Consider the following 43,036-nt stretch of genomic DNA (forward strand, 5'->3'; position numbering starts at 1 on the left):
AAAAATTAAATTCTTAGGGTTATATATGAGAAAGGTCATTTAAGATGAATATCAAAAATGAATAAACGTTCATTTTATTGATTTTTCGTTTTTTGGCAAGTGAAAATATAAAAAAAGTGCGGTTATTTTTAACCGCACTTTTAAATTCTGAATTACATTCCAATCACTACGCAACTCGCCACTGATTTTGCTTTATCTTGTGCTGCTGTTGCGGCATCTCGACTACCAAATGGTCCCACTCGTACGCGGTTCCATTCTTCACTTGTCGCAATTTGTGCATTCACACCAGCCATCGCAAGGCGACCTTGTAAACTTTCTGCTTGTGCACGATTTTTAAATGCACCACATTGTAAACCAAATTTTTTACCGCCAGCCTGTACTTGTTGTTCTGCTGGTTTTGGTTCTGCTTTTTTTGGCTGCTCGGTTTTAGCCGACTCTGTTTTTACAGGTTCTGCTTTCACCACTTCTGCTTTTTTCGGTGGTTCAGGCTTTTTAACAGGCTCAGGCTTTTTCGCTTCTGGTTTTGCTGTTTGCTGAGCTGGCTGAGTTTGAGCTGTCTGTGCTGGTTGAGTTTGCTGTGCTTGAGCCGCGGCTTTTTCTGCATTTGCTGCTTCTTGCTCTTTACGTTGAGCTTCTAATTTTTTCGCTTCTTCTGCTGCCTTTTGATCTTTTTCCATTTGAATAAGCACTTGACGCTGTTCTTCCGTCAAACGCATATTTTTTTCAACAGAAGAAGGATTATTATCCACCGGCACCGTACGAGTTTCTAATTCTTTAATATAGTGCCACACCTCTTCTGGGCGATTTGGTAACACACTTTTCGGTTGTGGTTTTTCCGGCTGAACATTTGTCGTCACTACTGGTGCTGGTGTTTTACTTTTTAAGAAGTAAAGCCCTACCCCAAAACCTAATACCGCCACCAACGCAAGAACAATTAAGGTATTGCGATTAAAACTTTTCTTTGCTTTCTTTTTATTATTTTTTGAGCCGCTTCGACCGGCAAAATCTCGATGAGCCACGATAAAATCCTAAAATATTCGATAAATTAAACTTAGAGTATAAAAAACGCCTAATTCTACTGAAAAACTGTGCATTTTTCTAGGGAATTTTTGCTAACTCAAATCCAATGGATCCACGTCTAAAATCAACCGCACTTGAGAAGACTTTATCAGCTCTGGCGAATATCGACTTAATGCCGCCTGTAATTGTTTCCGAGAAGCGTGCTGTAATAGCAACTGCCAACGATATTGCCCCGCTTTTTTGCTGAACGGTGCGGGAATCGGCCCCAACACTTGCAAGCCTTCTATTTTTTGTTCATAGAAGAAAGAGGCTAATTGCGACAATGCATTTTCCGCCTCTTCAGAATGACGACATTGTGCTTTAAACAACGCTTGGAAACTAAACGGAGGCAAGCCCATATTATGGCGTAGCTTCAAGATTTCTTCTGCAAAGGCTTGATAGCCCTTTTCAAGCAAGGTAGTTAATAACGGATGATCCGGATAATGTGTCTGCAAAACCACTTCACCCTGTTTTTCAGCTCTGCCTGAGCGCCCTGCAACTTGTACATAAAGCTGCGCCAAACGTTCTTCGGCTCTAAAATCAAGGGAAAACAAGGCATTATCCACATTCACTAACGCAACCAAGGTGACATTCGGGAAATGGTGTCCTTTGGCTAACATTTGGGTACCAATTAAAATCTGGCTTTTACCTTGCTGAATATCCTCTAAATAACCTTCAAGCTTGCCTTTTCGTGCTGTGCTATCACGATCGATACGAGCAATATTATATTGTGGGAAACGTGCTTTTAAGGTTTCCTCCAGTTGTTCAGTGCCTAACCCCGTTGTGACTAAATGCGTTGAACCACAATGACCACATTGCATCGGCACTGTTTTTTGTGCGCCACAATGATGGCAGCGTAAAACACGCTGATGTTGGTGATAAGTATAAGGTTTTTCGCAATGATGACATTCATCAATCCAGCCACATTCATGACATAACAACACAGGCGCAAATCCACGTCGATTAAGGAATAACAATACTTGATTGCCTTTTTCTAAGTGTTCTTGCATACGTTTCAATAGCGGCTCGGATAAGCCGTTTTGAATTCGTTGATGTTTTAAATCAATCACAAACTGGCGAAGTGCGGTCGCATTTCCAGCCCTTTTTGATAGCACCAAATGATGATATTTACCATTTTGTACGTTATTTACACTTTCTAAACTTGGTGTGGCAGAACCTAATAAGATAGGAATATTGAGTTTTTGCGCTAAAACAATACCTAAATCTCTCGCATGATAACGCCAACCATCTTGCTGTTTAAACGAGCCGTCATGTTCTTCATCTAAAATGATTAAGCCGAGATCTGAAAACTGGGTGAAAAGTGCCGATCTCGTACCAATCACGATTGCACTCTGTCCTGTTCTTGCTCGCTCCCAAACATTTAAGCGCTGTGTATCATTCAAGTTGGAATGCAATACATCAATTTCTACATTAAAGCGAGCTTGGAACCGTCTCACGGTCTGAGGGGTAAGTCCAATTTCAGGAACAAGCACTAAAACCTGTTTGCCTTTCTTTAAGACTTCTTCAATATACTGCAGATAGATTTCAGTTTTGCCTGAACCGGTCACGCCCTCTAACAACCACACATTAAAGCCTTCTTGGAAAAGCAACTGGCTAAATGCAAGGGCTTGTTGCTTGTTTAAGATCAATCGGTTATCAAGATTAACTAAAGGATTATCCCCTAGCGCTTGCTGCCAACTTTTTTGTTCAGAAGGTACAATAATCTCTTCCACATAATCTTTGCCTTTAAGGGCTGACCAAATTGCGGAGCTGATCTCATTGTTACCTTTTTCTAGATCTTGCGTGAGCAATAAATTTAAGGCTTCAATTTGTTTTTTGGCTCGTTTTAACTCACCTGATTCTAACGCTTGTTTTCCAAGGTCCGTAATACGCCAAAAAGTGCGGTCATTTTTAACCGCACTTTCTCCATTGCGGAGTTTGACTGGCAACGCTTGAAACAACACATCGCCTAATGCAGCACGATAATAATTAGCGGACCAAGCCAGCCAATCCCAAATTGTGGAATTAAAAAGTGATTCAGCATCAAGCACATCAATAATCGGTTTTAACTTTTCTTTTGCTACATCTGAAGAAGCGGGCAAATCCACCACGATCCCGACTCGTTTTTGCGAACCAAAAGGCACCAATACTCGTCCACCAACGATTGGCGTCAAGTCTGGCGAATAGAGATAATCAAAAAATCGGGGAAGCGATACGGCTAATGCAACTCGGACAATATTCATAACAAAAAACAATTAAAAATTTTCGCTATTATACGGGAATTAGGTGGAAAAATCCCACAACCTTGCCTTTTAGTGTATAATCGCCGCCAATTTTAATTGAGCGAATAAAAACCATGACAGAAGCGCAAAAAACCTTTGCTGATCAAAAACGTAAAACCGTTGAAACGGCTGAATTTACAGAAGATGGTCGTTATAAACGTAAAGTTCGTAGCTTTGTGTTGCGAACAGGTCGCTTAAGTGATTTTCAAAAAAATATGATGAACGATCACTGGGCTGATCTTGGATTAGATTATCAAAACGCCCCTTTTGATTTTACCGCGATTTATGGCAATACGAATCCCATTATATTAGAAATTGGCTTCGGGATGGGGAAATCTTTAGTGGATATGGCTAAAGCGAATCCTGATAAAAATTATCTCGGTATTGAAGTGCACACACCTGGTGTGGGTGCCTGTATTGCTTATGCGGTAGAAAAAGGCGTGAAAAACCTTCGCGTGATTTGTCATGATGCCACTGAAATTTTACGTGATTGTGTGAAAGACGGTGAATTGGGCGGTTTACAGCTTTTCTTCCCAGACCCTTGGCACAAAGCGAAACATCATAAACGCCGCATTGTTCAACCGCACTTTGTGGAGCAAGTCGTCCAAAAATTACAACCCAATGGCTTTATTCATATGGCAACGGACTGGGAAAACTATGCGGAACAAATGCTCGAAGTGCTTTCAGCCAATGAAAATTTAGTCAATACTGCCGAACAAGATTATATTCCACGTCCTGATTTCCGCCCTCTTACAAAATTTGAGGCGCGCGGTCATCGCTTAGGTCACGGCGTGTGGGATTTATACTTTAAGAAAAAATAATCATCGAGATGATGACTATACCCATTACCTTAACATAGGAGAACATTGAAAATGAAAACTCGTAATCAACGTCAACGTAAAAAACTTCACTTAGCTGAATTCCAAGAATTAGGCTTTTTAGTGAATTGGCAATTTGCTGAAGGAACCAGCATCGAAACTATCGATGAAACCGTTGATCGTTTTATTGCTGAAGTGATTCAACCAAACGGCTTAGCTTATGAAGGTAGCGGCTATTTACATTGGGAAGGCTTAGTTTGCTTAGAGAAAATCGGCAAATGTGATGAAAGCCATCGCCAATTAGTACAAAAATGGTTAGAAGAGAATAAATTGCAACAAATCGAAATCAGTGAATTATTCGATATTTGGTGGGATTACCCAACAAAAAACGCATAATATTTTAAGCATACTTCAGGGCGGATTATCCGCCCTATTTAATAATCATTTTCACTTATATTTTAACAATTTATTTACATCCCTAATTTCCTTTCAAAATATCCTTGATCTACCTCAAGAAAAGTGTATATTTCTTAAAAACTACTCCTTTTAGGTAGTTACTATTTTGTTATCGGAGCTAGATAATGCTCCCCTTGAAAATACCGAACTTTAAAGAAAAATATGGCGATTGAAAATCCTTCTCGCAGACAATTATTACGTGGGCAATTTTTACAATCGTTACATTCTGAAAACGCTAAAATTCAAGGTATAAATGCTATACGTCTACCTTGGTCGGTAAACGAAGCAGACTTTACAGATAAATGCACTCGATGCGGTGATTGCATACTGATATGTGAAACCCAAATTATCGTAAAAGGCGATGGCGGTTTCCCTGAAATACAATTTGACAAGGGCGAATGCACTTTCTGCCAAAAATGTGTTTTAGTCTGTGAACAACCGATTTTTCACTCATTAGAAGAAAAGCCTTGGACACATAAAGTTGAGATTACAACGCAGTGCCTAACAGAAAATCGAGTGGAATGTCGAAGTTGCCAAGATAGCTGTCCGATGAATGCCATCCGTTTTCGATTACAGCTTGGTGGTGTGGCAAAACCCATATTAGATTTAGAAAGCTGTAATGGTTGTGGCGCTTGCCTAAGTGTTTGCCCAACAAAAGCAATAAAAATTTTTAATATTGAAACAAATATCGATGAGTCAATTTAGCGAAAATGAGAACTGGTATGTATGCAGCATTGTTGTGCAAGCCAGACCAGAAAAACTTAACCAAGTCAAAGAAGCCATTTTAGCGATTCCAACCGCTGAGATTCATGGCGAAAAATCTGATGAAGGCAAATTGGTGGTCACCCTTGAAAGTAACCGTCAATTAGCATTAGCGGATCTTATGGATGAAATTAAAGATATCCCAGGAGTAATTGTCGTTTCTTTAATTTCGAATTACTTAGATGAAAAATAAATAATTTAGGTATACATGCCATTTTGTATATTCTAAAAAATTCAACAACGAGTGGGGAAAACTATGGAACTTAATCGTAGAGATTTTATGAAAGCCAATGCTGCGCTTGCAGCAGCAGCGGCTGCCGGTATGACCATCCCTGTTAAACAGGTTGATGCGGCAGAAGATATGGGCATCAAATGGGATAAAGCGCCATGTCGTTTCTGTGGTACAGGATGTAGCGTATTGGTAGGAACCAAAGATGGTCGAGTTGTCGCAACTCAAGGTGACCCAGATGCAGAGGTAAACCGTGGTTTAAACTGTATCAAAGGTTACTTCCTTTCTAAAATCATGTACGGTGCAGACCGTGTACAAACTCCGTTATTACGTATGAAAGATGGTAAATTCCATAAAGAAGGTGACTTTACACCCGTTTCTTGGGATCAAGCTTTCACTATCATGGCGGAAAAAATCAAAGACATCTTGAAGAAAAAAGAACCAAATGCTGTTGGGATGTTCTCTTCCGGTCAAACAACCATCTACGAAGGTTACGCAAAAGTAAAACTTTGGAAAGCTGGTTTCCGTTCTAATACTATCGACCCGAATGCTCGTCACTGTATGGCGTCTGCAGCGGTTGCATTTATGCGTACATTCGGTATGGATGAACCAATGGGTTGCTATAACGATATCGAGAAAACCGATGCATTTGTGCTTTGGGGTTCAAACATGGCGGAAATGCACCCAATTTTATGGTCTCGTATTTCTGACCGTCGTCTTTCTTCTGATAATGTGAAAGTTGTAGTTATGTCAACATTCGAACACCGTTCGTTTGAATTAGCTGATGTGCCTATCGTATTTAATCCACATGCAGACCTTGCAATCCTTAACTATATCGCTAACTACATTATCCAAAACGATAAAGTAAACTGGGACTTCGTTAATAAACACACTAAATTCAAACGTGGTGAAACAGATATTGGTTATGGTTTACGCCCAGAACACCCACTTGAAGTTGCAGCGAAAAACCGTAAAACCGCAGGTAAAATGCATGATTCTGACTTCGAAGAATTCAAGAAAATCGTTGCACCTTATACATTAGATGAAGCACACCGTATTTCTGGTGTACCAAAAGATCAGCTTGAAACTCTTGCGAAGATGTACGCAGATCCAGAACAGAATTTAGTATCTTACTGGACAATGGGCTTCAACCAACATACCCGTGGTGTATGGGTTAACCAAATGATGTATAACGTCCACTTACTTACAGGTAAAATTTCTAAACCAGGTTGTGGTCCATTCTCATTAACTGGTCAGCCTTCAGCTTGTGGTACCGCACGTGAAGTAGGTACTTTCGTTCACCGCTTACCTGCGGACATGGTGGTAACCAACCCAAAACATGTTGAAATCGCTGAGAAAAAATGGAAATTACCGAAAGGCACCATTCCTACTGTTCCGGGTTTCCCTGCTGTACAACAAAGTCGTGCCTTAAAAGATGGTAAGCTAAATTTCTTATGGCAAATGTGTACCAACAATATGCAAGGTGGTCCAAATATTAACGACGAAGTTTTCCCAGGCTGGCGTAATCCTGAAAACTTTATCGTTGTTTCAGACCCTTACCCATCCGTTTCTGCGGTTGCAGCAGACTTAATTCTTCCAACTTGTATGTGGGTAGAAAAAGAAGGGGGCTACGGTAACGCTGAACGTCGTACTCAATTATGGCGTCAACAAGTGAAAGGCCCAGGTGAGTCTCGTTCTGACTTATGGCAAATTGTTGAATTTGCTAAATACTTCAAAACGGATGAAGTATGGGGTGAAGAGTTATTAGCTCAAATGCCTGAATATCGTGGCAAAACTTTATATGAAGTACTTTACGAAAATGGTGAAGTAAACAAATATAAAGTACCAACCGATGTTCCGGGATACATCAATGATGAAGCCGATCACTTTGGTTACTACCTACAAAAAGGTTTATTCGAAGAATACGCAGACTTCGGTCGTGGTCATGGTCATGACTTAGCACCATTCGATACTTATCACCAAGTACGTGGTTTACGTTGGCCGGTTGTTGACGGTAAAGAAACCTTATGGCGTTACCGTGAAGGCTTTGACCCGTATGTCAAACCAGGTGAAGATATCGCATTCTATGGCTATCCAGATAAAAAAGCGATTATTCTAGGTGTTCCTTATGAAGCACCTGCAGAATCACCGGATGAAGAATATCCATTATGGTTATGTACTGGTCGTGTACTTGAGCACTGGCATACCGGTACCATGACTCGTCGTGTACCTGAATTACACCGTGCATTCCCGAACAACTTAGTTTGGATGCACCCTGCGGATGCGAAAAAATATGGCTTACGTCATGGGGATAAAGTGAAGTTAATCACTCGTCGTGGTGAAATGATCACTTACTTAGATACCCGTGGTCGTAACAAATGTCCTCAGGGCTTAATTTACACCACATTCTTTGATGCGGGTCAGCTTGCGAACAAATTAACATTGGATGCAACCGATCCAATTTCAGGCGAAACCGACTTCAAAAAATGTGCGGTTAAAGTGGAAAAAGCGTAGGATTTTCCTTTCGTTTCTAGTCACTCCTCTCTTTCAAGAGAAGGGAATTTAAAATAAGAGCGGTCAAATTTTGCAACATTTTCACAAAATCGGGCCGCTTATAAAAGGAAACGCAGATGAGACTTGATCCTAACCGTCGTCAGTTTTTAAAAAATGTGACAAGAACGGCTGCAGGAGTGTGTGGGGTTGGTATTATTCTTGGCTTACAGCAACAACAAGCTAAAGCTAAAGAAGGGATCGCCTTGCGTCCACCTGGTGCTTTACCGGAAAAGGATTTCTTGGCAGCTTGTACCCGTTGCGGACAATGCGTCCAAGCGTGTCCATATGATATGTTGCACTTAGCTTCGCTGATTTCACCAATGGAAGCTGGCACACCTTATTTTATCGCTCGGGATAAACCTTGCGAAATGTGTCCGGATATTCCATGTATGAATGCTTGTCCAAGTGGTGCATTAAGTGAGGAACTTAAAGACATCAATGATGCGAGAATGGGGTTAGCCGTATTGCTAGACCATGAAACTTGTCTTAACTGGCAGGGGTTGCGTTGTGATGTGTGTTACCGCGTTTGTCCATTAGTGGATAAAGCCATTACACTTGAACGTATCCACAATGATCGTACAGGGATTCATGCAAAGCTTATTCCAACTGTTCACTCTGATGCTTGCACCGGATGTGGTAAATGCGAACAAGCTTGTGTATTAGAAGAAGCGGCAATTAAAGTCTTACCGATGGATATCGCCAAAGGACTACTCGGTCGCCACTATCGCTTAGGCTGGAAAGAAAAACAAAATGCCGGAAAATCCTTAATTGAGGAGCAACATCCGGATGGCTTACGTCCAGCAATGGATGCTCGTATGCCGGAAGGCTCACATGAGCCGGTTTATCAGCCAATGCAAGTTCAACCGAACCAAAAAGTGGCAACACCAAACCGTGCAACAATGGATTATGTACCAAATCCAACAACAGTTCCGGAAGCAGAGCAATTCCCAAATCTGGACTTAAACATTAAGGGGGTTAAATAATGGCTGAAAAATATACCCCGAATAAGCCTAAAGATGCAGGCTTAGAAGCTCGCCAAAAACTCGGTTGGTGGCATGCTTATCGCTTTTTAATTCTACGTCGAATCAGTCAATTAAGTATTATTTTAATGTTCTTAAGCGGCCCGATTTGGCAAGTTTGGATTCTAAAAGGCAATTACAGCTCAAGCATGCTTTTGGATACTGTGCCATTGACAGATCCATTGATTACCGCTGAAAGTTTAGTGACAGGTTACCTACCAGAAATCACAACGATTATTGGTGCCTTAGTGATTGTCATATTCTACGCCATTGTTGCGAGCAAAGCCTTTTGTAGTTGGGTTTGCCCAATGAATATGGTAACAGATGCTGCAGCTTGGTTACGTAGAAAATTAGGTATTCGACAATCATTAAAAATTTCACGTCAACTTCGCTATGTGATTTTAGCCGTGATTTTAGTTGGTAGTGCAATAACGGGTACGCTCTTATGGGAGTGGATAAATCCTGTCGCAGCACTTGGACGTATCTTTGTCTTTGGAACAGGCGCAACCCTTTGGTTGGTTACAGTCATCTTTTTATTTGACTTACTTGTTGCTGAGCATGGCTGGTGTGGTCACCTTTGTCCAATTGGTGCGATATATGGTGTCATTGGTGCTAAAAGCCTGATAAAAATTAATGTAGTCGATCGCGATCGCTGTGACCGTTGTATGGACTGTTATAATGTTTGCCCAGAACCGCAAGTATTAAGACTTCCTTTACACGGTGGACCTGAAGATAGCCAAATTATATTGGCAAAAGATTGTATTACTTGTGGACGCTGTATTGACGTTTGCGCAGAAAATGTATTTACATTTGGCTCTCGCTTTGAGAAACAAATAAAAATTAAAAATATTTAATTATTTAATGGAGTGGATTTCATGAAAAAATCATTTATTTTCATGCTGGCTTTATGTAGTGGATTGGCATTTGCCGATGCACCGCAAGTTGCAAACAGCATTGATAAAACAGCAGAAAGTGTTGCACCAGCATTTACGAATCCTTATAAAGATGTTGGTAATATTCCTGTAACCTTCCCTCACCAACCACCACTTGTTCCACACAGCATTCGTGGTTTACAAGTGACTAAAAATGTGAACCAATGTTTAGGCTGTCACTCTCCAGATGTTGCCCCAACAACGGGCGCACCTCGCGTACCTGAAAGCCATTTCTTAACACGTGACGGACAAAAAACAGAAGGCACTTCGCCACGTCGTTATTTCTGTTTACAATGCCACGTTCAACAAACTGACGTGAATCCAATTATTCAAAATAAATTTGAAACTATTCGTCAAATGCAAGGTAAATAAGGAGCTAAACCATGATTAAATCAAGCATTCAGAAAGTTTGCCGTTGGTTACGCTCTCCGAGCAAAATGGCAATTGGTGGGGTTATTTTATTAACTATCATTGGTACTATCGTTGGAACTAACCTGTTTAACGCAGGAATGGCAACAACCAATACAGAGCAATTCTGTTCAGACTGTCATACTAATGACGTTGTACCTGAGTATCAAGCTTCAATCCACTTTAGTAACCGTTCAGGTGTGAAAGCGATTTGTTCTGACTGTCACGTTCCACATGAATTTGTTCCAAAAATGGTTCGTAAAATGCAGGCATCGACTGAAGTTTATGCTCACTTTACAGGTAAAGTAGATACTAAAGAAAAATTCGAACAACACCGTTTAGAAATGGCTGAACGTGAATGGGCTCGTATGAAATCGAACAATTCACAAGAGTGCCGTAACTGCCATAACTTCAATGATATGGACTTTACTCAACAAAAAACTGTGGCACAACAAATGCACGCACTTGCACAGGAACAAAACAAAACCTGTATTGATTGTCACAAAGGTATTGCGCATAACCTTCCACACATGGAAAAAGTACAACAAAGCTTTATTCCTGCGGATATGTTAAAAGCAAATGAAAAACCTGCTGATAACAAAGATGCAAAATAATCTAATAAATTGATGATAATAAATCGGCACTCATTTTGAGTGCCGATTTTGTTTTTATTTCTTAAGGAAATCTTTATCAGATAATACCCTTAGTGGTTGCATATCACTGTTTCCCATAATGACCAAACTCGGGTCTGAGCGTAAACAGCTACCACCATAATGCCCCCCTACAGTGAAAGTACAAACCTGAACATATTGATCTTCCACTTTTGGTAAACACCAAAGCTGTTGATAAATACTTTCCTGCTTATCAAAACGACCCTCTGTGCTATCGAGTACAGATTTACACTCACCAATTAATTTCACATTATCACCTCGGCGACCTGCAATTGGTTTTTGCGCGTAACCATTCTTAATCAGTTCAGATGTCAATTCAAATCCTGCTTCGAGTAGATAACGATGATTTGGGAATAATGACCATAATACAGGTAAGATCGCTTTATTACTTGGAATAGCTGTCCAAAGTGGCTCATAAACCAAGACCTCCGGACGAAGTAACACATCAATTAACCGCACTTTATCTTCTGGATATCCTGTACGAATTGGTGGTGCTACTTCCATGCCTGTTGCATCTTCACGGAGTTGTTCTAACATGGTTTCCCAAGCCCATGTTTTCCACACCGTTTTTATCTGATTGTCTTCATCATCGATCAAACGGCCGCGGCTATCCCAATGCAATCCCTCTGTGCCATGAATAATTTTGGCTTGAAATCCGGCTTGAATCAGTGCGTTACGCATAAACAATGAGTGGTAATCTTCTTCATCATCATGATCTTGCATAATATGAACAAGCGGCGTGGCTTCACTGTGTTTCCAGCAATCCGCTAGCGCATTACGTAAGCCATCAGCAGGATTATCACCAATATTCAATCCGCCTTGAATCGCCCATCGATTCATAAATTCACCGGCTTCCGCATGACAAGAGGCTGAATCTGCGTTGTATTCATATACTTTCAATCCGCGGCTATCCATGCAGAAATCTAAACGCCCCGTAATAGTTTGATAACGGCGATTTTGCCAAGACAATCGTAAGCGAGGCCAAAGCAATTTAGGAATATTGAAATATTGTAATAACTTATCGTCTTTTAAGACTTTATCTGTGGCATGCAAATACATTAAATGCAATTCATTAGTTGCACGAATTAACTCATGTTGTGCTGTTTCAGATATCGTAAAATAGCGATATTGATCAGAATGACTAACTTTGTGTCCTCCCATGGCTTTCACATAAGCGGCTTCAAATTCATTTTGCTCATTCAGCCATTTGTGCTCAAATTGACCTTTGTTTTCAATATGCTCAGCACGAATCTCAAGTTTCTCTTTTTCTGGTGTTGGCTGAGGCAGGCTGTATTCTGTGTCTTCCGTTTGGATCATCCAACCTAAAATTTCGGTATCATCAAAGGTATCATGTAGAAAATACCCCGTTTCTGAAACTGTCATTGGAAGTTCTCGTGTCCATTGCTGCCCGCTTGGTAAGCGAGAGTGAATCACGTTTTGCTCAGCGATGCGAATTTTATCCTCTAAGACTTCGGTAATGATCGCCACATGCCCTGTATATTTGAATTCGCCACCTTCTTGCCAAATTAATAATGCGCCAGCTTCGGGTTTACGTTTACAACCATTTGCAAAGGCTTGTAAGGGTAATAAGGCATCATTTACCACTTGACGTAAAAATCGTAGAGAAAAGATCTCGTAAGCCATTCCTACATCAGTAAACACCATGCCATGATTGAGATATAAATAACGGCGCGCAAATTCCACGCACTGCCATTTATAGCCCATGTATTCTCGTCCTAAATAACTGCGAAAGGCGGCATCATCCGGATACTCTTTCTCATCTGCGGTATGATAATCTGATGAATAAATCGCAATCCCACCTGGTGCATAACCTAATAAACTTCCGAAAGGATCATGTGTACTAATATTGGCTGAACGTTCAGGCATAAAAACTCCCTGTTAAATAACTACTCGAAATAGTATAGATCTTTTGTCTGATTCCCCCCAAAGGCTTTTAAAAGAAATATTAAAATTTGAATCTTACATAATTTTGAAAAAGAAAAAGGGCTGACAGATGTCAGCCCCAAAACAAACCTAAAAATGACCGCACTTAAGGTTATTTCACATACCAATGTGATAATAAAATCCCTGCATTTACTGCAATATTTAATCCTGCTTTTAATGGATTACTTAAAGAAAGGCGCACATTTACATCTTGTTTATCACGAATATCATCTGTACTACCTTCGCTCAATACCAACGCGACTTTCTCCGCGAATTTGAGTTGTTCCAATGCCACGCCTTGTTTATTGGTTGATACATGAATAATCTGATAGCCCGCTTTACGTAAAGCCTCTAAAGCGATTTCAGTACTTTCTGTTTCTAAAATACGAATATGCTCCATTCCGCCTTCAGCCACACGCATCGCAGCTGGTGCATAAAGCTGTTCAACTTGATTTGTTACCACATTTTTAATGCCGTAGAAGGCGCAAGTACGCACAACGCCACCTAGGTTCTGCGCATTATTGACTTGATCAAGCACCACTAAGTAGTCTTCTTGACGCGGTACATCTAAATAACCTTGCAAAGAAAAAGTACGTTGTTTTTTCACTAACATACAAATGCCACCATGATGCTCGGTACCACTTACTAAACTTAGCTCTTCGCTATCCACCACGTGATACACTTTTTTATTCGCGGCTAAATAACTGAAAATCTCGCCAATTCGATGTGCCATTTGCACCGTTGCCCATACTCGAACAATGCTCTCTGGACGTTCTGCAAACAATTCTAAGCAGGCATTTTCACCATACACTTTCATTTCTTCAGCACGGTTCTTTTTAATTTTCTCCGGTGCTCGTGGTGATAATGCGCCCGTTTTCTTTTCTTTCGGTTTATAACTCACGCCAGTACTTTTCACCGTTACTTTTACCGAGCCACTTTCACCATTGGCTTTATTTAATGAAAGTTCAGCAATTTTCGGTTCTCTCACTTCTTCCTGTTGGAAGCCACGAGAAGGTTTGCGAGCATCCCGTTTTTTATCAAAGTGCGGTTGATTTCCCTCACGTTTTTCATTATTACGACGATCATCAAAGCGACGTTCTTTATCATTAAATGCACGTTTGGGGCTACGCTCTTGAAAAGATTTGGTGGAATTTGTTTGGAATGATGGTTTGCGTGAATTGCTCATAATTTGCTTCTCGAAGGAAAAATTGGATAATAATTCGCCAAAAAATGCGAAAATTTGTGAGCATTATAACGAAAAAAAACCTTTTTTCTATCAATCCACAAAGGAAATATTGTAAACTAGAGCATTAACTTTTAGTGTAGAGATCGATTATGTTAATCAATAAAGCTAAACGAGCAGAACAAAATTTAAAAAATTTGCCTTTTCTTCCTTTACAGGCAGAACAGGTTGAGTTTCTGTTTAGTCCGCTTGAATTCAAAGCACAAATTATAGAATTAATTCGCCAAGCTAAAAAACGTATTTACGTGACCGCACTTTATTGGCAAAAAGATGAAGCGGGACAAGAAATTCTCAATGAAATTTATCGCGTAAAACAAGATCATCCAGAATTGGATGTGAAAATTTTAGTGGATTGGCATCGCGGACAACGCAATTTACTTGGTGCAGAAAAATCTGCTACTAACGCTGATTGGTATTGTGAACAACGCCAAACCTATCAACTTCCCGATGAACCGAATATGTTCTTCGGCGTGCCTATTAATACCCGTGAAGTCTTTGGTGTATTACATATTAAAGGCTTTATTTTTGACGATACCGTGCTTTATAGCGGCGCAAGCATCAATAACGTGTATTTACAACAACAAGATAAATACCGTTACGACCGCTATCAAAAAATCCATAATGCTGCACTGGCAGACTCTATGGTTAATTTCATCAATGATTATTTATTGGATTTCAGCGCAGTACACCCATTAGATGTGGCTAATCGCCCTCGTACAAAAGAAATTCGTAGTGCAATAAAAGCTTATCGTAAAAACTTATCTGCCCATGCTGAATATCAATTGGAAAGTGCGGTTGGTTTTTCCGATATTTTAACCATTTCACCACTTTTTGGTTTAGGTGCATCAGGCAATGAATTAAATCAAGTTATCGAAGATTTATTCTTACAAGTGCAGGAAAAATTGGTGATTTGCACCCCTTATTTCAACTTCCCTCGCACGCTAAGAAGTAAACTTGCCCGCTTATTAGAGCAAGGAAAGCGTGTCGAAATTATCGTGGGTGATAAAGTCGCGAACGATTTCTATATTCCACCAGAGCAGCCATTTAAAATGGCAGGTGCATTGCCTTATTTATATGAAAGCAATCTTCGTCGTTTCTGCGAGAAATTTGATGTTTACATTAAAAATGGCCATTTAACGGTGCGTTTATGGAAAGACGGCGATAACACTTATCACCTCAAAGGTGTTTGGGTGGACAACCAGTATATTCTTTTAACGGGGAACAACCTGAATCCTCGCGCATGGCGTTTAGATGCGGAAAATGGATTATTAATCCACGATCCAAAACAAGAACTTCTGCCTCAAGTGGAACAAGAATTGTCGCACATCCGCCAATATACCAAAGTATTGCAAGATTATTCTGAATTAGAAGAATTGACGCAATATCCTGAACCAGTGCAAAAACTGTTGAAAAAATTTGCTCGGATTCAAGCAGACAAATTAGTCAAAATGATTTTATAAACGCAAAAAGAGGCCGACAAATGTCGGCTTCTTGCTTGTATCTTACGCAAAAACATCGACTAACATTGCACAAGTGAAATAAGTTGTTATAATCGCCCGACTTTTAAATCTTATTGGAGAAATCAATGAACCCAATTTCTTATTGGCAACGCCTAAAAGTTGCATTTCAATATGTGATGCCTCAAATCTATATGACACAAGCAGCAGGTTGGTTAGCTAAACAAAAATGGGGCGCAATGACACATTTTGTGATTAAAGCGTTTGCAAAAAAATACAACATTGATATGAGCATTGCTGAAAAAGAAAAATTCAGCGATTACGCCAGTTTTAATGAATTCTTTATCCGTCCATTAAAAGAAAATGCACGACCAATTAACCAAAATCCAACCGCACTTTGCTGCCCTGCGGATGGCCGTGTAAGTGAATGTGGGCACATTGAAGATGACCGCCTATTACAAGCAAAAGGTCACTTCTTCAGCTTAAACGATTTATTAGCGGAAGATAAAGATTTAACCGAGACCTTTAAAAATGGGGAATTCGTCACCACTTATTTATCACCACGTGATTATCACCGTGTGCATATGCCATGTGATGGTACTCTTCGCAAGATGATTTACGTGCCGGGTGATTTATTCTCCGTCAATCCGTTTTTAGCGAAACATGTGCCGAACCTCTTTGCACGTAATGAGCGTGTGATTTGTGTCTTTGATACTGAATTCGGTACTATGGTACAAATCTTAGTGGGTGCAACAATCACTGCGAGTATCGGTACCGTTTGGGCTGGTGTCATTAACCCACCACGTCATAACGAAGTAAAAGTCTGGACTTATGAAGGTGAAAGTGCGGTTAAATTAAGCAAAGGTCAAGAAATGGGTTGGTTCCAACTTGGTTCTACCGTAATTAATTTATTCCAAGCTGGTCAAGTACAAATTGCCGATCATTTAAGTGTTGATGAACCTGTTCGCATGGGTGAAATCTTGGCATTGAAAAAATAGTTTTACAACAAAGGAAAAAACATGACAGCTCAAATTTTTGAACAAGTAAAATTAGAAAGTATTTCTGAAAAAGGCAGCTACGGTATCGGTTTACAAATCGGTCAACAATTAGCAGATAGCCAAATGAATATTTCTGTTGAAGCAGTAGCAAAAGGCATTTTTGATGCGTTAAATCGTAATCAACCAGCATTAGAAATTAATGATTTAATGCATTCTGTTCAAGCGCTTCAACAACAAGCAGCTGAAGCACAACAAGCGCAATTTAAAGCGATTGAAGAAGAAGGTAAAAAATTCTTAGAAGAAAACGCGAAAAAAGCAGGCGTAAACGTGACTGATAGCGGTTTACAATACGAAATTTTAACCGAAGGTAACGGTAACAAACCAGCTGCAACTGATAAAGTACGTGTTCACTACACAGGTACATTACCAGATGGTACCGTATTCGACAGCTCTGTTGCTCGTGGCACACCGGCTGAATTCCCAGTAAATGGCGTAATTCGTGGTTGGGTTGAAGCATTACAAATGATGCCTGTTGGTTCTAAATGGAAACTCACTATTCCACACGAACTGGCTTACGGTGAACGTGGTGCGGGCGCATCTATCCCACCATTCTCACCCCTAGTGTTTGAAGTTGAATTACTCGATATTCTTTAAAAAGAAAAAGTGCGGTTAAAATTAACCGCACTTTTTTATTCTTCTTCGTCTTCGCTATAACGATCATCATCGTCATAATCATAGGTTAAGAGAGCATCCTCATCATAACCCTCTATATCAATCTGAACGCCATTTGAGCCTGCATCAAAACCATTAAACCATGCGGTTCTCAGCTCTTCAGGTACACGTCGGCCACAATAATTAATTCGTTTATTCAATTGAGATTGGCTTTGCGCTTGGAAATCTTTTCCTACACGATAACCATCTAAATACCAGTCATCTTTATCATGACAAACCGTCGTATTTAAACGTTTTACGTGTTTGCTCACTGAAATTGGGCTACGATGTTTTACATAATAGCCCTGCGTACAAGCACTTAATAGCCCAACAGCTAAAACGGTCGCTATTAATCTCATGTTGTCTCCTTTTACTACTTAATGTCGGGCTATCGCCCTTTTTATGGTTTTATAGACCGACAAAATAAAAGGAAGGTTCAGAAAATATGAGAGATCCGATTTCTATTTTAAGCTATAGCACAATCATGTCATCACGATGTAACGCAACAGCCCCGTATTCATAACCAAGAATTTGCTCAATATCTTGGGATTTTTTCCCTTTGATTAATTCCAACGCATCGCTGTTATAACGTGGCATACCGAGTGCAATCACTTTACCTGAGGTATTCTTAATTTTGACGACTTCACCACGTGAGAAACGCCCTTCCACAGCCGTAATTCCTGCAGGCAGTAACGATTTATTCTGTACTAACATGGCATTTTCAGCGCCTTCATCAATCATCAACATGCCCGCTGATGGTGCTGCAAATAACCACTGTTTGCGGCTTTCGAGACGATCTGAGTGATGCGCAATAAATTTAGTGCCAATTGGTTTATCGTAGGCCAAATTCACAATGACATCTGGGCGACTACCTGGCGCAATAATGGTTTCAATACCTGAACGCGTTGCCACATCTGCTGCAATAATTTTTGTACTCATCCCACCAGTACCAAGATTTGTACCGCTACCGCCTGCAATCGAACGAATATGATCAGTAATTTGCTCAACCACAGGAATTAATTTCGCATCTGGATTTTTACGAGGATCGCTTTCGTATAAGCCTTGTTGATCTGTTAATAAATAAAGTTGTTCCGCTTGCACTAAAATCGCAACTAGTGCGGATAAGTTATCGTTATCCCCTACTTTAATTTCAGCTGTCGCCACCGCATCATTCTCGTTGATCACTGGAATAATGTGATTGTCCAACAGCGCATGTAATGTATCGCGCGCATTTAAAAAACGTTCACGATCCTCAATATCGGCACGAGTTAATAAAATTTGTCCAATATGAATATCATAAATCGCAAATAATTTTTCCCAGGCTTGAATCAGTTGACTCTGCCCTACTGCGGCTAGAAGCTGCTTTGACGCAATGGTTGGAGGAAGTTGAGGATGATTTAAATAATGTCGTCCAGCGGCAATCGCCCCTGATGTCACAATCACTACACGAAAACCTGAATGATGAAGTTGTGCGATCTGGCGAACAATATCGACCATGTGAGGTGCATTCAATTTTGGAGAACCATGTGTTAATGTGCTAGTACCAAATTTTACGACGATTGTTTTGCGATTTGCCGACATAGTTTATCCTCAATGAAAAAATAGAAAAGTGCGGTTAAATTAGCACTAAAATTAATAAAAATCACGAAAAATCCAGCCTCATATACAGATTTTGTGAATAGCTATGATATAGTGCAAAAAAAGAAAAATAGGATAGAAAATATGACATTAAGTTTGATCGTTGCGACAACAAAAAATAACGTCATCGGAAAAGATAATCAAATGCCTTGGCACTTACCTGCCGATTTAGCCTGGTTTCGTAAAAATACCACGGGCAAACCGGTAATTATGGGCCGTAAAACCTTTGAAAGCATTGGTCGCCCACTACCGAAACGTACCAATATCGTCCTTTCACGCACCCCTTATGAACATGAAGGTGTCGTCTGGAAAAATAGTTTTGAAAGTGCGGTCGATTTTGTCAAAGAATTTGATGAAATCATGTTAATTGGTGGAGGCGAGCTATTTAAACAATATTTACCTAAAGCAAATAAACTATACCTCACACAAATTCAAGCAGACATTGACGGCGATACGTTCTTTCCAGAAATTAATTGGGCAGAATGGAACATCGAGTTTGAAGAATATCGTCAAGCAGATGCAGATAATCCTTATGATTGTCGTTTTTTAATTTTACAGCGTAAAGCATAAAAAACACATCCAAACCATCCTAAAAAAAGTGCGGTCAAAACCTTAAAAATATTGACCGCACTTTTTTTCCTTCATCATCAAATCAACGATTCATCAAGCCATTTTTTCCTATAAATTCCCTATTTTTTGATCTGAGTCCCCTTTTGAAAACCGGCTTTGTAATATACTGAAATGATTTATTATCATTAGAGGAGAAATATTATGGGCATCTTCAGTGTACCACCAGATCTACCGGTTACTAAAAGCAAAGAGGAGATCGACAAAACTTATCGTTACTGGCGATTACATTTGATGATCACCAGCTATATCGGCTACGCCGTTTTCTATTTTACTCGTAAAAGTTTTAACTTCGTTATGCCTGCCATGCTAACGGACTTAGGGCTACAAAAAGCCGATATCGGGATCATGGGTACTGCGTTTTATCTCACCTATGGTGTATCCAAGTTCTTATCAGGTGTACTTGGTGACCGCTCTAACCCTCGTTACTTTATGGGGATTGGTTTAATGATGACGGGTATCGTCAACATTCTATTCGGCATGAGTTCATCTGTCTTTATGTTTATCACCCTTTGGATGATCAACGCCTTTTTCCAAGGTTGGGGGTGGCCTCCATGTTCAAAAATCCTGAATACTTGGTACTCACGTAATGAACGTGGTTTATGGTGGGCGATCTGGAATACCTCACATAACTTAGGTGGTGCACTCATTCCAATTTTATCTGGTGCAGTTGCCCTTTATTGGGGATGGCGTTACGGTATGATCGTGCCAGGGATTATTGCCTGTGTCATCGGTTTTGCTCTTTGTTTCTTATTACGCGATCGCCCAACTTCAATGGGACTTCCAACAGTCGGTGAATGGCGTAATGATATTGCTGAAAAAGAACATGAAAGTGAAGGTTTAGGTTTATCTAACTGGGAAATTCTTAAAATTTATGTGTTCAAAAACAGCATTATCTGGGCGTTAGCATTTTCTTGGTGTTTTATTTATATCATCCGTACCGGTATCAATGACTGGGGTAACTTATATTTAACAGAAACCCACGGTTATGACTTACTTAAAGCGAACTCCGCCGTTTCTTTCTTTGAAATCGGTGGATTCTTAGGGGCACTTTTTGCGGGATGGGGTTCTGATAAATTCTTCAACGGAAACCGTACCCAAATGAATATCATCTATGTGTTAGGTATTATTTCAACATCCTTAGCATTATGGTTCATCCCAAGCGATAACTATTTTGTGATGTGTGGCTTATTCTTCCTGATGGGATTCTTTATCTTTGGTCCGCAATTCCTTATCGCAATGGCTGCGGCTGAAAACTCCCACAAACATGCTTCAGGTTCTTCTACCGGTTTCGTTAGTCTCTTCGCCTATATCGGTGCGGCAGCGGCAGGGGCCCCATTAGCGTGGATTATTCAATCTCTCCACTGGAACGGATTCTTTGGTAGCTTGTTTATTGTATCTCTTGCTTGTGCATTATTACTCGTTTTCGTGTACTTCTTGCAACGTAAGAAAAATAAACTAAAAGCCTAATCTAAGCATATAAAAATCGGGCTAAAACAATCATTGTTTTAGCCCGATTTCTTTTGTTTTAAATAACCTTTAAAAGATTATTCTAAGCGTTTAGCCATTTCCAACCAATCTGCTTTAAATTCACGACGCATATTGTTGATTGCATCAATAATATCATGGTGAACTAATTTTTCATTTTGAATACCCACACAGTAGCCACCTTTACCTTGTAGCAATATATCTACCGCATATACGCCCATACGTGAAGCTAAAATACGGTCGAAGGCACAAGGCGAACCACCACGTTGAATATGGCCTAATACAGTTGCACGGGTTTCATGGCCTACGCGAGCTTCGATCTCACGAGCAAGAGAATGTACGTCTGTGATTAATTCAGTAATCGCAATAATGGCATGGCGTTTTCCACGAATAATACTGCGTTCAATTTGACGAATTAATTCTTCACGATTAAATTCCACTTCTGATGCCACAATATATTCACAACCACCGGCAATACCTGCAGAAATGGTTAAGTCACTACAGTGACGCCCCATGATTTCCACAATAGAAATACGTTGGTGAGAACTTGAGGTATCACGTAAACGGTCAATGGCATCCACTGCTGTTTGTAGTGCGGTTTCATAACCAATTGTGTAATCTGTACCAGCCACATCGTTATCAATTGTGCCTGGAATACCTACACAAGGGAAACCGTGTTCTTCAGTAAGCAATTTTGCCCCCATGTAAGAACCGTCCCCCCCGATAACAACTAAAGCATCAATACCATGTGAACGTAAAATTTCTGCACATTTTTCACGTACTGCTGGATCTTTAAATTCAGGGAAACGGGCGGAGCCTAAAAATGTACCACCACGGTTAATGATATCGGACACACTATAACGGTTTAACTGTTTGATTTTATTGTTATATAGACCTTGATAACCGTCATAAATCCCAAATACTTCAAGCCCTTCTGCAAGAGCTGCACGAACAACGCCACGGATGGCGGCATTCATACCTGGTGCATCACCACCACTGGTTAATACAGCAATTTTTTTAATCATATTTACCTACTTTGAACTCTAAGAATAATTGGCGTCAAGATTACACCATCCATTATTTCTGCTCTAGAAAAATTTTTAAAATTTACTCGGAATTTGATCTAGTATAAGTTTTAGTGATGGAAAGCACTTTCACATTTCCAAGAAAGATCAGCTTTCTGTAATGTTTTACTTTCTTTCGCCACCAAATACTTTTGTAAATTTTTCACAATTTTTATTTTGTTTAAACGCTGAAACTTCTTACCTTGCTCCACTTTTTGGGAATATTGATATTGCACAAAACCACAATGTGGCACATTTTTGCCCTTAGCAATATCCACTTGCCAAGACGGATTTTGTTCTGTCGGAGCATAAATGACATAACCATTTAACTCAGTAGCGGGCTTTTTCGGATTCGTTGAATTCGCAAGAATTTTGAAATCTGTCACGCCTAAATTACGGTATACCTTCTCACGCAATGCTACGCGTTGCTCAATAGAACGGGATAAATCACGATCAAGCAACACTTCAATTTGAGATTGCCAATTTTCCAAGGTATCAGGCTCTGCAAGATAAACATAACGCACAATCGTATCCAAATCTTGGCTTGCAGTAAGTTTATAAGTTTTGCCGTTGTACTCAATTTTTTCAGGAGTTTGAAGCTGACTCACTTTTGCCGCACAACCTGAGATTAAAAGTGCGGTCAATATAACCAGGATTTTATTCATTGATATCTCGCTTAAATACAAATTCTTTTTCAGTTGAGGATGTCGCATCAAACCAATAACCACCAAGGTCAAACTCTTTCAGTTGTTCAACACGTTCCAAACGATTTTGAATGATAAAACGACACATTAAACCACGGGCTTTTTTCGCATAAAAGCTGACCACTTTGTATTTACCATTCTTATTATCTAAGAAAACAGGCTTCACAATCTGTGCCTCTAATTGGTTTTCTTTCACTGATTTATAGTATTCATCAGAAGCTAAATTGATCAAAATACGATCGCCTTGCTCATCAAGTGCTTGTTGTACGGATTGAGTGATAATGTTGCCCCAAAAAGCATAAAGATCTTTCCCTTTTGGATTCGCTAACTTCGTGCCCATTTCCAAGCGGTAAGGTTGCATTAAATCAAGGGGTTTAAGTAAGCCATATAAGCCAGAAAGCATACGTAAATGGCGTTGTGCGAATTGCACATCTTCATCAGATAAGCTATCCGCATCCAAACCGGTGTAAACATCACCTTTGAATGCCCAAATAGCTGCACGTGAATTTTTTTCGTTGTGAGATTTTGTCCATTCAGCAAAGCGAGCGGCATTTAAGCCCGCAAGTTTATCGCTGATAGACATTAAGGAAGAAAGATCTTGGGGAGATAATTGACGACAGATTTCAATCAGTTGCTCACTATAATCCGTCAAGTGAGGTTGAGAAACAGGAAGATTTCTGACCGCACTTTCAAAATCTAAGGTTTTTGCCGGGGAAATAATGGCTAACATAGGTTCTCCTTTCTAAAACTGAACCGTATCTTAGCACAGGATAGTCTCCTTACTCTACCCCGTTTATGCTATCCGCTTATAGAGCCCATTCTCATTGACGATTAAATCTTGTAACTCCAAATCTAATAACTGCACTAAAAGCAAATCCACCGGCAAATTCAATGCTGCAGATAAATCATCAAGACTTATCGGTGTATAAGTAATATGTTGATAAAGTTCAGGATGACTCGGCTCTACCGTAGGTGTTTTTGCTGTGAGCGGTTTAGCCATCGACTTATTAATTTGCGTATGTACTGGCGGCTGAAACACAATGCGATGATTGAGACTATCTAAAATGTCTTTGACATTTTCCACCAACATCGCCCCTTGCTTAATCAGTTTATGGCAGCCTTGACTGTATTCACTTTGAATATTCCCCGGCAACGCAAAAATGTCGCGGTTTTGTTCTAAGGCATAGCGTGCTGTAATGAGTGAACCGCTTTTCTCTGTGGCCTCAATCACTAACGTTCCTAATGAAAGCCCGCTGATAATGCGATTACGACGAGGAAAATTTTCAGCAATCGGCGCTTGCGTAGGGATAAATTCAGAAACTAATGCCCCGTTATTTTCGATAATTTGCTCGGCTAATCGGCGATGTTTAGCGGGGTAAATGTGATCTAATCCGCTGCCCAATACGGCAATGGTTTGCCCTTGAATATCGACCACCGCCTGATGACTAAATCCATCGATACCTAATGCAAGCCCACTCGTCACCGTCAATCCTGCAAGAGAAAGCTCTGTCGCAAAATATTTTGCCCAATATTCCCCATAAGCGGAGCAATAACGACTTCCAACCATGGCGATTTGCTGTGCTGAAAGTGCGGTCAGATTACCTTTCACAAATAATAAGGGCGGAAAGCCACTAATTTGTTTGAGTAAAAAAGGATAGTCATCTGAAAAACAGTGAATTAAATAATGACCTTCTTTTTCAGTCCAGTTCAAAGCGGGTTCAATAAATTTCATTTCCGGCTGAAACCAACGATGAATCTGCAAAGCATCCCACCCCATTTGTTGAAATGCCACTTCATCATAATTTAACAAGTCTTCTATATTCACATGGGCAAAAATTTGTTGAATCCGCACACTGCCCAATTTGGGCACTTGAGCTAATCGCAACAAAATCAACGTAAAATCGCTCATTTATTCTCTCCTTTAAAAAGAGAATTATGACGAGATTGGTGTCAAAAAATAAAAAGTTTGTCTTAATTCTGCGATTCAGATCGCAAAAAGAGAAAAAATTTTAGAAAAAATCGGCATACCAGAAACAAGGAATAAAACAGGACAAAAACAGCTTCTTAAAAGCCATTTTTAGAGATTAATTCTGATAAAAAACTTATATTAAGAGAAATACACTTTTAAGATTATATTGAGATATTCATTTTAGATATAAATCACTGATAAATGATTTGACAGCAACATTTTTATCCGTAATATGGACAGCGTTTTACAGAATTTTTTACAGGATTATCTTTTTATGTACCAAGCGGTTTCTTTATCTCTCAACCTCCTGCTCTCACATTCTTTGTGCGGCTAAGTTGTGGATAAAAAATACCTTTATGTAAAAAAATCTATTATCAACCCGCACTTTTAAGATTGCGGGTTTTTTCGTTTTAAAATCACGGTAAAAATGACCGCACTTTGAGTGATAAAAGAAGGAAAACATTATGACAGATCGCGTTATTATTTTTGATACCACCTTGCGTGATGGCGAACAAGCGTTAAAAGCAAGCTTAACCGTTAAAGAGAAATTACAGATTGCTTTAGCCCTTGAACGTCTCGGCGTGGATGTGATGGAAGTCGGTTTCCCGGTTTCTTCTCAAGGTGATTTTGAATCCGTTCAAACCATTGCACGCCATATCAAAAATAGTCGTGTTGCGGCACTTTCCCGTGCAGTAATTAAAGATATTGATGCTGCGGCTGAAGCCTTAAAAGTGGCAGAAGCGTTTCGTATCCATACATTTATTGCAGTTTCAGCATTACACGTTGAAGCCAAATTAAAACGTACCTTTGACGATGTCGTTGAAATGGCGGTGGCAGCAGTAAAACATGCACGTAATTATACTGACGATGTAGAATTTTCTTGCGAAGATGCAGGCCGTACCGGTATCGACAATATTTGTCGTATTGTTGAAGCGGCAATTAATGCAGGTGCAACAACTGTAAATATTCCTGACACTGTTGGTTTCTGCTTACCTAATCAATTCGGCAATATTATTGCTGAAGTACGTAACCGCGTACCAAATATCGATAAAGCTGTGATTTCCGTACATTGCCACAATGACTTGGGTATGGCAACGGCTAACTCCTTAACCGCAGTACAAAACGGTGCACGCCAAATTGAATGTACTATCAACGGCATTGGTGAACGTGCGGGTAATACCTCACTTGAAGAAGTGGTAATGGCAATGAAAGTTCGTCAAGAATTCATGGGCGTGGATACACGTATCAACACACAAGAAATCCACCGTGTCAGCCAAATGGTGAGTCAACTTTGTAACATGCCAATCCAACCGAATAAAGCGATTGTAGGTTCAAATGCTTTCGCACATTCATCCGGTATTCACCAAGATGGTATGTTAAAAAACCAAAATACCTACGAAATCATGTCACCAGAAACTATTGGCTTGAAGAAAGAGAAATTGAACTTAACCGCCCGTTCTGGTCGCGCAGCAGTAAAAGGCCACATGGCGGATATGGGCTACACCGAACAAGATTACGATTTAGACAAATTGTATGAAGCCTTCTTAAAATTGGCAGACAAAAAAGGCCAAGTATTCGATTATGACTTAGAAGCTTTAGCGTTCATTGATATGCAACAAGGGGATGAAGATCGTTTAGTGTTAGATAAACTTTCTGCACATTCCACTAAAGAGTATCCAGCAACTGCATTTGTTCAAGTGGAATTAGATGGTAAAAAATTAAGCACCTCTTCTATCGGTGGTAATGGTCCGGTTGATGCTGTTTACAATGCTATCTTGAATTTAACCGGCTTAGATATCAAAATGTCGCACTATAACTTAACTGCAAAAGGCGAAGGTGCTGAAGCCTTAGGTCAGGTGGATATCGTGGTTGAACACGAAGGCCGTAAATTCCATGGCGTTGGTTTAGCGACAGACATCGTTGAATCTTCCGCACTTGCTTTAGTTCATGCAATTAATGCTATTTATCGTGCGCATAAAGTCGCCGATATTAAAAGCCACAAACATCATTAATTGATTAAGTCCCCCTCTTTATAAAAGAGGGGTTAGGGGAGATTTGGCAGAAGTAACATCAACCTCTGCAGTGAATTTTATATCGTAAAAATCTCCCCCCAGCCCCTCTTTACAAAAGAGGGGAGAAAATTAACCGCACTTTGGTGTGACTGAAATAGGAAAAACAATATGCAATCATACAACATCGCTGTTCTACCGGGAGACGGTATTGGTCCAGAAGTGATGGCTGAAGCCATTAAAGTATTAAACAAAGTCCAAGAAAAATTCGGTTTTAAACTTAACTTCAATGAATTTTATGTAGGTGGCGCTGCAATTGATCATTGTGGTTGCCCATTACCGGCAGAAACCTTAAAAGGTTGCGATGAGGCTGATGCGATTTTGTTTGGCTCTGTTGGCGGCCCTAAATGGACAAATTTACCACCGGATCAACAACCAGAACGCGGTGCATTATTACCATTGCGTAAACATTTCAAATTATTCTGTAATCTTCGTCCTGCAACCCTTTATAAAGGGCTCGAAAAATTCTGTCCATTACGTGCAGATATTGCGGCAAAAGGCTTTGATATGGTGGTTGTGCGTGAATTAACGGGCGGGATTTATTTCGGTCAGCCTAAAGGGCGTGAAGGCGAAGGTGCACAAACCAAAGCATTCGATACCGAAGTTTATTACAAATATGAAATCGAACGCATTGCTCGTGCGGCTTTTGATGCGGCAATGAAACGTCGTAAACACGTGACTTCTGTGGATAAAGCTAACGTACTACAAGCTTCAATCTTATGGCGTGAAACCGTGACTGAAGTGGCGAAAGACTACCCTGAAGTCACTTTAGATCACATTTATATCGACAACGCGACCATGCAATTAATCAAAGCGCCTGAGTCTTTCGATGTGCTCCTCTGCTCTAACATTTTCGGCGATATTATTTCTGATGAAGCGGCAATGATCACAGGTTCTATGGGGATGTTGCCATCTGCTAGCTTAAACGAAGAAGGTTTCGGTTTATATGAACCGGCTGGCGGTTCCGCACCAGATATCGCAGGCAAAGGCATTGCCAACCCAATCGCACAAATTCTTTCTGCCGCGATGATGTTGCGTTACAGCTTCAACTTAAATGATGCGGCTGATGCGATTGAAAATGCAGTACAAAAAGTCTTAGCAAATGGTCACCGTACGGGTGATTTAGCCGATGATTCTGCCCCAGTTTCAACTGCGGAAATGGGTACGTTAATCGCTAACGCAATCTAATAAAAAACAATTAAAGTGCGGTTTAAAAACACTCACAAAAAGCAACGCTTTTTGAACGTTGCCTCTGCCAACGGCTCCGAAGGAGCGAGTAAATCTTCAGGATTTACGAGTAATAATTTGACCGCACTTACTACTCTAACGAATTGAGAAAAATTATGGCAAAAACTCTTTACGAAAAATTATTCGATGCCCACGTGGTATACGAAGCTGAAGGCGAAACGCCGATTTTGTATATTAACCGTCATTTAATCCATGAAGTAACCAGCCCACAAGCCTTTGATGGTTTACGTGTGGCAGGCCGCCAAGTACGTCAAGTCAGTAAAACTTTCGGTACCATGGATCACAGTATTTCTACCCAAGTACGTGATGTAAATAAACTTGAAGGCCAAGCAAAAATTCAAGTATTGGAACTTGAAAAAAACACGAAAGCAACTGGTATTCAATTATTCGATATGACGACCAAAGAACAAGGTATCGTACATGTGATGGGGCCTGAACAAGGCTTAACCTTACCGGGCATGACTATCGTTTGTGGTGACTCTCATACTGCCACTCACGGTGCGTTCGGTGCTTTGGCATTTGGTATTGGTACATCTGAAGTCGAACACGTATTAGCCACACAAACCTTAAAACAAGCTCGCGCAAAAAATATGAAAATTGAAGTGCGTGGCAAAGTGGCACCAGGCATTACCGCAAAAGACATTATTCTTGCCATCATCGGTAAAACAACCATGGCGGGCGGTACAGGCCATGTGGTGGAATTCTGCGGTGAAGCCATTCGTGATCTTTCTATGGAAGGCCGTATGACCGTTTGTAATATGGCGATTGAAATGGGCGCGAAAGCCGGCTTAATCGCACCAGATGAAACCACTTTCGAATACTTAAAAGGCCGTCCACATGCACCGAAAGGTAAAGATTGGGATGATGCAGTTGCTTATTGGAAAACCTTAAAATCCGATGATGATGCGAAATTTGACACGGTCATCACGTTAGAAGCCAAAGATATTGCACCACAGGTAACTTGGGGAACAAACCCAGGCCAAGTAATCGGTATCGATCAGCCTGTGCCAAACCCAGCAGAAATGGCCGATCCGGTGACTCGTGCTTCAGCAGAAAAAGCCTTAAATTATATTGGCTTAGACGCTAACACTGATTTAAAAGATATCCCTGTAGATCAAGTATTTATCGGTTCTTGTACCAATGCTCGTATCGAAGATTTACGTGCGGCAGCGGCTGTGATGAAAGGTCGCAAAAAAGCCGATAACGTAAAACGTATTTTAGTCGTGCCAGGTTCTGGTTTAGTGAAAGAACAAGCGGAAAAAGAAGGCTTGGATAAAATCTTTATCGAAGCGGGCGCTGAATGGCGTAATCCAGGCTGTTCAATGTGCTTAGGGATGAACGATGACCGTTTAGGTGAATGGGAACGCTGTGCTTCTACATCAAACCGTAACTTTGAAGGTCGCCAAGGCCGTAATGGGCGTACCCATTTAGTAAGTCCTGCGATGGCAGCGGCAGCGGGAATGTTCGGTAAATTCGTTGATATTCGTGACGTAACATTAAACTAAGGAGCAGAAAATGGCAGGATTTAAACAACTTTCAGGCTTAGTAGTGCCATTGGATGCGGCAAACGTGGACACGGATGCGATTATTCCAAAACAATTTTTACAAGCCATTACCCGCGTAGGTTTTGGCAAACACTTATTCCATGAATGGCGTTATTTGGATGTAGAAGGCACTAAACCAAATCCAGATTTCGTGCTGAATTATCCACAATATCAAGGTGCGACCATTTTATTAGCACGTAAAAACCTTGGTTGCGGTTCTTCTCGTGAACATGCGCCTTGGGCATTAGCCGATTACGGTTTCAAAGTGATGATCGCACCAAGTTTTGCGGATATTTTCTACAACAACAGCTTAAATAACCACATGTTACCGATTCGTTTAAGTGAAGAAGAAGTGGAAGAAATCTTCCAATGGGTGTGGGCAAATGAAGGCAAACAAATCCATGTGGATTTGGAAGCCATGACGGTCACTGTAGGCGACAAAGTCTATCACTTTGAACTGGATGAATTCCGCCGTCATTGTTTGTTAAACGGCTTGGATAATATCGGTTTGACGTTACAACATGAAGATGCCATCAGTGAATACGAAAAAAATATTCCGGCATTTTTACGTTAATCTGTTTTTTTACTCGGACAGCAAATATTGCTAACCATTCGGCGGACAATTTGTCCGCCTTTCTTTTTGAAAACATTCCATTTTTTTACCGCACTTTCTCCCCTTTTATTTGACAGTATCCATGCTTATCCCTATCATTCCGACCAATATTGATTGATTTTAAAAAGAGCTGTCTATGTCACATAATCAAACCGAATTACTGAAAAAATCCCTCGCTGAACGCATCCTCATTTTAGATGGTGCGATGGGGACGATGATCCAAAAATATAAACTCACCGAGACTGATTTTAGAGGCGAGCGTTTTAAAGAAAGTGCGGTTGATTTACGTGGCAATAATGACTTGCTCACCTTAACCCAACCGCTGCTAATTTCTGCGATTCATGAGAAATACTTACAAGCGGGCGCCGATATTATTGAAACCAATACTTTCAGTTCTACCACCATTGCGCAAGCGGATTATGATTTACAGTCTATTGCCTATGAACTGAATTTTGCAGGTGCAAAACTAGCGCGTTTAGCCGCAGATAAATACAGCACACCAGAAAAACCTCGCTTTGTCGCCGGTGTATTAGGGCCAACCAACCGTACCGCCTCTATTTCCCCTGATGTAAACGATCCAGGTTTCCGTAATGTCACTTTTATGGAACTGGTCGATGCCTATGCTGAGGCAACTAAAGGCTTAATTAAAGGTGGCGCTGATTTAATCATGATCGAAACCATTTTCGACACGTTAAACGCAAAAGCCGCCATTTTCGCCATTGAAACGGTATTTGAAGAATTAGGTGTGGAATTGCCGATTATGATTTCCGGCACCATTACCGATGCGTCTGGCCGTACCCTTTCTGGGCAAACCACCGAAGCATTCTACAACTCGCTTCGTCACGCTAAACCGCTGACTTTCGGTTTGAACTGTGCGCTAGGCCCGAAAGAACTCCGCCAATATGTTGAACAACTGTCTAAAATCAGCGAAACCTATGTTTCCGTTCACCCAAATGCGGGCTTACCAAATGCTTTTGGTGGCTATGATTTGGGTGCAGAAGAGATGGCGGCACACCTTAAAGAATGGGCTGAAAGTGGCTTTGTGAACATTGTCGGTGGTTGTTGTGGTACGACGCCAGAGCATATCAAAGCCTTTGCCGATGCAATGCAAGGTATTGCACCACGTAAATTGCCTGAAATTAAAACTGCAATGCGTTTATCAGGCTTAGAGCCACTCAATATTGATGATGAAAGCCTATTCGTAAACGTAGGCGAACGTAATAACGTGACAGGTTCGGCGAAATTCAAACGTTTAATTAAAGAAGACAAATTTGCTGAAGCCATTGAAATTGCTATTGACCAAGTGGAAAACGGGGCACAAGTGATTGATGTGAACATGGACGAAGCCTTGCTCGACGGCAAAAAATGCATGACCCGTTTCCTCAATATTATGGCGACCGAGCCTGATGCCGCTAAAGTGCCAGTCATGATCGACTCATCTAAATGGGAAGTAATTGAGGCAGGTTTGCAGTCGGTACAAGGTAAACCGATTGTGAACTCTATTTCATTGAAAGAAGGCGAAGAAATCTTTGTCGAACACGCTAAACTGGTGCGTAAATACGGCGCAGCCGTAGTGGTTATGGCATTCGATGAAGTGGGACAAGCCGATACCGAAGATCGCAAAGTAGAAATCTGTACCCGTGCCTATAACATTTTAGTCAATCAACTTGGCTTCCCACCAGAAGATATTATTTTCGACCCGAACATTTTCGCCATTGGTACGGGGATTGAAGAACACAACAACTACGGTGTAGATTTCATCAACGCCACTGGTCGCATTAAACGCGCGTTACCGCACGCAAAAATCTCGGGCGGGGTGTCAAATGTGTCTTTCTCATTCCGTGGTAACAACGTGATGCGTGAAGCCATTCACGCCGTCTTCCTCTATCACGCAATCAAACAAGGCATGGATATGGGGATTGTGAATGCAGGGCAACTTGCCATTTATGATGATCTCGATCCTGAATTACGTGAAATTGTAGAAGATGCGGTATTAAACCGTAGCTCAGATGCGACTGAAAAACTACTCGATATTGCAGAAAAATATCGCAATCAAGGCAATGATGAAAGTGCGGTCGATTCTGTGGCTGAATGGCGTACTTGGCCGGTTGAAGAACGTTTAAAACACGCGCTGGTGAAAGGGATTACCACTTACATTGTGGAAGATACTGAAGAAGCTCGCCAAACATTGCCAAGTCCATTAGATGTGATTGAAGGCCCGTTGATGGCAGGCATGGACGTAGTCGGCGATTTATTCGGTGACGGTAAAATGTTCCTGCCACAAGTGGTGAAATCTGCGCGCGTGATGAAACAATCTGTGGCGTATTTAGAGCCGTTTATCAATGCAACCAAACAAAAAGGTTCAAGCAACGGTAAAGTGGTGATTGCGACCGTAAAAGGCGATGTGCACGATATCGGTAAAAACATCGTAAGCGTGGTAATGCAATGTAATAACTTTGAAGTGATTGACTTAGGCGTCATGGTGCCTGCGGACAAAATTATTCAAACCGCCATTGATGAAAAAGCGGATATCATCGCGTTAAGTGGTTTGATTACCCCTTCGCTAGATGAGATGGAATACTTCTTGGGGGAAATGACTCGCTTAGGTTTGAATCTACCTGTGATGATTGGCGGTGCGACCACCTCTAAAGAACATACAGCAATTAAACTTTATCCAAAATATAAAGAACACGGCGTATTTTATACCTCTAACGCCTCCCGTGCGGTGACAGTGTGTGCGACCTTGATGAACCCAGAAAGCCGTGCGGCGTTGTGGGAACAATTCAAGAAAGATTACGAGAAAATTCAGCAATCTTTCTCTAACCGTAAACCGCTTCGTAAACAACTGAGCATTGAAGAAGCACGTGCAAACCGCTTTGATGGCTTTAGTGGCGAATGGGCTGATTATGTGCCACCAAAACCAAACCAAACCGGTATTGTGGAATTTAAAAACGTACCGATTGCCACATTACGTAAATTTATCGACTGGTCGCCATTCTTCCGCATTTGGGGCTTGATGGGCGGATACCCTGATGCCTTTGATTATCCAGAAGGCGGCGAAGAAGCACGCAAAGTGTGGAACGATGCGCAAGTGGTATTAGATGAATTAGAACAAAACCACAAACTCAACCCAAGTGGTATTTTAGGTATTTTCCCTGCGGAACGTGTGGGCGATGATGTGGTGCTTTTCGCTGATGAAGAACGCACACAACCAATCGGCACGGCTTATGGCTTACGCCAACAAACGGAACGTGGCAAAAACAGCAAAAGTCCGTTTAACTTTGCCTTAAGCGACTTTATTGCCGATCGCGAAAGCGGCAAAAAAGACTGGATGGGGATGTTCGCCGTTTGTGCGGGTATTGAAGAAATGGAGCTTGTAGAAGGCTATAAAGCGGCAGGTGATGACTACAATGCTATCCTGCTACAAGCTGTGGGCGATCGCTTAGCAGAAGCAATGGCAGAATACTTGCACTTTGAGCTTCGCACCCGCATTTGGGGCTACACGCAAGAAGAATTCGACAACCAAGGTTTAATCAATGAAAACTATGTCGGCATCCGCCCTGCACCAGGTTACCCAAGCTGCCCGGAACATACCGAAAAAGCCTTGATTTGGGATTTATTAGAAGTGGAACAACGCATCGGCATGAAACTCACCGAAAGCTACGCCATGTGGCCGGCAGCTTCTGTCTGCGGTTGGTACTTCACCCACCCGGCAAGCAACTATTTCACCTTAGGTCGCATTGATGAAGACCAAGCTCAAGATTATGCCAAACGTAAAGGTTGGGATGAAAGAGAGATGTTGAAGTGGTTGGGTGTAGCGATGAAGTGATTTTAATCATTAAAGGTGTGTTGGAGCAACACACCTTTAAAACTTCATCATCAAATACACTTTTATTATATAATTGAGATCGGTACTAAAACAACATCATATCCATTATTTCTAATATTACTGACAGCATTGTATAAACTTAACTTGGCAAAATAACTCATATTCAAAGGAAAATCATTTATTTTCTTAGATTCTATTGCCATTGCAATGACAATAGTTTTTCTTTCACTAGATTGTATCTCAAAACGCTCTTGGCATTTATCCCTAAACTCTTTTGAGTTTGCATATAACGCAGATGAAACAAATGCTTGAGAAAATAAATATGATGCTTGAGCTCCCCAAGTATTTTTCACATGAATAAATCTATTTTTAGAAGAGTCATAAAGATCTGCTAATTCAATTTTTGAATGACTACCTAATTGTATTAGATTTCTATCTAATAATTTAAAATTATTATCCTCAGTCAATTTTTCATTATATACCTGTTCAGCATAAGATTTTTTACCAATACTATTATTAAACAAGATAATATTTTCTATATCTCTTACATTCCAATCTGGCAAATAACCTCTCTCAACAGAAATATTTTTAATCTTATCATCTATAAATTGAATAATATTATCCAAAACCCGAAACCATTTACCGTCTAACTTAATATAATATTGATTATCCAGCATAGATTCACAAACAATTAATCTATCTAGTGATGAATTATGATAAATGTCAGACACTCCCTCAATTGAAATACCATTTATACGTAAACTTAAAATATTTTTAATGGATAAGCCATCTTGAAACTCTTCATAAAGCCTAGACTTAATTTCATTAATATCAAGTTCATTTACTTCAATATTCTTTCTATTAATTAGCATCCTATATTTTGAATAATCAAATCTTTTAAATGCATCAGGCAAATCAAGATATAAAGTGGATGAATCACCTTTACCCAAGTAAAATTTATATAATTTACGGTAAAGCCCAAAATCCAATCTAGATATTAAACTTTTATCTTTTACTTGTTTATAAGATTTAAAAATATCTACTTTCTCTTCTAGTTCTAAAATATTTTCAATTTCATCAAGCACTGAATCTACCTTAGTTATATCATTTTCCGTTCTAAGAACAATTGATGATTTCCCTTGAATTAAAAAATCTTTTCCTAAAAAACGCCCTTTTCCTGATATACTTTTTAATATCTTATTATAATTTTCATTATCAACACCTGGATTATAGTTTGCCACGCTTCTTTGTATTTGTCTTGTTTGACTTTTGATAGAGAACTGATGAAGAGAGGAAACTGAGAGATTATCAATCAAACGTAATGCAACATTTAATCCAAACTCATCTTCAATATAGTCTTGAATTACTTTATGGCCATACCCGCCTGTTAGAGCATAAAGACTAGTTTTATAAACTCTGAAATAAATGAAACTATTTGACCTATTTTCAAATGAAAAAGATGGTGATAATGCTGATATAAATTTACTCCATTCAGGAATAGAAACCTTATCTTTTTGTATAAACAGACAGCTATTTTCATCCGAAAACACTTTATTGTATCCATTTACATTAGAAAAGGTTGCTAGACTAAAATTTGAATTAATTTTGAAAACATTTATGCGATTGGTTTTAATTTTTGACATAGGTTATACCCTAATAATATTATTTAAGCTTACAATAGCCATTGTATCATTATTTAAAATAAATTTATTACTCTCTATATGGCCTCTGACGCTTGTGGTCAATTTCACTAAAAAACACTTTAAAAACGCACCGCACTTTACCCTTTCTATATTGCACAATTCCCAATTTCCGCTATCATACTCCCTTTCTCATTCACTCTACTCTCGGAACTTTATCAATGAATAAATTCAAAATAGTATTACTCACGGCTGCATTCGTAGGTTTGTTCGCTTGTACTACAACACAACAACCAAAGAAAAGCGTTAAAACACGATACCTTAAAAATAACATTAGCCAAGCGGAATTAAACAATCCGAAAGATTACAAACGTTATTACTATTCTTGCCACAATTCGGAAACAGGTTCAAATTCTTATTTAACCACTTACTTCCCGCTTTCAAGAGAAAGCCGCATGAAAGATAACTTTGGTATTTATTTCCAATTAGACGGTGGAAAAGCAGTGCCGTTTGATCATGTGGAAAATCGCACCTTAAATGCACGCGGAAATCGCTTTGAAGTGATTTATCGCTCTTATGAGCCGATTGATGGCAGTTATGTTGATTTAATCGCACGTGAAAATAATTCTGTGTATTACAAGAATAATCAAGGTATGAAAAGCACTTGGTTAAACTGTCGAGAAGGCTAATTCTCACTGAAAGAAAGTGCGGTCATTTTTAGACGCATTTTTACAAACAAAAAAGCACGAGGTTAAACTCGTGCTTTTTATTTTTATTTTGATTATGCTTTTGCTTGTGCGCGTTTCACGAAAACGACTGAAAGCGTAAATGCCACCACAAATGAAATCACCATACCAATGCTATACATTGCAAGGCTATCTGGTTTAATAGATGGAATACCTAAGAAACCTGCTGCGCCTAATGCAATGGCTTTTACATTGAAGAATGCGATAAAGGCACTTGCAAGACCTGACCCAATCATCGCCGCAAAGAAAGCCTGACGATAACGTAAGTTCACCCCGAACATTGCCGGTTCAGTAATCCCTAATAATGCAGAAATACCAGATGGTACCGCTAAACCGCGTACTTTTGGATCTTTTAATGCCACTGCCACACCTAAACAGGCCGCACCTTGTGCGATGTTTGACATTGCGGCGATTGGGAAAATAAAGGTACCGCCTGTATTTGCCATTTCAGCTAATAATTGCGTTTCAACCGCAATGAAGGTTTGGTGCATACCTGTGATAACGATTGGTGCATAGAATGCCCCAAAGATCGCGCCACCAACGAAGCCTAAGGTGTCATATAACCAAGTTAAGCCTGCTGCAATTAATGAACCTGCTTCACGACCAATTGGACCTATTACAGTGAATGCTAAGAAACCCGCAATAAAGAGCGAGAATAATGGGGTAATGAGGTTATCTAAGTAAGAAGGCACAAACTTACGGAAGGTTTTTTCTAAGGTTGCTAATACCCAAGCAGAAACTAATGTTGGGATAACCGTGCCTTGATAGCCGACTTTTTCAATTTCAAGACCGAATACATTCCAGTATTGGATTTTGCCTTGAGCAAGGGTTAATGCGTAGTTCCAACCATCTGCTAATGCAGGGTGAACCAACAACATCCCAAGCGCTGCCCCTAAGAATGGGTTACCACCGAATTTACGGGTCGCTGAGAAACCGAGTAATACCGGTAAGAATACAAATGGTGCATTCGCGATGGTATTAATAAAATCCACCAAATCCGCAAGACCTGGGTACATATCAATCACGCTTAATTCATCAACGAAGAAACCTTTCGCTGTAAGCATGGAGTGAATACCCATTAACAAACCGCCTGCTACGATTGCCGGAATGATTGGCACGAAAATATCGGCTAAGCCTTTCACCAAACGTTGCAATAAGTTTTGATTGCCTGACGCCGCTTCTGCCACTTCGGCTTTGCTCACATCGCCGATACCAAGCAATTTGGTAAGTTCAGCATGGACTTTATTCACTGTGCCAGAACCGAAGATAATTTGATATTGACCAGCGACAGCAAACTGCCCTTTCACGCCTTCAATGTTATCAATACCTTCTTTGTCCACTTTGCTTTCATCGTTTAACACAATACGTAAACGCGTTGCGCAATGTGCTGCGGTGGCGATGTTTTCTTTTCCGCCAAGTTTATCAATCACTTGTTGGGCGATTTGAGGGAAGTTCATAGTGCTCTCCTAATGAGTTTCTAAAAAAAGAAATTGACCGATTGTAACCAAAACAGGGGATAATAACTAGCGCTCTAAACAAATTTTAGGCGAAAAAAAAACCGACTTGATTAAGTCGGTTTATAGTTGGTGCTCTGAGCGAGACTTGAACTCGCACGGCCTGCGGCCACTACCCCCTCAAGATAGCGTGTCTACCAATTCCACCACCAGAGCGTTTATTCTGTTTTTATTCCTTATTGCGGAATATCATTATTTTTGTTTTCAACTGCTGGAGCAACTTGTTGTTGCTGTTGTTGAACTTGTTCAGCAGTTTGAGATAAATCGTCAAACGAACCTTTTTGTACGTTGCCACGGTGAGAGTTAATATTACCTAACACTAAAGCAATCACAAAAAAGCCAGTTGCTAAGATTGCACTGGTACGAGTTAAAAAGTTACCTGCACCAGCAGAACCAAACATCGTACCTGATGCACCGCCGCCAAATGACGCACCTGCGTTTGCACCTTTACCTTGTTGAACAAGGATAAAGCCGATTAAGGCGATACAAATTAATACATAAACAAATAATAAAATATTGTACATTATTCTTTCTTCTCTAAATTGCGATTTCGCAAGAAAACTGGGAGCAAATGTTATATAAAATTCACGCTTTTCGCAAGCGCTTTCCCATTTTTTTTACTTAATTGTATTAAGTTTAATCAATTTTCAGCGTTTAAATCTTCCGATTTTTTGACCGCTCTTTTTCGTTTCGTTGCTGGTGTGCTTAAACCTTTTGAAATCTGACTTAAACGACGTAATGCAGTGAAATCAACAAAACGCACTAAATCCGGCAGCATTTGATTAAGTGTAAACATAAATTGCTGATAACTCGCCTGTTTTTGACTGATATCCGTTAATTGCGCTTCCCAATGTGCCGTCATATCAGGTTGCGTAGCAATATCCGGCAAAGCTGAAATGAGGATCCGACCCGTTTCTGTGCTGTGAATATTGCGTCCTTTTTTGGTCAAAAAGCCTCGTTTAAATAGCAATTCAATAATGCCCGCACGCGTAGCTTCTGTTCCTAGTCCATCGGTTTCACGCAGAATTTTTTTCAATTCTTTATCTTGCACAAAGCGCGCAATCCCCGTCATGGCGGAAAGCAACGTCGCATCGGTAAATGGTTTTGGCGGTTGCGTTTTTTTGCTCACCACTTCGCCTCGTTCACAATACAGGATCTGCCCTTTCTTCACGATCGGCAATAGCGGTTCTTGATTTTCATCTTCGTCTTCTTTGCCAAGCAACTCTTTCCAACCCGCAGTTTGCAAGTTACGTGCTTGTGCCACAAAAGTACCGCCTGCAATACTTAAGGTAATTTTGCTTTTACGATATTCCGCATCTGGGCAAAACTGCAATAAATACTGACGCGCAATAAGTTCATAAATACGGTGTTCATCAATACTTAAATTGATCGAGCGTGTGTTCGCCGTCGGAATGATCGCATGGTGCGCTTCCACTTTTTTATCATTCCAACAACGATTACGTTGCTCGCTATCCACCACCGATGGCAGGGTTTGATAAGTCTGACAATGCTGTGAAATCGCATTCATCACTTTATGTCGTTCAGCAAAATGCTCTTCTGGCAAATAGCGACAATCAGAACGCGGATAGGTAATCAAGTGATGGGTTTCATATAAACGCTGACAGGTATCTAACACGCTCTGTGCCGACATCCCAAAACGTTTTGCCGCATCAATCTGCAATGCTGACAACGAATAAGGCAAAGGCGCCGTTTCTTTCTCGCGCTTATCCACATATTCTGTCACTTCAGCAGGTTGATCAGTAATGCGTTTCACCACATTTTCGGCTAAGCCTAAAGACAGTACGCGACCATCTTCATCTTGGTAGTCTTCACAAGCCTTACTTGGTTGCCAAAGTGCAGAAAAAAGTGCGGTTGGATTTTCAGACGTTTTTTCTTCTTTCACCCATGCCAACACTTCATAGAAATCTTTTGGTTGGAAATTTTCAATTTCCAAATCACGGCGAACAATCAAACCTAATACGGGAGTTTGTACTCGCCCAACGGAAAGCACACCATCATAACCCGCTTGGCGACCACGAATGGTATAAGCGCGGGTCATATTAATACCATAAAGCCAATCCGCACGAGCACGCGCCAGTGCAGAGGTGGCTAATGGAATAAAATGACGATTCGGTTGGAGCTTTTGTACGGCTTTTTCCACCGCGCTTGGGTTAAGATCGCTAATCAAACAACGCAAAATGCCATCACGTTTTTCCGCTGATAAATTGGCATAGCTGAACACTTCATCCACCAGCAACTGCCCTTCTCTATCCGGGTCTCCTGCGTTAACTAAAACATCGGCTTGATGAATGAGTTTTTCTACCACGGAAAGTTGTTTTTTCACTTCTTTTCGCGGTAACAGAATCCACTTTTCAGGAATGATGGGTAAATGTTCTAAACGCCATTGTTTGAATTTTGGATCGTAGGCATCGGGTTCAGCCTGCTCGAGCAAATGCCCCACGCACCAAGTCACAACATCATCATTGCCGCATTTAATAAAACCATCACCCCGTTGATGAGGTTTTGGCAAGACGTCGGCAATAGCTCGCCCAAGACTGGGTTTCTCGGCAATAAACAGGCGCATAAGATTAGTCGATCTGACGACGACCTAAGAAAGAATGGGTTAAAGTGGTGCCATCCACGGTCTCTAATTCCCCACCAACAGGGATCCCGTGAGCAATACGGCTTACTTTAATATTATGTTGATGGCAAATTTCAGCAATATAATTGGCTGTGGCATCGCCTTCCACCGTTGGATTGGTCGCTAAAATCACTTCGTGGAAAGATTCTTCAACCAGACGTTTTTGCAATAAATCTAAACCAATCTCTTTTGGACCAATACCATCTAAAGGCGATAAGTGCCCCATTAAGACAAAATAACGCCCAGAAAATTGGCCTGTTTGTTCAATGGCTTGAATATCCGCCGGCATTTCCACCACGCAAAGCAAACCTGAATTTTGACGGCGAGGATTGTTACAAATATTGCACGTTTCTTCTTCGGTAAAATCGCGACACTGTGAACAATGTCCAATTTTAGACATCGCTTCCGTTAATGCACGTGCTAAATTCATCCCACCACTACGATTGCGCTGTAAGAGATGATAAGCCATGCGCTGCGCTGATTTCGGGCCAACACCCGGCAAGCAACGAAGATTTTCAATAAGATGTTCTAAAAGTGGACTGCTTTGCATAATATTTATGATGGGAGAAAATGAATGGTGTGTGAACGTGTAAATTCACACACACAATGAATTAAAATGGAAGTTTCATTCCTGGAGGCAATGGCATGCCTGCGGTCACAGAAGCCATTTTTTCTTTTTGCAATTCTTCTGCACGACGGACTGCATCGTTGAATGCTGCAGCGATTAAATCTTCCAACATTTCTTTGTCGTCTTCCATTAAAGAAGGATCGATCTCAATACGACGGCAGTTGTGCGCACCATTAATCGTGATTTTTACTAAACCCGCACCGCTTTCGCCTGTTACTTCTAATTGGGCAATTTCTTCCTGCATTTTTTGCATTTTTTCTTGCATTTGTTGGGCTTGTTTCATCAAGCCGCCTAAACCGCCTTTTCCAAACATTGGATTTTCCTTCTTAAATTAACTAAAACGAGCCGCATTTTAGCGAAAAAATTTGCCTTTGGGAACAGAGAAATTTATTATTCCACACTTCAAAACTTGGTTAAAAATGACCGCACTTTTATTTAGGAATCGCTAATGGAAACTCGTTATTACTTTATATTTACGGCAGCTATTATTTTGTTACAACTGCTGATTTATATTTTTAATAAAACTCTGATTTGGTGGCTGAACAAACCACTCTCCCAAAAGGCAAGACGAACTATCACTTTTACCAGTTTTTTGCTTCCTAATGTCTTAGTTATTTGTCATTTTTTAAAGCTTTTTACGGCATTTCGACTTATTGCTTTAGTGCTCGCGCTGCTTCTTTTTTCAGCCTTTGCGAGTATCGCCGTCGGAGGTATTCATTTTCTTTTCCGAAAATCTAAATCCATCAGCAAAATCGACCGCACTTTGCGCATTGCTTACCCCGTTTTATTTATTGGCATCATTACTTTAAGTGTGTATAACGCCTATGTTACCCGTGTTATTCATTATGAAATCACGCTAGATAAGCCTATTAAACCGCTGCGAATTGGCATGGCAAGCGATCTTCATTTAGGCAAATTATTCGGTGGGAAAGAATTGGATAAACTGGCTGATATTATGCAGCAGGAAAAGATTGATATCATTTTATTGCCTGGCGATATTATGGACGATAACGTCAATGCCTATTTAGCCGAAAAAATGCAACCTCATCTGGCAAAACTCAAGGCCCCGATGGGCGTTTATGCCACACTAGGCAATCATGACTTATTTGGAGACCAAGATCGAATTGATCAAGAAATTCGTAAAGCTGGTATCACTGTGTTAAGAGATGAAACATTAACGTTAAATAATGAATTGGTACTGATTGGACGAAATGACAATCTTGCTCACGATAGACCAAATACTGAGGCGTTATTAAAACAAGTGAATACTGACTTACCTGTTATTCTATTAGATCACCGTCCAACGGATATTGAAAAACACGCTTCACTCCCGCTTGATATTCAAGTTTCAGGGCATGCGCATAAAGGGCAAATATTCCCCGCTAGTTTAATCACGAAAATGATATATCGTCTGGATTATGGTCATGAAAAAATTGGCAATCCACATGTTTTTGTCACTTCAGGTTACGGCTTCTGGGGCATTCCAATGCGCTTAGGATCTCAATCAGAAGTAGTAATTATTGATGTGAAAG

37 protein-coding genes and 1 tRNA gene are annotated in these 43,036 nt (G+C 40.4%); 21 read left to right on the forward strand and 17 right to left on the reverse strand.

The features are described 5' to 3' along the window. Positions 1 to 152: 152 nt before the first annotated feature. Positions 153 to 1,019, reverse strand: a complete 867-nt coding sequence (ftsN, locus tag O3746_RS09580) for a cell division protein FtsN (protein ID WP_371448852.1) — start codon at positions 1,017 to 1,019, stop codon at positions 153 to 155. 93 nt (positions 1,020 to 1,112) lie between these two features. Then, on the reverse strand, positions 1,113 to 3,302 hold the full coding sequence (gene priA, locus O3746_RS09585) for a primosomal protein N' (protein ID WP_371448854.1): 2,190 nt from the start codon (positions 3,300 to 3,302) through the stop codon (positions 1,113 to 1,115). A 113-nt stretch (positions 3,303 to 3,415) separates the two neighbouring features. On the opposite strand from priA, the gene trmB reads away from it, so the two are divergent. From trmB to O3746_RS09630, 9 genes are all read left to right on the forward strand, one after another. Then, positions 3,416 to 4,162, forward strand: coding sequence for a tRNA (guanosine(46)-N7)-methyltransferase TrmB (gene trmB / locus O3746_RS09590; RefSeq protein ID WP_371448856.1), 747 nt, complete (start codon positions 3,416 to 3,418; stop codon positions 4,160 to 4,162). A gap of 51 nt (positions 4,163 to 4,213) precedes the next feature. Then, positions 4,214 to 4,555, forward strand: coding sequence for a YggL family protein (locus tag O3746_RS09595; RefSeq protein ID WP_005696799.1), 342 nt, complete (start codon positions 4,214 to 4,216; stop codon positions 4,553 to 4,555). A 222-nt stretch (positions 4,556 to 4,777) separates the two neighbouring features. After that, positions 4,778 to 5,320: a ferredoxin-type protein NapF gene (napF, locus tag O3746_RS09600; protein ID WP_290915059.1), complete on the forward strand. Its 543-nt coding sequence runs from the start codon at positions 4,778 to 4,780 to the stop codon at positions 5,318 to 5,320. Next, positions 5,307 to 5,570 carry a chaperone NapD gene (locus O3746_RS09605; RefSeq protein WP_049367905.1) on the forward strand — a complete coding sequence of 88 codons (264 nt, stop codon included), beginning with the start codon at positions 5,307 to 5,309 and terminating at the stop codon, positions 5,568 to 5,570. The genes napF and O3746_RS09605 overlap by 14 nt, the downstream gene beginning before the upstream one ends. 63 nt (positions 5,571 to 5,633) lie before the next feature. Continuing rightward, on the forward strand, positions 5,634 to 8,120 hold the full coding sequence (gene napA / locus O3746_RS09610) for a nitrate reductase catalytic subunit NapA (protein WP_371448859.1): 2,487 nt from the start codon (positions 5,634 to 5,636) through the stop codon (positions 8,118 to 8,120). Between the two features lie 116 nt (positions 8,121 to 8,236). Beyond that, complete coding sequence (gene napG / locus O3746_RS09615) at positions 8,237 to 9,142, forward strand: ferredoxin-type protein NapG (protein ID WP_049365641.1); 906 nt, start codon at positions 8,237 to 8,239, stop codon at positions 9,140 to 9,142. After that, positions 9,142 to 10,032, forward strand: coding sequence for a quinol dehydrogenase ferredoxin subunit NapH (gene napH / locus O3746_RS09620; protein ID WP_049374997.1), 891 nt, complete (start codon positions 9,142 to 9,144; stop codon positions 10,030 to 10,032). The genes napG and napH overlap by 1 nt, the downstream gene beginning before the upstream one ends. Positions 10,033 to 10,053: 21 nt before the next feature. Continuing rightward, positions 10,054 to 10,482: a nitrate reductase cytochrome c-type subunit gene (locus O3746_RS09625; protein WP_065242847.1), complete on the forward strand. Its 429-nt coding sequence runs from the start codon at positions 10,054 to 10,056 to the stop codon at positions 10,480 to 10,482. Positions 10,483 to 10,493: 11 nt separating this feature from the next. Further along, complete coding sequence (locus tag O3746_RS09630; protein WP_371448863.1) at positions 10,494 to 11,132, forward strand: NapC/NirT family cytochrome c; 639 nt, start codon at positions 10,494 to 10,496, stop codon at positions 11,130 to 11,132. A gap of 54 nt (positions 11,133 to 11,186) precedes the next feature. On the opposite strand, the gene gss is transcribed toward O3746_RS09630, so the two are convergent. Together gss and O3746_RS09640 are read right to left on the reverse strand one after the other, a co-directional pair. Continuing rightward, positions 11,187 to 13,076: a bifunctional glutathionylspermidine amidase/synthase gene (gene gss, locus O3746_RS09635; RefSeq protein ID WP_371448865.1), complete on the reverse strand. Its 1,890-nt coding sequence runs from the start codon at positions 13,074 to 13,076 to the stop codon at positions 11,187 to 11,189. A 169-nt stretch (positions 13,077 to 13,245) separates the two neighbouring features. Then, on the reverse strand, positions 13,246 to 14,319 hold the full coding sequence (locus tag O3746_RS09640) for a TrmH family RNA methyltransferase (RefSeq protein ID WP_005699766.1): 1,074 nt from the start codon (positions 14,317 to 14,319) through the stop codon (positions 13,246 to 13,248). A 149-nt stretch (positions 14,320 to 14,468) separates the two neighbouring features. Here O3746_RS09640 and pssA point away from each other — a divergent pair, with 149 nt between their 5' ends. The 3 genes from pssA to O3746_RS09655 all read left to right on the forward strand — a co-directional run bounded on the left by pssA (position 14,469) and on the right by O3746_RS09655 (position 17,485). After that, positions 14,469 to 15,836 carry a CDP-diacylglycerol--serine O-phosphatidyltransferase gene (gene pssA, locus O3746_RS09645; protein ID WP_005699812.1) on the forward strand — a complete coding sequence of 456 codons (1,368 nt, stop codon included), beginning with the start codon at positions 14,469 to 14,471 and terminating at the stop codon, positions 15,834 to 15,836. Positions 15,837 to 15,961: 125 nt separating this feature from the next. Continuing rightward, positions 15,962 to 16,831, forward strand: coding sequence for an archaetidylserine decarboxylase (gene asd / locus O3746_RS09650; protein ID WP_371448868.1), 870 nt, complete (start codon positions 15,962 to 15,964; stop codon positions 16,829 to 16,831). Between the two features lie 21 nt (positions 16,832 to 16,852). Further along, positions 16,853 to 17,485: an FKBP-type peptidyl-prolyl cis-trans isomerase gene (locus O3746_RS09655; RefSeq protein WP_197560988.1), complete on the forward strand. Its 633-nt coding sequence runs from the start codon at positions 16,853 to 16,855 to the stop codon at positions 17,483 to 17,485. A 35-nt stretch (positions 17,486 to 17,520) separates the two neighbouring features. Here O3746_RS09655 and O3746_RS09660 read toward each other — a convergent pair whose 3' ends face one another. Beyond that, on the reverse strand, positions 17,521 to 17,901 hold the full coding sequence (locus tag O3746_RS09660) for a hypothetical protein (protein ID WP_005696814.1): 381 nt from the start codon (positions 17,899 to 17,901) through the stop codon (positions 17,521 to 17,523). Between the two features lie 112 nt (positions 17,902 to 18,013). Further along, positions 18,014 to 19,123, reverse strand: coding sequence for a glutamate 5-kinase (proB, locus tag O3746_RS09665; protein WP_371448871.1), 1,110 nt, complete (start codon positions 19,121 to 19,123; stop codon positions 18,014 to 18,016). Between the two features lie 141 nt (positions 19,124 to 19,264). On the opposite strand from proB, the gene folA reads away from it, so the two are divergent. Beyond that, a complete protein-coding gene (gene folA, locus O3746_RS09670) occupies positions 19,265 to 19,750 on the forward strand; it encodes a type 3 dihydrofolate reductase (RefSeq protein WP_371448874.1) in 486 nt (161 codons plus the stop codon). 201 nt (positions 19,751 to 19,951) lie between these two features. Next, positions 19,952 to 21,277: an MFS transporter family glucose-6-phosphate receptor UhpC gene (gene uhpC, locus O3746_RS09675; protein WP_070775635.1), complete on the forward strand. Its 1,326-nt coding sequence runs from the start codon at positions 19,952 to 19,954 to the stop codon at positions 21,275 to 21,277. A 77-nt stretch (positions 21,278 to 21,354) separates the two neighbouring features. Here uhpC and pfkA read toward each other — a convergent pair whose 3' ends face one another. From pfkA to dprA, 4 genes are all read right to left on the reverse strand, one after another. Beyond that, a complete protein-coding gene (gene pfkA, locus O3746_RS09680; protein WP_049365629.1) occupies positions 21,355 to 22,320 on the reverse strand; it encodes a 6-phosphofructokinase in 966 nt (321 codons plus the stop codon). Between the two features lie 110 nt (positions 22,321 to 22,430). Then, positions 22,431 to 23,024 (reverse strand): hypothetical protein, encoded by a 594-nt coding sequence (locus O3746_RS09685; protein WP_302482122.1) that lies wholly within the window; start codon positions 23,022 to 23,024, stop codon positions 22,431 to 22,433. Further along, complete coding sequence (yaaA, locus tag O3746_RS09690; RefSeq protein ID WP_049384740.1) at positions 23,017 to 23,793, reverse strand: peroxide stress protein YaaA; 777 nt, start codon at positions 23,791 to 23,793, stop codon at positions 23,017 to 23,019. Before yaaA ends, O3746_RS09685 begins: the two co-directional genes overlap by 8 nt. Positions 23,794 to 23,856: 63 nt before the next feature. After that, a complete protein-coding gene (gene dprA / locus O3746_RS09695; RefSeq protein ID WP_371448878.1) occupies positions 23,857 to 24,972 on the reverse strand; it encodes a DNA-processing protein DprA in 1,116 nt (371 codons plus the stop codon). Positions 24,973 to 25,496: 524 nt separating this feature from the next. Between dprA and leuA the strand changes: the two genes are divergently transcribed. From leuA to metH, 5 genes are all read left to right on the forward strand, one after another. Further along, positions 25,497 to 27,044 (forward strand): 2-isopropylmalate synthase, encoded by a 1,548-nt coding sequence (gene leuA / locus O3746_RS09700; RefSeq protein ID WP_005696823.1) that lies wholly within the window; start codon positions 25,497 to 25,499, stop codon positions 27,042 to 27,044. Between the two features lie 168 nt (positions 27,045 to 27,212). Continuing rightward, on the forward strand, positions 27,213 to 28,289 hold the full coding sequence (gene leuB / locus O3746_RS09705; RefSeq protein WP_014064804.1) for a 3-isopropylmalate dehydrogenase: 1,077 nt from the start codon (positions 27,213 to 27,215) through the stop codon (positions 28,287 to 28,289). A gap of 155 nt (positions 28,290 to 28,444) precedes the next feature. Then, positions 28,445 to 29,854 (forward strand): 3-isopropylmalate dehydratase large subunit, encoded by a 1,410-nt coding sequence (gene leuC / locus O3746_RS09710; RefSeq protein WP_371448881.1) that lies wholly within the window; start codon positions 28,445 to 28,447, stop codon positions 29,852 to 29,854. Between the two features lie 10 nt (positions 29,855 to 29,864). Next, positions 29,865 to 30,467, forward strand: coding sequence for a 3-isopropylmalate dehydratase small subunit (leuD, locus tag O3746_RS09715; RefSeq protein WP_005696826.1), 603 nt, complete (start codon positions 29,865 to 29,867; stop codon positions 30,465 to 30,467). 175 nt (positions 30,468 to 30,642) lie between these two features. Then, positions 30,643 to 34,335: a methionine synthase gene (gene metH, locus O3746_RS09720; RefSeq protein ID WP_371448884.1), complete on the forward strand. Its 3,693-nt coding sequence runs from the start codon at positions 30,643 to 30,645 to the stop codon at positions 34,333 to 34,335. Positions 34,336 to 34,400: 65 nt separating this feature from the next. On the opposite strand, the gene O3746_RS09725 is transcribed toward metH, so the two are convergent. Next, positions 34,401 to 35,978: a DUF6119 family protein gene (locus O3746_RS09725; RefSeq protein ID WP_371448886.1), complete on the reverse strand. Its 1,578-nt coding sequence runs from the start codon at positions 35,976 to 35,978 to the stop codon at positions 34,401 to 34,403. A gap of 218 nt (positions 35,979 to 36,196) precedes the next feature. Here O3746_RS09725 and O3746_RS09730 point away from each other — a divergent pair, with 218 nt between their 5' ends. Next, positions 36,197 to 36,664: a hypothetical protein gene (locus O3746_RS09730; protein WP_371448888.1), complete on the forward strand. Its 468-nt coding sequence runs from the start codon at positions 36,197 to 36,199 to the stop codon at positions 36,662 to 36,664. 92 nt (positions 36,665 to 36,756) lie between these two features. Here the strand turns inward: O3746_RS09730 and O3746_RS09735 are convergent, their stop codons facing one another. The 6 genes from O3746_RS09735 to O3746_RS09760 all read right to left on the reverse strand — a co-directional run bounded on the left by O3746_RS09735 (position 36,757) and on the right by O3746_RS09760 (position 41,817). Then, positions 36,757 to 38,178, reverse strand: coding sequence for a sucrose-specific PTS transporter subunit IIBC (locus tag O3746_RS09735; protein WP_371448890.1), 1,422 nt, complete (start codon positions 38,176 to 38,178; stop codon positions 36,757 to 36,759). Positions 38,179 to 38,305: 127 nt separating this feature from the next. Then, positions 38,306 to 38,391 (reverse strand) — tRNA-Leu (locus O3746_RS09740). 20 nt (positions 38,392 to 38,411) lie between these two features. Continuing rightward, positions 38,412 to 38,759, reverse strand: a complete 348-nt coding sequence (secG, locus tag O3746_RS09745) for a preprotein translocase subunit SecG (RefSeq protein WP_070582988.1) — start codon at positions 38,757 to 38,759, stop codon at positions 38,412 to 38,414. A 116-nt stretch (positions 38,760 to 38,875) separates the two neighbouring features. Then, complete coding sequence (locus O3746_RS09750) at positions 38,876 to 40,819, reverse strand: DNA topoisomerase III (RefSeq protein WP_371448892.1); 1,944 nt, start codon at positions 40,817 to 40,819, stop codon at positions 38,876 to 38,878. Positions 40,820 to 40,823: 4 nt separating this feature from the next. Beyond that, the gene (gene recR / locus O3746_RS09755) at positions 40,824 to 41,426 is read right to left on the reverse strand and encodes a recombination mediator RecR (RefSeq protein WP_005696838.1); all 603 of its coding nucleotides are present in this window, start codon (positions 41,424 to 41,426) and stop codon (positions 40,824 to 40,826) included. A 61-nt stretch (positions 41,427 to 41,487) separates the two neighbouring features. Continuing rightward, complete coding sequence (locus O3746_RS09760; protein WP_005696839.1) at positions 41,488 to 41,817, reverse strand: YbaB/EbfC family nucleoid-associated protein; 330 nt, start codon at positions 41,815 to 41,817, stop codon at positions 41,488 to 41,490. Positions 41,818 to 41,952: 135 nt separating this feature from the next. Here O3746_RS09760 and O3746_RS09765 point away from each other — a divergent pair. Next, positions 41,953 to 43,036, forward strand: a 1,084-nt coding sequence (locus O3746_RS09765) for a metallophosphoesterase (RefSeq protein WP_371448895.1), incomplete at its 3' end; no start/stop codon positions are given.

It is taken from the genome of Haemophilus sp. 27098_8_127 (assembly GCF_041433495.1).
Taxonomy (GTDB): domain Bacteria; phylum Pseudomonadota; class Gammaproteobacteria; order Enterobacterales; family Pasteurellaceae; genus Haemophilus_D.

Coding starts and splice junctions, on each gene's coding strand:
- priA (WP_371448854.1), bottom strand. CDS start 3,302: ATGAATATTGTCCGAGTTGCATTAGCCGTATCGCTTCCCCGATTTTTT.
- trmB (WP_371448856.1), top strand. CDS start 3,416: ATGACAGAAGCGCAAAAAACCTTTGCTGATCAAAAACGTAAAACCGTT.
- O3746_RS09595 (WP_005696799.1), top strand. CDS start 4,214: ATGAAAACTCGTAATCAACGTCAACGTAAAAAACTTCACTTAGCTGAA.
- napF (WP_290915059.1), top strand. CDS start 4,778: ATGGCGATTGAAAATCCTTCTCGCAGACAATTATTACGTGGGCAATTT.
- O3746_RS09605 (WP_049367905.1), top strand. CDS start 5,307: ATGAGTCAATTTAGCGAAAATGAGAACTGGTATGTATGCAGCATTGTT.
- napA (WP_371448859.1), top strand. CDS start 5,634: ATGGAACTTAATCGTAGAGATTTTATGAAAGCCAATGCTGCGCTTGCA.
- napG (WP_049365641.1), top strand. CDS start 8,237: ATGAGACTTGATCCTAACCGTCGTCAGTTTTTAAAAAATGTGACAAGA.
- napH (WP_049374997.1), top strand. CDS start 9,142: ATGGCTGAAAAATATACCCCGAATAAGCCTAAAGATGCAGGCTTAGAA.
- O3746_RS09625 (WP_065242847.1), top strand. CDS start 10,054: ATGAAAAAATCATTTATTTTCATGCTGGCTTTATGTAGTGGATTGGCA.
- O3746_RS09630 (WP_371448863.1), top strand. CDS start 10,494: ATGATTAAATCAAGCATTCAGAAAGTTTGCCGTTGGTTACGCTCTCCG.
- gss (WP_371448865.1), bottom strand. CDS start 13,076: ATGCCTGAACGTTCAGCCAATATTAGTACACATGATCCTTTCGGAAGT.
- O3746_RS09640 (WP_005699766.1), bottom strand. CDS start 14,319: ATGAGCAATTCACGCAAACCATCATTCCAAACAAATTCCACCAAATCT.
- pssA (WP_005699812.1), top strand. CDS start 14,469: ATGTTAATCAATAAAGCTAAACGAGCAGAACAAAATTTAAAAAATTTG.
- asd (WP_371448868.1), top strand. CDS start 15,962: ATGAACCCAATTTCTTATTGGCAACGCCTAAAAGTTGCATTTCAATAT.
- O3746_RS09655 (WP_197560988.1), top strand. CDS start 16,853: ATGACAGCTCAAATTTTTGAACAAGTAAAATTAGAAAGTATTTCTGAA.
- O3746_RS09660 (WP_005696814.1), bottom strand. CDS start 17,901: ATGAGATTAATAGCGACCGTTTTAGCTGTTGGGCTATTAAGTGCTTGT.
- proB (WP_371448871.1), bottom strand. CDS start 19,123: ATGTCGGCAAATCGCAAAACAATCGTCGTAAAATTTGGTACTAGCACA.
- folA (WP_371448874.1), top strand. CDS start 19,265: ATGACATTAAGTTTGATCGTTGCGACAACAAAAAATAACGTCATCGGA.
- uhpC (WP_070775635.1), top strand. CDS start 19,952: ATGGGCATCTTCAGTGTACCACCAGATCTACCGGTTACTAAAAGCAAA.
- pfkA (WP_049365629.1), bottom strand. CDS start 22,320: ATGATTAAAAAAATTGCTGTATTAACCAGTGGTGGTGATGCACCAGGT.
- O3746_RS09685 (WP_302482122.1), bottom strand. CDS start 23,024: ATGAATAAAATCCTGGTTATATTGACCGCACTTTTAATCTCAGGTTGT.
- yaaA (WP_049384740.1), bottom strand. CDS start 23,793: ATGTTAGCCATTATTTCCCCGGCAAAAACCTTAGATTTTGAAAGTGCG.
- dprA (WP_371448878.1), bottom strand. CDS start 24,972: ATGAGCGATTTTACGTTGATTTTGTTGCGATTAGCTCAAGTGCCCAAA.
- leuA (WP_005696823.1), top strand. CDS start 25,497: ATGACAGATCGCGTTATTATTTTTGATACCACCTTGCGTGATGGCGAA.
- leuB (WP_014064804.1), top strand. CDS start 27,213: ATGCAATCATACAACATCGCTGTTCTACCGGGAGACGGTATTGGTCCA.
- leuC (WP_371448881.1), top strand. CDS start 28,445: ATGGCAAAAACTCTTTACGAAAAATTATTCGATGCCCACGTGGTATAC.
- leuD (WP_005696826.1), top strand. CDS start 29,865: ATGGCAGGATTTAAACAACTTTCAGGCTTAGTAGTGCCATTGGATGCG.
- metH (WP_371448884.1), top strand. CDS start 30,643: ATGTCACATAATCAAACCGAATTACTGAAAAAATCCCTCGCTGAACGC.
- O3746_RS09725 (WP_371448886.1), bottom strand. CDS start 35,978: ATGTCAAAAATTAAAACCAATCGCATAAATGTTTTCAAAATTAATTCA.
- O3746_RS09730 (WP_371448888.1), top strand. CDS start 36,197: ATGAATAAATTCAAAATAGTATTACTCACGGCTGCATTCGTAGGTTTG.
- O3746_RS09735 (WP_371448890.1), bottom strand. CDS start 38,178: ATGAACTTCCCTCAAATCGCCCAACAAGTGATTGATAAACTTGGCGGA.
- secG (WP_070582988.1), bottom strand. CDS start 38,759: ATGTACAATATTTTATTATTTGTTTATGTATTAATTTGTATCGCCTTA.
- O3746_RS09750 (WP_371448892.1), bottom strand. CDS start 40,819: ATGCGCCTGTTTATTGCCGAGAAACCCAGTCTTGGGCGAGCTATTGCC.
- recR (WP_005696838.1), bottom strand. CDS start 41,426: ATGCAAAGCAGTCCACTTTTAGAACATCTTATTGAAAATCTTCGTTGC.
- O3746_RS09760 (WP_005696839.1), bottom strand. CDS start 41,817: ATGTTTGGAAAAGGCGGTTTAGGCGGCTTGATGAAACAAGCCCAACAA.